46 protein-coding genes (1 of these 46 running past the window's edge) are annotated in these 57,671 nt (G+C 40.9%); 15 read left to right on the forward strand and 31 right to left on the reverse strand.

Annotation, left to right across the window (positions count from 1 at the left end):
- Nucleotides 1-38 precede the first annotated feature (38 nt).
- The 19 genes from FBQ94_RS06465 to FBQ94_RS06550 all read right to left on the reverse strand — a co-directional run bounded on the left by FBQ94_RS06465 (nucleotide 39) and on the right by FBQ94_RS06550 (nucleotide 25,331).
- Complete coding sequence (locus FBQ94_RS06465; protein WP_007220568.1) at nucleotides 39-1,232, reverse strand: phage tail protein; 1,194 nt, start codon at nucleotides 1,230-1,232, stop codon at nucleotides 39-41.
- A gap of 19 nt (nucleotides 1,233-1,251) precedes the next feature.
- Nucleotides 1,252-3,333 carry a baseplate J/gp47 family protein gene (locus tag FBQ94_RS06470; RefSeq protein ID WP_007220569.1) on the reverse strand — a complete coding sequence of 694 codons (2,082 nt, stop codon included), beginning with the start codon at nucleotides 3,331-3,333 and terminating at the stop codon, nucleotides 1,252-1,254.
- A gap of 11 nt (nucleotides 3,334-3,344) precedes the next feature.
- Nucleotides 3,345-3,734 (reverse strand): GPW/gp25 family protein, encoded by a 390-nt coding sequence (locus FBQ94_RS06475; protein ID WP_007220570.1) that lies wholly within the window; start codon nucleotides 3,732-3,734, stop codon nucleotides 3,345-3,347.
- Nucleotides 3,735-3,779: 45 nt separating this feature from the next.
- The gene (locus tag FBQ94_RS06480; RefSeq protein ID WP_007220571.1) at nucleotides 3,780-4,184 is read right to left on the reverse strand and encodes a hypothetical protein; all 405 of its coding nucleotides are present in this window, start codon (nucleotides 4,182-4,184) and stop codon (nucleotides 3,780-3,782) included.
- Nucleotides 4,185-4,208: 24 nt separating this feature from the next.
- Nucleotides 4,209-5,792: a phage baseplate assembly protein V gene (locus tag FBQ94_RS06485; RefSeq protein ID WP_007220572.1), complete on the reverse strand. Its 1,584-nt coding sequence runs from the start codon at nucleotides 5,790-5,792 to the stop codon at nucleotides 4,209-4,211.
- 482 nt (nucleotides 5,793-6,274) lie between these two features.
- Nucleotides 6,275-6,904 (reverse strand): CIS tube protein, encoded by a 630-nt coding sequence (locus tag FBQ94_RS06490; protein ID WP_007220573.1) that lies wholly within the window; start codon nucleotides 6,902-6,904, stop codon nucleotides 6,275-6,277.
- A 5-nt stretch (nucleotides 6,905-6,909) separates the two neighbouring features.
- Complete coding sequence (locus FBQ94_RS06495) at nucleotides 6,910-8,028, reverse strand: eCIS core domain-containing protein (protein WP_007220574.1); 1,119 nt, start codon at nucleotides 8,026-8,028, stop codon at nucleotides 6,910-6,912.
- Nucleotides 8,028-8,165 carry a DUF6760 family protein gene (locus FBQ94_RS17435; RefSeq protein WP_352246414.1) on the reverse strand — a complete coding sequence of 46 codons (138 nt, stop codon included), beginning with the start codon at nucleotides 8,163-8,165 and terminating at the stop codon, nucleotides 8,028-8,030. Before FBQ94_RS17435 ends, FBQ94_RS06495 begins: the two co-directional genes overlap by 1 nt.
- A gap of 14 nt (nucleotides 8,166-8,179) precedes the next feature.
- On the reverse strand, nucleotides 8,180-8,545 hold the full coding sequence (locus tag FBQ94_RS06500; RefSeq protein WP_040543258.1) for a hypothetical protein: 366 nt from the start codon (nucleotides 8,543-8,545) through the stop codon (nucleotides 8,180-8,182).
- Nucleotides 8,546-8,568: 23 nt separating this feature from the next.
- A complete protein-coding gene (locus FBQ94_RS06505; RefSeq protein WP_007220575.1) occupies nucleotides 8,569-8,994 on the reverse strand; it encodes a phage tail protein in 426 nt (141 codons plus the stop codon).
- Nucleotides 8,995-9,030: 36 nt separating this feature from the next.
- On the reverse strand, nucleotides 9,031-10,269 hold the full coding sequence (locus tag FBQ94_RS06510) for a phage tail sheath family protein (RefSeq protein WP_007220576.1): 1,239 nt from the start codon (nucleotides 10,267-10,269) through the stop codon (nucleotides 9,031-9,033).
- Between the two features lie 231 nt (nucleotides 10,270-10,500).
- On the reverse strand, nucleotides 10,501-11,418 hold the full coding sequence (locus FBQ94_RS06515) for a Pvc16 family protein (RefSeq protein ID WP_007220577.1): 918 nt from the start codon (nucleotides 11,416-11,418) through the stop codon (nucleotides 10,501-10,503).
- Nucleotides 11,419-12,032: 614 nt separating this feature from the next.
- Nucleotides 12,033-14,615, reverse strand: coding sequence for an eCIS core domain-containing protein (locus FBQ94_RS06520; RefSeq protein ID WP_007220578.1), 2,583 nt, complete (start codon nucleotides 14,613-14,615; stop codon nucleotides 12,033-12,035).
- Between the two features lie 33 nt (nucleotides 14,616-14,648).
- On the reverse strand, nucleotides 14,649-16,946 hold the full coding sequence (locus tag FBQ94_RS06525) for an AAA family ATPase (RefSeq protein WP_007220579.1): 2,298 nt from the start codon (nucleotides 16,944-16,946) through the stop codon (nucleotides 14,649-14,651).
- 29 nt (nucleotides 16,947-16,975) lie between these two features.
- Nucleotides 16,976-21,910: an ATP-binding protein gene (locus tag FBQ94_RS06530; RefSeq protein ID WP_007220580.1), complete on the reverse strand. Its 4,935-nt coding sequence runs from the start codon at nucleotides 21,908-21,910 to the stop codon at nucleotides 16,976-16,978.
- A gap of 8 nt (nucleotides 21,911-21,918) precedes the next feature.
- Nucleotides 21,919-22,803, reverse strand: a complete 885-nt coding sequence (locus tag FBQ94_RS06535) for an SIR2 family NAD-dependent protein deacylase (RefSeq protein WP_007220581.1) — start codon at nucleotides 22,801-22,803, stop codon at nucleotides 21,919-21,921.
- Nucleotides 22,804-22,923: 120 nt separating this feature from the next.
- Nucleotides 22,924-23,634 carry a hypothetical protein gene (locus FBQ94_RS06540; RefSeq protein WP_285442056.1) on the reverse strand — a complete coding sequence of 237 codons (711 nt, stop codon included), beginning with the start codon at nucleotides 23,632-23,634 and terminating at the stop codon, nucleotides 22,924-22,926.
- A gap of 386 nt (nucleotides 23,635-24,020) precedes the next feature.
- Nucleotides 24,021-24,929, reverse strand: a complete 909-nt coding sequence (locus FBQ94_RS06545) for a hypothetical protein (protein WP_007220583.1) — start codon at nucleotides 24,927-24,929, stop codon at nucleotides 24,021-24,023.
- Nucleotides 24,930-24,998: 69 nt separating this feature from the next.
- A complete protein-coding gene (locus FBQ94_RS06550) occupies nucleotides 24,999-25,331 on the reverse strand; it encodes a hypothetical protein (protein WP_007220584.1) in 333 nt (110 codons plus the stop codon).
- A 687-nt stretch (nucleotides 25,332-26,018) separates the two neighbouring features.
- Between FBQ94_RS06550 and FBQ94_RS06555 the strand changes: the two genes are divergently transcribed.
- The 3 genes from FBQ94_RS06555 to FBQ94_RS06565 all read left to right on the forward strand — a co-directional run bounded on the left by FBQ94_RS06555 (nucleotide 26,019) and on the right by FBQ94_RS06565 (nucleotide 27,216).
- Nucleotides 26,019-26,513 (forward strand): PIN domain-containing protein, encoded by a 495-nt coding sequence (locus FBQ94_RS06555; RefSeq protein ID WP_007220587.1) that lies wholly within the window; start codon nucleotides 26,019-26,021, stop codon nucleotides 26,511-26,513.
- Nucleotides 26,513-26,803, forward strand: coding sequence for a ribbon-helix-helix protein, CopG family (locus FBQ94_RS06560; protein WP_007220588.1), 291 nt, complete (start codon nucleotides 26,513-26,515; stop codon nucleotides 26,801-26,803). The genes FBQ94_RS06555 and FBQ94_RS06560 overlap by 1 nt, the downstream gene beginning before the upstream one ends.
- Before the next feature lie 275 nt (nucleotides 26,804-27,078).
- On the forward strand, nucleotides 27,079-27,216 hold the full coding sequence (locus FBQ94_RS06565) for a hypothetical protein (RefSeq protein ID WP_285442057.1): 138 nt from the start codon (nucleotides 27,079-27,081) through the stop codon (nucleotides 27,214-27,216).
- On the opposite strand, the gene FBQ94_RS06570 is transcribed toward FBQ94_RS06565, so the two are convergent.
- The 9 genes from FBQ94_RS06570 to FBQ94_RS06610 all read right to left on the reverse strand — a co-directional run bounded on the left by FBQ94_RS06570 (nucleotide 27,213) and on the right by FBQ94_RS06610 (nucleotide 36,344).
- Nucleotides 27,213-27,545 carry a protease inhibitor I42 family protein gene (locus FBQ94_RS06570; RefSeq protein WP_007220589.1) on the reverse strand — a complete coding sequence of 111 codons (333 nt, stop codon included), beginning with the start codon at nucleotides 27,543-27,545 and terminating at the stop codon, nucleotides 27,213-27,215. The genes FBQ94_RS06565 and FBQ94_RS06570 overlap by 4 nt on opposite strands.
- A gap of 11 nt (nucleotides 27,546-27,556) precedes the next feature.
- The gene (locus tag FBQ94_RS06575; protein ID WP_007220590.1) at nucleotides 27,557-29,467 is read right to left on the reverse strand and encodes a C1 family peptidase; all 1,911 of its coding nucleotides are present in this window, start codon (nucleotides 29,465-29,467) and stop codon (nucleotides 27,557-27,559) included.
- A gap of 1,227 nt (nucleotides 29,468-30,694) precedes the next feature.
- Nucleotides 30,695-31,162: a deoxycytidylate deaminase gene (locus FBQ94_RS06580; protein ID WP_040543263.1), complete on the reverse strand. Its 468-nt coding sequence runs from the start codon at nucleotides 31,160-31,162 to the stop codon at nucleotides 30,695-30,697.
- A 1-nt stretch (nucleotide 31,163) separates the two neighbouring features.
- Complete coding sequence (gene mnmE, locus FBQ94_RS06585; RefSeq protein ID WP_007220592.1) at nucleotides 31,164-32,570, reverse strand: tRNA uridine-5-carboxymethylaminomethyl(34) synthesis GTPase MnmE; 1,407 nt, start codon at nucleotides 32,568-32,570, stop codon at nucleotides 31,164-31,166.
- A gap of 142 nt (nucleotides 32,571-32,712) precedes the next feature.
- The gene (gene yidC, locus FBQ94_RS06590; protein ID WP_007220593.1) at nucleotides 32,713-34,410 is read right to left on the reverse strand and encodes a membrane protein insertase YidC; all 1,698 of its coding nucleotides are present in this window, start codon (nucleotides 34,408-34,410) and stop codon (nucleotides 32,713-32,715) included.
- The gene (locus FBQ94_RS06595; protein WP_007220594.1) at nucleotides 34,410-34,589 is read right to left on the reverse strand and encodes a Trm112 family protein; all 180 of its coding nucleotides are present in this window, start codon (nucleotides 34,587-34,589) and stop codon (nucleotides 34,410-34,412) included. Before FBQ94_RS06595 ends, yidC begins: the two co-directional genes overlap by 1 nt.
- 138 nt (nucleotides 34,590-34,727) lie before the next feature.
- Nucleotides 34,728-35,483 carry a segregation and condensation protein A gene (locus FBQ94_RS06600; RefSeq protein ID WP_007220595.1) on the reverse strand — a complete coding sequence of 252 codons (756 nt, stop codon included), beginning with the start codon at nucleotides 35,481-35,483 and terminating at the stop codon, nucleotides 34,728-34,730.
- Nucleotides 35,484-35,506: 23 nt separating this feature from the next.
- Entirely contained in the window at nucleotides 35,507-35,662 is a 156-nt protein-coding gene (locus FBQ94_RS06605) for a hypothetical protein (protein ID WP_285442058.1), read from the reverse strand.
- 52 nt (nucleotides 35,663-35,714) lie between these two features.
- Nucleotides 35,715-36,344, reverse strand: a complete 630-nt coding sequence (locus tag FBQ94_RS06610) for a site-2 protease family protein (RefSeq protein ID WP_007220596.1) — start codon at nucleotides 36,342-36,344, stop codon at nucleotides 35,715-35,717.
- A gap of 298 nt (nucleotides 36,345-36,642) precedes the next feature.
- Between FBQ94_RS06610 and FBQ94_RS06615 the strand changes: the two genes are divergently transcribed.
- From FBQ94_RS06615 to FBQ94_RS06650, 8 genes are all read left to right on the forward strand, one after another.
- Complete coding sequence (locus tag FBQ94_RS06615; RefSeq protein WP_040543472.1) at nucleotides 36,643-37,617, forward strand: KpsF/GutQ family sugar-phosphate isomerase; 975 nt, start codon at nucleotides 36,643-36,645, stop codon at nucleotides 37,615-37,617.
- Entirely contained in the window at nucleotides 37,607-38,137 is a 531-nt protein-coding gene (locus FBQ94_RS06620; protein WP_007220598.1) for a KdsC family phosphatase, read from the forward strand. The genes FBQ94_RS06615 and FBQ94_RS06620 overlap by 11 nt, the downstream gene beginning before the upstream one ends.
- 261 nt (nucleotides 38,138-38,398) lie before the next feature.
- Nucleotides 38,399-40,375 carry an LPS export ABC transporter periplasmic protein LptC gene (gene lptC / locus FBQ94_RS06625; protein ID WP_007220599.1) on the forward strand — a complete coding sequence of 659 codons (1,977 nt, stop codon included), beginning with the start codon at nucleotides 38,399-38,401 and terminating at the stop codon, nucleotides 40,373-40,375.
- A 130-nt stretch (nucleotides 40,376-40,505) separates the two neighbouring features.
- Nucleotides 40,506-42,344 carry a HEAT repeat domain-containing protein gene (locus tag FBQ94_RS06630; protein WP_051006134.1) on the forward strand — a complete coding sequence of 613 codons (1,839 nt, stop codon included), beginning with the start codon at nucleotides 40,506-40,508 and terminating at the stop codon, nucleotides 42,342-42,344.
- A 92-nt stretch (nucleotides 42,345-42,436) separates the two neighbouring features.
- Entirely contained in the window at nucleotides 42,437-43,954 is a 1,518-nt protein-coding gene (gene cobA, locus FBQ94_RS06635; RefSeq protein WP_007220601.1) for a uroporphyrinogen-III C-methyltransferase, read from the forward strand.
- Nucleotides 43,955-44,117: 163 nt separating this feature from the next.
- Entirely contained in the window at nucleotides 44,118-44,762 is a 645-nt protein-coding gene (locus tag FBQ94_RS06640; RefSeq protein ID WP_007220602.1) for a prepilin-type N-terminal cleavage/methylation domain-containing protein, read from the forward strand.
- 113 nt (nucleotides 44,763-44,875) lie between these two features.
- Nucleotides 44,876-45,313, forward strand: a complete 438-nt coding sequence (gspG, locus tag FBQ94_RS06645) for a type II secretion system major pseudopilin GspG (protein ID WP_007220603.1) — start codon at nucleotides 44,876-44,878, stop codon at nucleotides 45,311-45,313.
- Between the two features lie 96 nt (nucleotides 45,314-45,409).
- On the forward strand, nucleotides 45,410-47,041 hold the full coding sequence (locus FBQ94_RS06650; protein WP_285442059.1) for a GspE/PulE family protein: 1,632 nt from the start codon (nucleotides 45,410-45,412) through the stop codon (nucleotides 47,039-47,041).
- On the opposite strand, the gene uvrA is transcribed toward FBQ94_RS06650, so the two are convergent.
- Together uvrA and FBQ94_RS06660 are read right to left on the reverse strand one after the other, a co-directional pair.
- A complete protein-coding gene (gene uvrA / locus FBQ94_RS06655) occupies nucleotides 47,038-49,836 on the reverse strand; it encodes an excinuclease ABC subunit UvrA (RefSeq protein ID WP_007220605.1) in 2,799 nt (932 codons plus the stop codon). The genes FBQ94_RS06650 and uvrA overlap by 4 nt on opposite strands.
- 133 nt (nucleotides 49,837-49,969) lie before the next feature.
- On the reverse strand, nucleotides 49,970-51,472 hold the full coding sequence (locus tag FBQ94_RS06660) for a leucyl aminopeptidase (protein ID WP_007220606.1): 1,503 nt from the start codon (nucleotides 51,470-51,472) through the stop codon (nucleotides 49,970-49,972).
- A gap of 264 nt (nucleotides 51,473-51,736) precedes the next feature.
- Between FBQ94_RS06660 and nifU the strand changes: the two genes are divergently transcribed.
- A complete protein-coding gene (nifU, locus tag FBQ94_RS06665; RefSeq protein ID WP_007220607.1) occupies nucleotides 51,737-52,585 on the forward strand; it encodes a Fe-S cluster assembly protein NifU in 849 nt (282 codons plus the stop codon).
- Nucleotides 52,582-53,787: a cysteine desulfurase NifS gene (nifS, locus tag FBQ94_RS06670; protein WP_007220608.1), complete on the forward strand. Its 1,206-nt coding sequence runs from the start codon at nucleotides 52,582-52,584 to the stop codon at nucleotides 53,785-53,787. Before nifU ends, nifS begins: the two co-directional genes overlap by 4 nt.
- A 151-nt stretch (nucleotides 53,788-53,938) precedes the next feature.
- Here nifS and FBQ94_RS06675 read toward each other — a convergent pair whose 3' ends face one another.
- The gene (locus FBQ94_RS06675; RefSeq protein WP_007220609.1) at nucleotides 53,939-55,519 is read right to left on the reverse strand and encodes a DegQ family serine endoprotease; all 1,581 of its coding nucleotides are present in this window, start codon (nucleotides 55,517-55,519) and stop codon (nucleotides 53,939-53,941) included.
- Nucleotides 55,520-55,942: 423 nt separating this feature from the next.
- Between FBQ94_RS06675 and FBQ94_RS06680 the strand changes: the two genes are divergently transcribed.
- Together FBQ94_RS06680 and FBQ94_RS06685 are read left to right on the forward strand one after the other, a co-directional pair.
- Nucleotides 55,943-57,358 (forward strand): phospholipase D-like domain-containing protein, encoded by a 1,416-nt coding sequence (locus FBQ94_RS06680; RefSeq protein ID WP_007220610.1) that lies wholly within the window; start codon nucleotides 55,943-55,945, stop codon nucleotides 57,356-57,358.
- Nucleotides 57,359-57,417: 59 nt separating this feature from the next.
- Nucleotides 57,418-57,671, forward strand: partial view of a tetratricopeptide repeat protein gene (locus FBQ94_RS06685; protein WP_007220611.1) — the start only. 1,576 nt of this gene lie beyond the right edge of the window; 254 of the gene's 1,830 nt are visible here — the first part of the coding sequence; it begins with the start codon at nucleotides 57,418-57,420; its stop codon lies beyond the right edge, outside the window.

Consider the following 57,671-nt stretch of genomic DNA (forward strand, 5'->3'; position numbering starts at 1 on the left):
GTATGATGAAATTAGGAATGCCGGAAAGTTATGCGATCTCATAAATTGCATACTACAGGGAAAAACTGCTTTTTTATCGGATTTGTGCAACAAAGCCGATCTATCTTATAAATATTCGTAGTACGGTAATCTCCGTCAGGCCCCGGAGTTGATTGATCGCCTGCGTCGGCAACAAAAATGTAATTTCCTTTAGGATCAAGAGCAATTGCAGTTGGTTCTATAATAGAAATTTCGTGTTTTAGAACATTGCCATTAGGTTCAATAATTAGTATCTTGCAATTGTTTTCAGCAGTAGTACCATAAGTACCACGATCCAAAACAACATAATTCCTAGAATTATCTATTACCATATCTATTGCTCTGATTATATTTATATTATTAGTCTTAACCAACTCTGCAGTATGTGGACGTGCTTTATCAAATCTTACAATTTTCGATCCTGTTTCAGTCGCTGCATTACCTTCATCTGCAACTACATAGTAACCCTTGGAATCATCTCTTATAGCAATAGGACTATAAATAGGTTGTTTATTTCCTCCACCAAAATCAATTACAGAACCGTCATAAATTGGAGGGTCTCCAATTTCACCATTCCTTCTCATCCGCCATAATTTTGGTGGTATTGAATATTCAGAAGCACCGGCATCACTAACAATAATTTGACCCTTAGATTCGGAACCGGTTCTGTCAACCTCAACAGCCAAAGGATGAATAATAGGAGGACCACTAAAAACAACACGTGCACATCCAGCATTCTTACCGTCTAAAGCCACACGAAAGACTGATTCCCCAATATCAACAGCTATTCGAGGTCTCAGTTCTGAGATTACATAATTATCCAAATATTTTAATAATCCTTGTTTTAAACCGCTGAGGTTGTAGATCTCAACAGCATTACTTATAAGCCTGCGTTTTTGATACTCATTCCATTCCTGCCGTAATCTCACATTTAGCCAAGTGGACAAATAAGCTAGCCACTCTTCTCTCCACTGTTTATTGTCTGACTGAACCTTGAAAGGGTTGTATAACGTGTGTAACTCATCTACAGTCTGTTCAAGACTTACATGTTCGTGATCATTATTATGACGAATTGGAATTGTATCATCTAGCCCAGTCAGGATTTTTTCAAATACTAACAAGAAACGTTCTAAAGAAAATTTAGATAATTTTAATTCACTCTCCCAGAGAACCGAAGGGAGATATTGAAGGTAGCTATTTTTCTCGTTTAACATATCTCTAACCTATAATATATTATTGTTCTATAGTTACAGTTATATCTTCCGGTTTTCCCCCATAACAAACCATCTCGTAATCGGCTACCAATATCCAACTTCCCTTTCCATGGGCATTATATCCGGGAGGACGGTCTGTTTCGTTGTGAGGAAAATAATCTGGATCCGTTGCTTCCAACCTTATAGTATCAATAAAACCAATTTCAACAGGTGGCTGTATCGCGGCAAATACCTGATTTACGTATATGTACTCTCCAATTTCCCAACCTGATCCATCAATTTTACCTCGCGTTGGATGAAGAAAACGTATCAATTCATCTACTTTAGAATCTCTGTATATCGCAGGATTTTCAATAAGTCCATTGTCTATAGCTGATTTCCATACCTTAATAGTAACCACTACCTTGATTGGCAAATAACGAGGACCTGTTACTAAGAGGTGTGCAGATATTGGCCGCCGTTGATTTAAATAATCAGAGACTTCATTAATAAGATTCTCTTCGGGCCTAGGACGAAGATCTAATGCATCAGGCACTATAATAACATTAACCTTACCCGAAGAACGGTTTAGCCCACCGAAACCCCAGGGCTTAAAATTCGAATCGGGTTTGGGTGGTAAGGCACGAACTTTCTTTATATCCTTCGAGGATTCTCTAGCTAAGTACTCATAGTCCATAAGCGTAACAGCACGATTACGCTTCCTTAGTACCTCTGGACCGCGTCTTTTGGTCTCTTCAATTTCCTCTTCATCAAAACCACCTTTAGCAGTCCCTAGATTCTTCACAGAAGTAATATAAGTGACACTTTCGGTATCCGGTAAAACAACTTTACGAACAACATTTATTGTTTTTGCAGGGACGTTCCCCTTATTTCCTCCCGCTACATAACGATATGTAAAAGCACGTATTTCACTTCCTAAAGGCGGAGCTGTTCCATAACCGTCAGGAGACTTCTCAGCATTATAGTTGCCAAAATAAATAGTCCCAGTTACTGGATCTAAGCGAAAACAATTCCCTTCACCTTGAGGGAGATCATCAAGGTGTATCCACCGAGTCCATTGTCCAAAACCTCCACCTGTTTTTGGCTCCCGAACTTCAATGTTTAAGTGATCATAGGAATTTAATACTCCTGGTCTCTTATAAAGAGGACGATTCTTCAACTCAAAAAATTGAAATGGCTTACCATTGCTTGTACCCAGTAACTCAGGTTGAGTTATCGTTAGGGCATTGGTTGCGGATACACTGTTGAAGAGGATGTGCTCCAGACCTAATTGGACTAATTGAATTGATGGATTATTAATTTTGATGCCAATCCAGTATAGGGGTTGTTTAACTGGGTCAGAAGTATTATCTGGCCATGATGCTGGATCTTGAGATCTCCATTCATTTGGTACAGTAAAGGACACACTTCCGTTTTTAACAAATGCATCAGTCCCATCATTAACGGTCATAGCTGGCCAGCTTGTGGGTTCCGATGAATCCTTTGAATAAAGCCATGTAATCTGTATATCATCCTTTTTAACTTGTTTGGAAAAACGGAGGAGCAAGGAAATCTCTTCGCTACTCTTTGAGTCAAAACCAAGGACAAATCTGATAGATTGACTAGAAGAAATGTCAATTTTCATTCCAGTTAAGGGCGAATCGACGAGATGAGAAGTTACATCTGTGTATTCATTCGTAGCAGTGATATACCGAGCTGCTACAAGGTTAATGGGTAAAACTGTTAAGTCCTTATCCGTCTCAAAAACAATTGCCTCTTCCGTTGCGGTGTTCTGCTGGGTAGCAAACTTGCTTCCCTTATTCACAGTAGTTTTAGAAGCTCCCCCAAAGGTTAAATAGGTCGATGCAGGTACGGCGGGGTTGCGTGTGACTCCAAGAAGGTTCAAAAATTCGATAAAGTTTTTCTCCGGTACTTTATTAAGACGGTAGATCATTCCCTCAACAAGCCAGGCAAATAATTCTATTAAGGTAATTCCCAGATCACTCGGGTTATGATCGGTCCATTCGGGGGCGTATTTAGGTATAAGGGCCTTGGCTTCATTAACAATATCCTTCCATGTTCGATCATCTAAATTTGGGGGTTCCAATCTTCCTCTTGACATAATTTTCTCCCTTATTGCTGTTCCAGATAAAACGGATATACCATATTCTGCGGTTCATTGGTTGATTTTATTCGATAGCGAATATCAATCATAAGGCGTCCCGCATTGTTATCATTCTTTACCATAACCTCTTCCAGAATAATCCTGGGCTCCCATGTGGTTAGTGCTTCTTGCACATAGTGACGTGCAAGATTTGCTGTTGTGGTATTATTGGGTTCAAATACAAGGCTTTTTAAATTACAGCCGAAATTCGGTCTCATTACCCGTTCGCCATGCTGGGTGCCTAAAATGATGAGTATAGACTCTTTAATCTTCTGCTCTTGCCTTGATTCCTGAATTCCGCCTCTAGAGTTGATCTGTAATGGAAATGCAAAGCCTTTACCGATAAAATCTGTATTCACAACTTTCCCCTTTGTTTATTTATAATCTTATTCATAATCTAAGAATTAAGTTTTGCTGGTAAATATGTTTTTCTGATTGGAATCAGTTATCTTTACAGTAACAGTGGCAGTACCTTTTGCTGTAGCTCCGCTACTGTTGTCTGTAATCGTTCCTTCACAAGTTATTGTTACCTCATCTCCTTCAAGTAAAATAGATTGTCCCTCGCATTTCACGCGTTTCGAATTAGCTACAATAGCAGCTTCACCTTTTCCTGAAAACGTTGAAGTGCCTGCAACATAATCCCCTGAACAGGTACAACTTAACTTAATTTGATTTATAAGAATTTCTTTCCCATGTCCAAAAGTTCTAACAGTTTTTACGTCGGTTTCCGTAATCGTATATGCCAGATTTTGATGCGATTTCTCCGATTGCGTTAAAGTTCTACCTGATACCGCAATTAGATTTCCCATTTTATCTCTCCTAAGTATTTCTCTCTAAGGGTTGAGATCTATATTCCCATTCATTCCTGATTTAATTATTACATTTTCTTTTGCTTCTATGATGATATTGCCTGTTACAGAATCCATTTTTATCATAGAACCCTTTTTATCTTGTAAAATAAGACTCTCAGAACCCGGCGTTTCATCAAACGTGATTTGCATTCCAGTCTTGGTTTTGATCACCTTTTTTTCATTTTTGCCCTTATTTGCTTCAGGTGGTATGGCCTTTGTATTCCATAGACTACCTATAACAATAGGTTTTTTAACATCACCATGTTCAAATACCACAAGTACATCATCACCTATATCTGGCAGAAAATAAGTCCCTATCTTATCCCCGGCCATAAGTGTGGCAACCGGTACCCAATCGCTCTCGTTGTCATCAGAAAGAAAGGGGAATGACAACCGAACCATACCCAATGATTTTTTATCAACATTGTCTATAACTTTAGCAATAACAACCCCACAAATCTTTTCCTGTTGATTTGGAGGAGGGCTCTCAGAGATCTTCTCCCGCAAGCTTTGTAATAGGGTGCTTGTGTACTTTTGAGTGACTTCAAATTGTGTTTGATACCCGCTTTCATTAATCGTGTGAGTAACCTTGCTCAGTTTATATTTTCCACTAAAGCGTTTGCCTATTCCCCTGATTTCTATCATATCCCCAGCACGAATAGTAGGGATACCAATGCAAGTGCCTGAACCCTCATATAATCCTTCCAGCATCTGCCTGAGAATTGATTTAGCCAGTACTTCCGCTTCGATATAATTGCTTACTGGTTGGTTACGAATTACATTTCTTCCCAAGTTAACAAGTCGGTCAAAAAAATTATTCCCAAGACGTTCCGTAATATCATCCAAATCAGTTCCAAGTGAAATTACCGGTAGGACAGCAACTATCTTCTGGGCAAGTTCATAATCGTAACCACGAATTTCCTGTATTCCGAATTGTGCTGATGTTGACAAGCGGGGACTAAAACTGCTTAAGTTTTTTCCCCACTCTAGAGTAACCATTTCAGTTTGTGGTCGTGGAAATCTGAAATAGAGTTTATCCCAATACACATAAACTTGAAAATAATTGCGATCAGCTAATTCCTGCAAAAGTGCCCAGTCACTTCCTGTCTGTGGTACGTTCTTTTGAGGGGGCATTGGTGCAGGATCAATGATTGGTATAAGCATGTTTTCAGCAGCAATCTGGGCTGCAATTATGCTATCGTTTATATATTTGAATGGAAATCGTGCCGGACTATTGTGCCGCAGGCGATGAGATTTATCATAACCGGTAACCGTAAGTGTTGGCGCACCACTCTGGGGAAAAGAGGGGCTCACTGCGGTAATCTCTCCCAACATCATCGGGTGCATGTCTCCCACATAGCCCATATAGATCTCCACATTTTTCCCTACATCAAATAATGCAGAGTCGGTAAAACGTAAATCGGCGTTATTGAGCCGAAGGGTGAACATATCGGCGGTATCGAGGTTATTATCATAGGTTAGGTCTATGATAGCGTTGGTGACATCCGCCTCTAATGTTAAACCTTGTATCTTTACTAAAAAATCAGGTGCATAATATTGATGCATGTAGACCTCTTAAATTGATAAAATTTTTACACACCCCTTTGTCTCCTCTTTTTAGCTTATCATTACCCACATCTTTACCTATCATGAAGCATAGTTCTGACGGCTCTTAAAAAAATCATTCAAGCCGTTTAATCCACCGAAACGGCTTGATTCCGGATTGTTACAGGCTCTGTAAACATGTTTTGGGTGGCACCGACAAACTCTGTTTGTCAGTGTTTTCTCTTCCCTCTGCCGGTGCACATTCAAACAGACACGGACAAACGTAGAGACGCATTATTATGCGTCTGTACAGTCCGTGCCACCCTGTTCCCCGTGATTTTGCAATACCTCAAATTCCCTCTGCTGACTTGTGGGTAATGATAAGTCTTTTTAGAGGGGAATACTACAAGCTCCCTTCTCTTATTCGACTGAACCCTCAGCGTGAACGTTCTTCTGAGTTCCCAGTGATCTCTGTGGCTATTTTTAATTTCCTTACTATTGCATTAATCCCGCACCCTCGTTTTCCTCGGAGGTATAATTAACGGCGTTCCAGCTACAGGCTTTCGTGGGTTATCAATGTTGTTCAAATCGGCAATCTCTCTCCAGGCGCCAGGATCACCCAATACCTCACCAGCAATCTTACTGAGGGTTTCTCCCTCCATAATATTGCGTACCGTTGGCGGACCTATAAAAAGGCCTCGCTGAATTTCTATTTCTACCGGCTCATATTCTTTCAAGGTAACTGATAGTTTCGCCCGTACAGGGGTACCATTTTCTAAAAACAGAATGAAACGCTGCCCTACACTCTCTAAAACACATTGAAAGTTCAGTCCACCCCAGGAAAAAAGCAGAATCGGCGGGGCTTGTGTACGGACGTCCTTATCAAACAGGGACGTTATTTTCCGTGTCTCATTTCTCACATCGCTTTTCTTTTCATAGGTATCTAAAAAAAGTTCCATTTTCAGATTACGCACATTTCCACGAATATATTGAATGGGTGGGGTTTTTAAACCAGGGATACCAATTTCAGCAAAGGTATTCCCAATATCTAAAGAATATTCCTCAGGATTAAACATGACAGGGATACGTTCCTTTGTTTGTAAATTAGTTATAGTTGCCTTTTCGAGCGCCATGCTGTTTACCCACCTCTCTCAAAATCTATTTTGATCCTATTCATGATATCCCGATAGACCTCCTCTTTAATCATTCGGAGTTGCTTTTCTGACAATTCTGTTGGAACATTTACCCTCATATTCGTTTCAGAGGGAGAACCTAGATCCCTGGAACTTAAGGCAGTTTTTATTGAATGTGCTTGCTTAAGGGGCATTTGATTGCCTTTTGCATAGCTATCCCCGTGACTGAAACTCGACGGTTCTTTATACCCTTCAGAAGTCTCGATAGAAGAAAAATACTGTAACACCTTCTTTTCATTATTAAGCGCTTCTTGCTCTCCACGGTTAAAAATATCGGGTCTTGTATACCCCGGAGCGTTTCTCTTTTCCATACTTGATTCGGCAATATGTGTTAACTCATGACCAAGAAGGGCAATGTCTTCTTTGTCATGAGAATTATATTTACCGTTCTTAAGCAAGATTTTATCTTCATATGTTATAGCATCAGCACTGAATTTCTTCGCCAGGGCATCAGACGCCTGGTTTGCATAAATTTTCACGGAAGGGATACGAATACTTAATATGCCAGCTAAAAAATCCTTTAAAGAAGAATTCAGTACCAAATGACTGCTCCGCTCAATTTTTGTTTTAAGATTCTCTTTCTCAAAATTGGTTTCATTGGTTCCAGTTCGAGGCATATCCTTTTTTGATTTGAAAGAGGAAACAGATTCTCTATTCACAACATATTTCTGTTTTAGCCCTTCTGCTTCTTTTCTCTCCTTAGACGGACCAGGCATAGAGTAACTACTTTGCATATTCCTATTTCCAGGCCAACTTTCCCATACATTAATTTTAGGGAATAATAGATTCTCCTTAGACTCCATGGAAAATACACGGTCTCTATTAACCGAGTATTTCCTTCTCACGTCTTCGATCTTTTCTTTCGCTTTTAAAGATTTTAAATCAATAACGCCTGAATTATATTTCCCTTTTACATCTTCACTGAACCGAGACCATTTCTTCTCAAGAATTTTCTTTTTGTTTTCAATAATACCAATGCGGTTTAATCTTTGCGTTAATGGAGCAAAATCCCTTGTTATGTGCTTTACTATTTCTCTTTTTTTTACTTCATTTAAGTTGATCATTATCTCTTACATTTCTCAGATAGTACGTTAACGATTTCCCGCACCCATTCATTTCGCTCCTTATGCCCCATGTTCATAATCTGGTCATAAGACCAGTGAAAATGGAATGCAATTAAGGCTACCTCCTGACGGAGCACATCAATGGGGTAGCCTATGATCCCCCCTCGTGATTTAATTCCACTTCAAACTCGTGTGTGCACTTTGGGCAGATAGTTTGAATACTAGCCTTGCCGTTTCGATTGATACGGTTGTAAAAGTCTTGCAAGTAAGATAGATCGGCTGCAAACAGTCCCTCGATAATCTTGGGATTGATCTGGGATAGAGACCCCAGCCTGGTGATTACCCGCGAAAGCAAGATTATGACCAGATATGCCTGGTTGGCCTGCACACGGGGGTCTTTAATCGGCAGGATCTCGTCTGCCGCTGTGGCCAATCGCATTACCCCTTCACGATTCAAATTTCCATCCTGATCCACATAACCTACAGGTAAGGTAAACTCGTATTCTGTCTGAAACATAGTCATTCTCCTGATATTGTATTTTACGCCCGCTCTACCCGTTCACAGCTTACAGTCAGGCTATCAATCGCCACGTCATTTCCTTTTGCATTAAAGTCAGGTCCATCCCATTTGCTCGGCCACGCACTGAAGAAATTCCAGCGTACCTTCTCTTGACCGTTATCATCCTGCAGGATGATTGAACCATTTTTACGCTGAATTTGTCCCTTCACCGCTGTAAGATGCCAATCATAGAGTTCATGAGAATCGGTTATTCCCCACTTCAGCATAATATCGGGATAACTTACCTTTCCAGGCAATTTCCGGACTGTTGCTGCATCGCCTCCCTCACGATATTCAACAACCTCAACGTTGGAACCGAATCCACTGCATTCAGAAAATCCTGCCTGTACTATTCCATCGATCTCTACCAGGAATCTAAAATTTTTAAAAGGGTCCACTCTTGCCATTTTAAATTTCTCCTTTCTTATTCACTCGATTATGTATTACCCGCCCGTTGTCTGTTGTATACGGAATATAACAAATTCAGCGGGCTTGACAATTGCAACGCCAATCTCTGTAACCACCTGCCCCACCTCTCGTACTTCTGCAGGGTTAGTATCCTCGTCACACTTAACAAAAAATGCCCTCTCTGGTGTCTCTCCAAATAATGCCCCGTCCCGCCATTGTCTGAGCAGGAAATCACTAACTGTGCGCTTAATGCGCTGCCATAATGCAGGACTATTTGGCTCGAAAACCACCCATTGTGTTCCTTCATCAATAGACTCTCGCAAGAAATTGAAAAAGCGGCGTGTACTGATATATCTGAAATCACCGTTATCATCACCACCTAACGTTCGTCCTCCCCAGATTTTGAAATTACCGTTGAAGGCGCGGATGACATTGATTCCTTTCGGATTCAAGCCATTTTGATCTAATCTGCTTATTCCTGTATCAAGGTCTGCTGCACCTCGAACAATTTCATTAGCAGGGGCTTTATGTACGCCCCGTTCACCATCAACCCGTGCATATACGCCTGCTATATGCCCACTGGGAGGTTGTGGAATGTTCTCTTTACTAATCGGATCGAATACGTTAATCCACGGAAAGTAGAGTGCAGCATATTTGCTATCCTTCGTTGGAGCAGTTGGCGTACCACCCTTGATATCATCGACTGTCAACTTAGCTGGCTTCTGCGTGCCGTCAAGTATAGCTACGCGATCGAGCATATTCTCGCAATGATCAATGATGGCATCCTGTTGTGGTTTTGTTGTTACGCCTGGCACTGCAACAATGGCAATTTCATCAATTGGCTCAAATTTCTTCAAATCATCGGTTAAATCCGCTAAGTCCGTCGCTTGTTTAACCCGAAGAATCCAGCAACGTGTACCACCATTGTTAAAAAATCCGTAAATGGCATGTTGAATTTGTAAATAAGCAGTGTAATCAGAATTACCCCATCCTCCCGTTCCTGTTTTTTGTTTTTGAAAATCTCCAAACTTATTCTTAAACTGTTCCCAACTTGTAATTAACTGAGGTTTACCTGCATCGACTACCTTATAAAAATCGTCCGGTTCTGGTGTACCATCTGCCTTTTCTCCTGTGCGACCGGGGAGTAATGGCATTGTAACATCATCAGGAACAACTCCAATAAATCCCGCCGTACTTGTCCCAACACCTGCAATAGGCCGGGCCGATGGTTGCGCTTCTTCCACATAAACGCCCGGTGATAAATATTCTGGCATACCTACCTCCTTTACTTTTTCTAGTTTTTGGTAACGAATATTACGTTGATCACACTTGCTATAGATACCTTTATCAGAATTATGGTATATCTTGGTTTAACGTTGAGGAATTTCAATTTCGTAGGGCAACCCTTTAGGGTTGCCTGGCAAGGCTAAAGCCTCGCCCTGCATATGATCTATATAACTACAGAGTAAGAGAACAATAACCAGGAGTGCTTCTCTTTAAATTATCTATAGCTCTACGTTATAATCACTCCCTTTCTTTGCTGGAATAGTAATGCGTTTTTCTCTCACTCTGGTATCAAATTCCGCATGCAAGGTATATTGTCCTCTCCGTAACGTGCCAATACTGTATCGCCCGTCTTTATTGGTTTTTGTGGTAATGCCCAGCTCAAAAATCATAACGGAAGCTCCTTCAACTGGTACACCTGCACTCTGAGTAACTTGGCCACCGATACGGAAGAGTTCATCCAGTGTACCAGGTTTAATCTTTCTTTCATCTGGTGAAGTTCGTTCTCCTAATTTTATATCTCTCGTAATAACCATCGGCCCGGAGATCTGTTTATCAAGTATCACCGGTAAAGTTACTGTTACATAAACACCAGGCTTCCAACGGCGATTGTTCCCCATCGTACCCCAGAATTCTGCAAGTTTGGGAAAACCCTCAGCAGGGACAATAGTCATGGGCAGTTCAGCATCTGCCAGGATATCCGGAAAATTACTTGGCAGTGGATCAGGCTCAAATATTTTCCGTGGTACTATTGGCCGGTTGTTCAAAAGAACAGCCAGTACCTGGTATAATAGTTGATGCTCCTCTATCGTTTTCCCTTGCTGTTCGGAGGCAGGGCTCCATGCCGTTATCAAGTAATGGCAATCCATTTGTACCGGTGCCAGTTCTTCACTGATGACGCCGTTGTTATAACTGCGTACCTTTTCATTCGAGCGCAGATTTACATTTTCGCGTAAATCAATGAGATAAACATTCAATGCCTTTCTGGACCCCAGGCCATTTACATGAGTAATCCAGGCATCATCTGGTGGTTGAAAGTCAATTTGGCCGTCAATAACAGTTGGAGGAGATCCAGACTTTAAAAGATCTACTTTTGATCTAAACAAGTGATCCAGGACGCTATCTAGTTTATCGATCAATTATGCTTACTCCCCTAAACCGACAAATTCTTAATGTTAATATTCGCTTTAGCTAAAAAGTTAATATCATTATTACAATTACGTATCCGTTCATTTGAATACACCTTACAATTCTCACGTAGCCCAGCAAGATAGATATTAAGCGCATTGAGTATAACTTATTGACATTCTTAACCAACACTTATCACTTGCCAGCCGGAGGCCCACCTAATCTTTCATTACTAGCAAATTTGGCATGTATGGTAATAGTGCCACACGGAAACCGATCATATTGTCTATTAGTATTTTTCGTAGCATGTATTCGAATAGGTTAATCATTAATTTTCAGTTTTTTGGCAAATGATTATTGAAATTTTTTACCGTTGGGTAATTTCACTTTCTTGAATCGTAATCACGAATCGCACTTACGTTGTCCTCGTATCATCAAGATCTCCTCTCTACCCAACACGCTGTCTATATCCGCTATATGCCATAAAGACAGAGTCACCCGATTTTGAATATGCAGCTTGCATCTTTCACAGATCTAGCAGATAGATATCCAACCCATTGTTTGTGGTTTTGCCTACATTCGAATTTCTAAGCAATGTATCTTCGCTAATGGATTCGGACCAAAGTTAAAACAATGTTTTTCTTAAAATTGATTCGCTACGAGCCCCATAGTTATGATAGGAACGTATTTCATAAGATTCTTGAAGCGTATTTGGGTCAACGTATTTTATTTCACTATCGATTATTAAACCCGTAGAACGCTTGGTAAATGTGATTCTAAGTACTGAGACCCCATTACGAAAGTCAGTCTTCCATTGACTCGCATTGACTAAGTATTTCTCACCATTGCTGCTATCCCATGCTTCAATATGCATAACATTTTCTTTATCGAAGGAAATATGAAGCACTTGATTAGTATTATTGCTTCTATACTTTCCAATGATACCTGTTTTATAAAATTGTAATTGTGGATTAGGGGGAAACCATATATATTCATCTGATCCCGTAAAACCCTTACCTGGAATTACTGTTAATTTAGGTTCAGACACCCAGCGAGTTATCGCTTCTTTTTTTGTCTCTCCCCCATATTGGGGATTGTGCGTTATAAGAACACTTGGAAGAGGCCCAGGTACACCTGGATCTGTCACGATTTTAGATTTTTGTAACGTTACGACTACGAGGACGCCCTGGTCCGGGTGAGCCATTTGATATTCTTCGATTTTCGGTCGTAGCTTTTCTAGATCCGATTCTATGCGATATCGGATACCTAATTCGTTGAGACGTTCCAGAGCAGGGCCTATAAATTGAGCAACTGCTGCAGCACCAGCTTGGGCCCTCAAAACCCCCTTTGACCAAGTGAGACCTTCAACGAATAATGATGATTCCCCCCGTATGGCTACTCCTACATTCTTTGTAGCTGTCGTGGTCGGCTTGAGTGTCGAGGACTCGGTCGAGGGAGAGGGTTTGGGTGCGCTGGTCTCGTGGCTTGTATGCGGGGGAGGCTTAAGTACTTTTGGAGTTGCCTTGGAAGTCGATTTCCCGACGGAAGCTACTTTTGCCTTCGGAAAATATCCAAGCTCTAGCGAACCCTCCAACAACTCCGGACTTGTTGACGCCTTCACGGTTTTCGAACCGGGGGTAAAGACTGCCCCGCGACCACTTGGTCGCACAGTGTGAGACTTGAGTGCCGAGGACTCAGTCGGAGTAACCGATGCAGGAACCTTGTCTTTGGGAGACGCAGTCGGTGTATAGGCGGTTGTTGCAAGAGGAACCTTAGGTGCAATGGGTTTGATGGATTTCTTTGCAATAGGTTTCGAACGCACTACGCGAGCTTTTATATGGGATGCACTAGGATTGAGAGGCCTTTTTCTTGCCGATGAGGCACCGCCAACATGAGGAACTTTATCGTTTAACTCGAATGGAACTAGTAGCATCGTTTTCTCATCAATATCATGATGCCATGTTAATTTATTCTTTTTTCGATACTCTGCTACCTTTGTTTGGTTCTCAAATTTTTCCGGCTTCTGATAGGCAAGGCTTCTATCCGCTTGAGCAAAGTCTTTGTCATCATTCCCGGTCATATTAGGAATGATGGCACGCTCTACTGCCCATTGGGAAAAGTCTACTTTTCCATTTCGGAACGGTATGGGTTTATAATTTGTAATTTTGTTCACTTCTTCGATCTCCGAATACCAAAGTGCATGACCACGTTCTCCTCCCCAATAACCTCCTTTACCCTTAATTACTTTTTCAGTTCCCCGTGGTAATTTTGTCCCTTTTGGAATATCCGGGGCCGCAATCTCCTTAACAGCCTGACTCTCAGGTGATTCTGATGAAAATACACGTTTTATTGTTGTTGCCGATTGAGCTTCTGCATAAATTCCTTTAATATCAATTTCTCTTTGAAGCTTTATCTTAAGATCAGCAAGTGCATCATCAACTTTTCCATATTGTGAAAAAAACTCTATTACTGCCTTCCTATCCTTTAATCCAAGGGCAGTCCAATCGATACCAAATCGTTCCATTAAATTAACTATATCATTGAGTTTACCTTTCTGCGAATTATTAAACTTTGGAAGTTCTTGTCCCTGGTCTAATGGCTGTCGAGCCAGCCCTGGTGCACTGGCTCCCGTAACTTGAATAGACACGGAGCTCTGTGCTAAGGTCAATGCGGCCTGATCTGCGGCTTGTTCCAGCATGCTTTCTGAAAGAGGGACCGAAGCACAAATCCTTCCTCTGTCTTGTTGTATTACATGTGCCAATTCATGTGCCAGGAGTTGTTTTCCTGCTGCCGTCTCCGGTTGATAGTAGCCTGATCCAAACACCACATCTTTGCCTACTGTATAGGCTTTAGCGTTTAGTACATCCGCCGATTTTGCGCTCGGTATATCATTATGCATACGTACCAAGCTAAAATCATATCCAAATCGCGATTCCATAAAATCACGAGTTATTTGGCCGAGAGGCTGACTGCCACTGTTTAATACAGCTCTTACAATTGGTGGTACACTTTTATCAAATTTCGCAAATGCATAAGCGTTTGGTTGCAATAAATGGCTGACTGCCTGATTCCCAACAGCATGTTGTAAGGCCAAGATACTTGCCTGAGGATCAGCCATATTTGATAGGGGAGTCTGTTCATATGAATGCCCCTTGTTCTGCGTGCTATGTTTGTCCTTCGCTGATTTTGTTAAAGTAAGTTTACCCATAAGTTAATTTTTCTATATTCAATTGTTTATTATTCACTCTTTAGTAACAATTGCCCGACTATAGGAACCATAAAGTTCTGTTTCAGATAAGGTTTTGCCGAGTTTCTGATACTCCCTTTGTGTAGCATGGAAAAGGTGTTCCATCTTCACAACCTTACCATCGGCTGCTGCCAGAAATGATGCTGCCAATGCAATATTTTTTATATTTCCTCCACTTAGTTTGAATCGATGAGCTAAAAGATTCAAGTCTACACTCTCTGCTAGAGGAACCTCCGATGGCCAAATCTTGGTCCATATGCGTTTGCGATTTGCCTCATCGGGAAACGGAAAATGGACGACGAAGGCCAGACGGCGTACAAACGCTTCATCAAGGTTCTGACACAGGTTTGTTGCAAGAATAGCAATACCCTCGTACTGCTCCATCTTCTGAAGGAGATAAGAAATCTCAATATTAGCATAGCGATCGTGGGAGTCATGTACCTCAGAACGTCTACCAAAGAGCGCGTCTGCCTCATCAAAGAAAAGAACAGCGTTGGCATTCTCGGCCGTAGCAAAGATACTATTCAAATTCTTCTCGGTTTCGCCAATATATTTGCTAACAACCTGCGAAAGGTCGATCTTGTAAAGATCAAGCCCCAATTCATGAGCAATGATTTCAGCGGCCATGGTTTTACCGGTACCTGACGAGCCGGCAAATAATGCACTGATTCCCTTACCAAGAGAAAGTTTTTGGCCAAATCCCCATTCACCCATTACGTGGTGGCGATAAGAGACCCTCTGACAAATCTCCCATAATTGGGTAAGGGCATCATCGGGTAGCACGATATCATCCCAGGTATATTTTGGCTCTATCTTACTCGCAAGGGTATTTAACTTTGAATCCGATTGGGCACGACATGCGGCATAAAGGTCTGCCATCGTAATCTGCTCATTTCCGTGCAAGCGCCAGTGTGTATGATTCTCCAAAGCAGTGAGGGCATCCCGAATCTGGCCCGGAGTAAATCGGAACTTGCTGGCTAATGCCCCCAAATCCACGTCGCTTGCAAGTTGATAACGCCTACTGAGATGGCTCTCCCAAATGTATTTCCTTGCTTTATCACCAGGAATTGGAAGTTCTATGTCAATGAACAGAGGTTCGACAGGCTCGCACCAGGTATGAGCGTTCAACAACCCTTGCAACTTCCAGGGTCTGTTGCCTAGAAGAAATAAGGTCAATCCAGAAAATTTTTGAATCATTTCAAGGAAGGATCTCAAGTGGAAATGATGTTTCTCATCATCGGCAAGCAGGCAATCAAAATTCTGCAGGCAAAGGGCCGTTGATTGCAGCACGGCCTCTCGATACAATACCCCTACTATCTCTTCAAAAGGCAGTTGTCCATGCAGCATTTTTCTCATATCGCTCATAATCAAAGAGATTCCAAAGTCATGGCAAACTGCCTCGGTCAGAGATCGTTTCCCTGATCCATAAGGTCCATAAAAATAGAATATCACATTTTGCTGGGCAGGCTTTTTCTTACTGAAATATGAACTGATAAACCTTTGCATCCGGCTCTTAATTTCCTCAGCTACCATTACCTGGTCCCACTCCAACTGAGGGGTAACTATTTCAACAGCAGACCCAAGACAGGCATCTATCTGTCCGAACCCTAAAAGGAAGTTTACGATTCGGTCATTCAGTTTGGGAAAACGCGATAGCAGAGGTGTTTGACCATCTGATGAGTTATCGATAATTTGTAAGAGTTGATATTTTCGTAAAGTTGCCTGTGGATCAAACACCAATCGTGCTCTTAGTTTCTCTTCTGTTGTATTACAGAGCAAGCTGAGCACGAGGTCAACGCCCGGTTTTTTACGTGCTATATCATCTTGCAGGTAGGCATAGAGTTTCTCGTATTTACGATCAAGTTCTGTCGCCAGGCAGATGATTAAACATTGCTCTTCAAAAGGGGTAAGATGGAAAAGTTGTGAGAGATGTGGTAATGATAAATACACACCTTCCCAGAGGCTGGCGGTTCGTCGTGCTTGAATTTGGGATTCCAATTGATTTAAGCTATTAACTACTGGATGATTCTCAGAATCATTGTGATTCGTTAGGTTTTCATCGGTTAACTGACCGATATCCGTTCTTAGCAGGCAGTTAATCTCTTCTTCTGTAATAACCAATCCCTTGAAATGTTCCAATGGATTTACTGGAGACTTGCTTCGCTGTCTGATCATTTGCAAATAGATGAGTAAATCTAATCGCTTAAGCTCATCAGAAAGATATTCCCAGCTATTTGCATAAGCCACTTTGTTATTTACGATTTTTTGTATATTTTCGGTAACCTCAGGCATGACTATTTCCAACTTTTAACAAAGTAATATCAATTTGTCTGTTCTTTCATCAACTGCCCTTTGAGATATCGGGCCATATGGTATTCATAATAGATAGGAATTCGAGTTTCTTGAACTTTTTCTAATCGGTCCAACATTCGTTCTTTACGGGTGGTAGGATTACCACTGATTCCTTGAAGTAACGCATCATAAAAATAAGCTTCACAGCGAAGTCCTTCAAGCGATTGTCCTAAGCAACTTAGCGTTGAGTGTTCAAATATCTCTCGATCCTCGAGTGGACCGAAAATCATGTTGGATTGGATATTACCCAAATAATATCCAATAAGCATCTCTTTCCATACTTTGGCATCACCCTGTCCCATGCGCTCAGACCATGTATTAGGATCAATAGTCTTCCACCGTTCAAATAAGATATCTTGACCCTCTTCGGTTTTCCCTTTTGTACTCAAAGACCAAGAAAGCATCATCCGGATATAGTCAGTATATTCATGGGAAGTGTCAATGAAGTACCTCCCTACGTACTCATATTCACCCTCGCGGGTTAGAATCTGTGCTAATGCTGCAAGATAAAGTATATCAGGATTATCACGCTGAGGGCCGTTCATAACCTCTTTTGCCAGTTTAACTGCTAAATCGATTTGCAATCTTGCTAAATGAACGAAGAACTTCTCATATAGCAAATTCTGATGTTCACCCGAGTTATGTAAACCTTCTTCCACTATATTGGCTGCCTGTTCATAGTCATTCATTAAAATAAATACATCCGCAAGGGATTTATAAATATCATCCAATACAGGCCACCCAGTTTTATCTATATTTGACAGAACGGAAGATTTCAATTCATTAAGTAAATCTTTTGCTTGTTTGCAAAACTGCTCACGGTTTTTTTGTTCATAGATAGCCATATTGATACATGCTTGTGCATCGAAATAATTGTGCCATGAGAGCATTCGTTCACGGTCATCTATCATATTCAGTAATGAAATATTGTTCTTAGCCTTGATGAGCCAATTGTGTGCATTCATTATGTCTGCTCCACTTATACTCTGACCCATCAACAGTTGTCCCAATAGAGAAGGAATCCAGTAACTTTTTGGGCGCTGCTTTGCCAATGTTTCAAGCATTGATAAAAACCAGCGTGGATAGTTCCCGGTATAAACATTATTTATCAGTTCTTCAAACGCAATAGATGCCTTATCCTCCTTCCATTTCTGGAAGGCGCTTACCAGCAATTCATCGATTTGATTAAATTGTTCATGTGGAGAAAAACTTTGGGCGTTGTCAGCAAGTATCCAAAAAGCCAAGAGATATTCATCATCAGGGGACCATATTTCCTCACGATCATGATGTTGTTTTATGAGAAGTTCTTGAATTTCACCTTTTTTACTGGTAAGTCCTTCTGCTTTATACCTTGATAATAAACATAATTGGATTTTGCGCCTTAGGTCAGAATTTATACTTTGTTCAAAATGTTCTCGAAATTCTTCAAGTTCACAACGGACAATTACATCTGCATAACTGTTCCATGTGGAAACGTTACCAGCAGAAGGCAAAGACTTGCTTTCATTAAGCGGCATCCGTACCTGTTCTTTCAGTGATAATTGGGGAGCTTTTGCATATAAATGCAAAAAGGTATAAAGCGCAGCAACACTGTTGTCTTTCACAGCTTTTTGAAATAAATGTTCTGCCTCATCAATATTTTCACTATGAAGTTTCTGAATACCATCTTTTATTAGTTTGTAAACTTTTTTTTCTTGTATTCCTTTGTAGGGTGGATAAAGGCGCGCATTTTGAGTTTGGCGCAAATAATTGGAAATCTCCTCACCATCCAACCGATTTTTTACTACATTTACCCAGAATACTAGCGACCCAAGCAACCATGATGGATAGCGTATGGTTTGTCCTGATAGGTTATCCTGTATATTCGTGGTTACACTTTCAATTTCATGGATACCCCTTTTATCTGATGCTATCACAGCTCGTAAAATTTGCTTGAGATCAGTGAGTGTGTATTGTGCCTCAACCCAATTGCAAAGAGCTTTGGGAAGGCCTTCTAATATTTCTTGTACATTTTCGGCTGACAGCCATTTTGCACGCCATTCAATAAGCTGTTCAAGTAGTTCTTTTGAGAAATACTCTACAACACCAACATCTGGCTGTATCGGTTTAGTCGATACATCCTTACCCGACTGATTCAATATTTCTATCATAAATTCATTTTCTTTCAAATCGATACCTTCACGAAACCTAACACCGGGTGGCGTTACTCCAAATTTCTTGTAAATATCTCCACGAACTTCTGCTATAGATTCTAATACCTCCGTAGTCAGTGAGTTATCATCGGGTCGTCTAAAATAATTAAGCAATCCCTTACCAAGATACACACGAATGGGAAGTTGAAAAGTAGGAAGGGAATAACCATCTGTTTTGTCATAATCTTTTTTATCATAATATGTATCTTTAACACCTGCTTGTATGACCTCTCTTTTACGCTTCGATCCTGTTAGCTTGTTACAAGGTTCCGTCTTTTTAAACAGATCTTCCATTATTTTCTCTGCCGCCTCTTGTGCATTAAAATCAGAGGATGGATATTTTGCCAATGCATCTAGCAGTTGTGCGATTTGCGTTATTGGGAACTCTGTCAGTGGATATTTTTTTTCAGAATTCTTTTTTATCACTTCAATAAGTACTTTTTGTACATCATCAAGGCTATCACGAGCGAAAAGCATTTCTTCTATGGTTTGTGGAATATAAGCTCGCAAAGATTCAATAGCTCCAGTAGTAAGTATGGCGATATATTGAGAGTTTTCGCTCAGCTCTTTGTTCAATTCTTTACATAATGAGTACATAACCGTCTTTTCTGGTGGATACACTTGCCATGGAATTGCCTTCCATAAAGGCAAAGTCCAACGTGGTACAGATAACACAGTTTCCTTGTCAGCCGCTATCCACTCCCATTCATGGTTTCCATTGTCATAAAAATTCATAATGGATTCAGGTAAGTTTTGGGTAGGTATCCAGATTTGATCCCAAGATATAGATACTTCCAAAGGTTTTTTTCCGGATCTTTGTTTTCCAGTTTTCTGTTCTATGAGTTTTTGTTCTCTGAGAGATTGTGGTTCTTTTTTTTCACTTTTCTCATAAGAACCTTCAGGAGGATTGGGTAATCTGATGCAGATTTTATCTGAGGATAAATTTTCATCTTCCTCAAATTTCAGGCGTAAAGGTACTGGTATTCCAAATGATGAGAAAAAATTACCGGCAATGTTTTTCCAGTAATATTGTAATTGTGACTTATCAAGAAATTTAGAGTTAAATTTTAGAATAAATAAATATTTGTCACTTGATGTTTTTATTGAAGAATTATCACTCTCATAATATTCTGTCTCACTTTGCTCTTTTTCAGTATCGAATGATGATTCTAATGAAGATTTGTTAACTCCATAAAATTTTATAATAATATCTTTTACCTCTCTAAGGTAGTTCAAGAGGCTCTCTAGCCTTTGGCAATCCTGTTTCCTCCAAAGATATGATACGTATGAGAAGATACTTGTAGGTGGAGGATTCCAAAGATATGATGCTACTTTATAAAGATCACCATCAACACATTTATTGAGGTAATCGTAATTCTTTCCATCATACTTTTTTTTAAGAACTTCAATTATTTTATCCGTGTTCTGATGATACTCATATTTGTGCAAAAGAAATTGTATACCCAATATTGAAGGACATGAAATTACGAGCAGTACAATGATTAATTTCACATAGGTCCGTTTTAGGGCACTCTTATTCCAGCTTCTGTTGGAGTTCTGAATTGGGGTAATGAATCGATCATGAGCCAGTTCATACCATTGGGCACCTGCACGGGTCTCAGAACGAATGATGTGTTCTTGTTGCAAAACTTCTACTGCCTTATTTGGAACTCCACCGGTGCATTTACTTTTCTCGTCACAAAAAACGGTACCACGGGTTCCTGCAGGAGTGATAAGTTTTTCATCAAACCACCTACGTAATCTTCTTTCCTTGACGTGTTTCTTGGTTTTTTTGATCGCATTTTCGTAATATCTTTTGAGTACCTCATCTACATCTATGTACTTTATGAGAAGATCAGATGTGATCTTAGTAACTCCTGGTGGCAAATTGTTAAAGAGATCATAGCAGAGAACCTGAAGCTGCACAGGTTCAACAAATTGTCCAATGGTATCTTTTGAACCTTTTACCCTGATCTTAAGCAATTCTTCCACAAGATGTTCAGCTACCCCTTCTGCAAATGTGTAGCCAGTGCCATCTAATGGCTTGCTGACCGCTTCGCATGCCGCTTTTTCTCTTAAACGCTCTAACGGATAACGGATACGTAGCCTTTTGGGCAGGAAATCGACATAAGGGTCTAAATTTGCAAGAAAATCTTCTCTGATGATAAATAGAACTCGTAATAGATGATCAGCCTCAAGGGCGGAGTTTACTTGACGAAAAAAATCTTCTCGTTCCTTCCAATGTTCTGGATATGAAGTAAATATTTCCTCGAATTGATCGAAAATGGCTACTCTCAAAACTGGACGATCTTTTTTATCCTTTCCACGTTTGAATTTTTCCAAAAAGGTTATAAGAGAGAAGGAGAGAAGCGATCTGGGATTTTCAATCTCTCCTACCCAGCTCGACAAAGTGTTAAAGACGTAGATGTTAAATTTTTCTTTGGGATCCAGATCTTCTGGCTCAAAGCCATGCACCCTAGCAACAGGGAGCACTTGACACTTATCAGCCTTGAGTAGAGGAATGACTCCAGCATTCATGAGTGATGTCTTGCCAGCTCCTGACTGGGCATAAAGTAGAACTGTACGATGGGCAATAATGAGAGACGCAAGTTCTTCTATTTCACGATCACGCCCAAAAAACGGGCATGGATCTTCCTCTTTAAAAGGACGTGGTCCCGGGTAAGGATTAATATTCGTTGTTTTACCAAACATAGGAAAATTTACCTCCAGTGTTTTCGGAATTCAATTGCAAACTCTTTGGCATTTCCCCAGTAAACTCGAATTTTCATATTGCCAAAATACTTCTCAAGATACTCTTTTTGTTTTTTCCAACCCTTAGTCGAACTGTTAGGAGGTATCTGAACGGATAGGGTAAAGCTACGCACGCTTGATTCTATAGATTCGACTAAGCCTTTGAAAATTACACGGAAATTCATGTCAGCCATCCGATACCCAATAAAGAGAAGAGATCCCCGTGAGAGAGCACACTGGATAATCGGAGGAATAAGCTGCTGCAGATTGTTTCTGGAGATATTTACTAGAAAGTCGAGATAATCATCTTCGCTAATAACTATAGATTCCGGTACCTTATCGTGACCATGCAAATGAAATACAACAGGGTTTTTCTCTGTAGGTTTAAACCCTTCATCAAAAATGGAGGGTAAATCTTTGACATGCTTATTCCAACGACACAATTCTCGTTCCGGACTCTTATTATAAACGTTTAGAGCCCTGATAATTAGATCATCATAATTGGTAGTCATATAAATGCGGAAAGGCATTTCTGCAAGGAGACTGAGAATTTCATCAGGAGCTCTAAAAAAATTAGATAACTCAGCTTCTTTTTGCTGAAGTCGTTCCTTAAGTACCCTCAGAATTTCTTTCTTAGGAAACATAGGACTGCTTTTTGTCGCTAAAAATTGAGCAACTCGAATAAGATCTTCTTTAGAAGAATCTTTGAATGGATATTCATGCTTATTCGCAAGTTCTGTAGCAACCTCGCGGCCAAGAGGGAGAATATCTCCATTGGCTCCAGCCCCCAGAAATGGGATGCATTTACCATCCTTTATATCAGTAATAAGATCTTGCCATTCCATTTCTTCCATTATTGTGCTCCTCAAAATATTTTTTGTTATGATCTTTTTCTAATGTGTTTGACATTTAAAACCACTAATTAGCTATAACTAGGCATAAGCCCAACAGCAACACTGTTTTTATGAAAAATGTTATTGTTGCTTTTCCTTTGTATCTTCTTGTTTTTCCTTAGAAGTACCTTCCATTTGTTTTTCAGTAATGCGATCTTTTCCTTTTTCCGGCTTGGTAAGCAAGGTCTCTGATACTTCTTTCAGTTTCAGTATGGCCTGTTCTGAAAACAATCCTGCCAAAGCAGCCATTGCCATAAAACCAAAGGGGCTGGTTTCTCCCGTTTCCGCATGAGGGAAAAAACCTCCACGAATAATGAGATAAAAGAGGAGTCCAAGGGTTGCTCCAATGAAGGGTAGCATAATATACATAGCAAGCCAACTCCACACGAGTTCCCGATTGCCTACATACTTATAAAATGATCTGAGGGCATGAACCAGACTGCCAAGCGCACCTGAAAGGGTTACAATAAGGATAGCACATAGCTCATTCGGAATTTTGATTGAAAATACCGAGAAAAGAAAGGTTACTGTTCGATCAGGATTTAGTTCATTTGACCTGGATGGCCAGAGTGTTATAATGCCATACAGAAGGAGACCAGAGAAAATGATAAGGTATGCCATAGTTGAAGCAATACCTATTATACCAACCGGCTTATCACCTATTTTCTTAAGTTCCTGATCTTCAGTAGTTTTATCAGATATGCCTGCCATTTTTATCCTCAATTTTGTAAAAGAAGAAAGAGATTGCTTAGGAAAAAGCCATCGCAACGACAGGTTGTGGATTCGCTTCATTCACTCCCCGCCCTTACGGGTCCAATTTTGCAAATTGAACCCGTATATTTTGCATGGTCGCTAGTTCATAGCGTTTTCATAGTTAAACATAGGGGAATATTCCAAATTGAGGATTCAGGTTAGAAACCTGAATCCGTCCAGAGAATTATAGTATATCCTACTTTTGCACAAGCTCTTTAGGGTTACCTAGCAAGACTAAAGCCTTGCCCTACATCGATTCCGTTTTTTCATCAGGAGAGACTATAAGATTTTACGTCTCTACTGCCCAAGGTAGTCATGTATAACTCATGTAAATACCGAGTGAAAGAATAATGACCAGGAATATTTCTTGGTAAGTTGTCTATAGTAGTCATTCCTATCTCCGCCCAGGGCCTTGTTGATATCCTTTATTTATCCACATCTTTGACCTTCTGCCTTATTTCTCGCTTATTTGCTGGTTCTATTGATTTGGGTGTAGTACCTTCAGAATTTCCTGCAAGTGTAGTATTTCCAAGTATTTTTTGTAAAAGTATATCCTTCTTACTTGAATCGGCAACTTCTACACGAGTAAGACGCTGGCCTGCAATAGATTCTAATTCGGAGAGGAGATAATCTACCTGTTCACTAGATAACAACGGCGCTGTTGCTACATCGTTATTTATCATTTCTCTCAATTCCCCCTGTCCATTGAGCGATTTTTGCAGCATTTGAAGCAATTTTTCTGCATGAGATTGCGACGTAATTGATGTTTTATTTTTCTTTATGTCGTAGAGCAACTCTTTACCGGTATTGAAATTAATTGTTTGCGCACGTGGTATAATAACTTCACCAACTGCTTTTGACATCGAGGTGAGATTTGCTGCCTTTTCTTTATCCTTAGATTTTAATGCTGTAAGCAATGTATCGTAGCTAGTCTGACTTAGGTCAATATGTACAGAACTAACATTCTTGTTAATCTCTACAATAAGATAGGTGTTATCGATATAAGGCCTATTTTTCTTTTCCTTTTTAATATTTCCCTCCTCATCTATTACTTTAATATCATCAAATTTAGTCTTCCAACAAACTATCCCTTCGTTCTCATCGAGAGCTAGTTCGTCCCATGGAATATTACTCTCCTGATTTTCCTTTCGGTCACATCGTATGATGACGTAGTTTCCGGCTTCAAGGTTAAAATGGCTTAAATTATCTAACCCACCTTTTGGATCCAGCACCATGGAGTATCTGAATTCAATATCATTCAGATCAGTGTTTACTAAAGCCTGACCAAATCCATTTAACAATTTTAATATTGGAGAAGCAGGAGGGTAAGCCATCGAGCCTACATCAGCTAAGCCCTGCAACAAGGCCTTAATTTGGTCTGAGTTTGTGTCGAGCAAAGATTGCTATACGAAAAGCGAAAGATGCACCGTCATATTCGATAGGGCCATAGATAGGCATGTTGTTGAAATTGAGAAACTGACCTTTAATTGGCCTTCAGTCACTCCATAATATTTCTGGGAAGAACCGGTTTCCCACCCGGTTATAAATCCTTTCTCAGCAAGCATTTCAAGGGCTTCCTGAACCTTTGATTTTTCTTGTTCTATAACAACCACCTTTGGAATCCACCATTTGAGAATACCGTCTATCGTATCCTTTGCATCCGGGTTTCTCATGAGATAATGAAGGATATCCCAGATTACTATTTGATTGCTATCAGGTAAGTGATTTTCACCCAAAGGATACTGCCTTTCCCTTGTAGTTGAATTGTTTCTGTCTAAAGCTGATAATTTTAATCGCAAGGGAAATGCCAGGAAATTCCGTGACGGTTGAGTTTGCTGTAGAAAGAATTCACCGGAGAGGACGCAGAGGGCACGGAGTTTTTTATAAAGAGAGAAACAGATAAAAAGGAAGTTTTTGTATGATAATGGGTTAGATTACATGCAACGATTTTCTCGGTACTGAATATTTAAAAAAATTTTTTCCCGTAATAAAAACCAAATAATTATTTTTTCCCTTTTCAAGACCTTACAACTATTGAGTAAGTGCGGTTTTTTTGCCGCAGGGGTTTTTAGGCAAATTCCAGGAAATTGCTGAAAATACAAGGGAAAGAGGGGTGAGGAGAATTTACCTCAGGGGGTGGTATTGTTTGCCGCAGTTGTGCTCAGGAATATTATTGGGACACAGATTTGCGCAGATGAATAAGATAAAAGTAACATTTTAGTTTTGAAAAAACCCGGTTAAATTTGATGCGATTGCCCTGCCAGCATAGCTGATGGTCTTGATTCTTCAATAGGCATGAGGGAAAGAAAAAGAACTTAATCTCACTCATCTCTCCGGTGCTCAGCAACATCCTTCTGCAGGAAATTAAATTTGGATTCTTTGTTGTACTTGATAAGCGATTACGAATGTAGTATATTGTAAACATGGGAATCGTCTTTGATGCCTCAACGCTCATTCTGCTTGCAAAAATAGAACTGTTACGGGAAATAACAGAAGAGGTAGAAGTTATTATTCCAGAGAAGGTGAAGTCTGAGTGCCTTTTAAAAGAAAGTATAGATGGTACACTGATTTCAACCCTTATCAACGAAAAAAAGATTCGTGTGAAAAAGGCAGGAAATGGAGAGGCAATGAAAAAGATTCGGCATGATTTCAGGATAGAAGCTGGGGAAGCTGAAGTCCTTTGGTTGGCTAGAAGGCTTGATTGTGTGATAGCAGTAGATGATGGACCGACATTAAAGGCATGTAAAATTATCGGTCAGCAATTCACAACCGCAATTCATCTTCTTTTAAATCTTGCAGTACGGAATAGATTGGAAAAATCCATGGCTTTGGCGAAGCTTGAGAAACTATCTGTCTATGGTAGATACAGTAAAAAAATAATTGAGGATGCTACTCAACGTCTGAAAGGAGGAAACTGATGGGGGTTATAAGCCTGAGATTAAAAGATAAAGATTTGGAGAGGATTGAAGAACTTTCCAAACTTGAACACAAGGATAAGTCAACGATAGCCAGAGAGCTTCTTGAATACGGCTGGGAGTTTTTGATGATCAGATATTATAAGGAAAGAAAATTATCCTTAGAGGGATTCGCCAGAAAGCTTGATGTTTCAATAAGCGAAGCAATAGACTTATTGGCCAAACTTGGAATAGAAGCACCGATAGAATTCGATGAGTATCTGAAAGGTTTTGAGGTTTTTAGAGGTAAATAAGATGATATAAGAATTCAAATCAGGAGACAGCAGTTACTGCCTCATCCAGTGCTGTAGCAATAGCACTGGCATTGCTTATAGCAACTGCAGCAGCAAGTCTAACACAGAAGCTGCAACTCCTATAATCTTGTTGACCTGCTTAAGCCTGTAAACAACTTGATCCATGCCGCTTGTTGTTCGACGGATGCTGCCTGTCGTACTATGTGAAATCCAGCCTTTTTAAGAAGCGTAATGAGTTTGTCTCCTGATAATACCTGAGATTAAAAGATAAAGATTTGGAGAGGATTGAAGAACTTTCCAAACTTGAACATAAGGATAAGTCAACGATAGCCAGAGAGCTTCTTGAATACGGCTGGGAGTTTTTGATGATCAGATATTACAAGGAGAGGAAACTATTTCATTGGAAAACTTAAGGCAATACGATCACATCTATGTCATGTTGGGCCATTGGTATTTCAGGTGTCCATGGCCTGACCAATCGGAGATGACAACGAGCGGTGCCTGGCCGTCTACCAGTAACAGTAAGTGTAACAGGCGCCGGCTCGTTGGTTGGCGGTTCTTTCCGTTGAGGCGCAGGGCCGATTTTTATCTGAACAGTAGCTGCATCGCGGTTACCACCTATTACTGCAACCTGCCAGACATAACCGGCACTGGCAACCGATTGAAGAGGCACCCGGACTTCTGTACCGACCCGCACCTCTAGGCGATGCGGAAGTTTTTCAACGTATGATGTTCCGTTCATATCTAGTCAACTCATGCCTGGCCTATAATTGGTCCCTCATACCATCCACTACGGTCACGCCAGTAGTGTTGTAGTTGATTATCAGTGCGAAGGACGATGACTTCGAGGTTCATACCCCACTGACTCTCACACAGGCCGGCGACGGCCAGCACGTCATGACCAAATGTCGCGCTATGCCGCCACTGTTTATCACCGGAGTTCCAGCGCCACCAGTGCTGAACCCGCTCACCGGCAGCCACACACAACTCAAAGTTCCCGTGCGGACCAGTTTCATCGTATATCCCGTATTGTCCTTGAATTATCACTGGCGGGCTTGTTATGCCTGAACCAAATATAGCTCCTGCATTCCAGATCATATTCATCTCATTACGCCAAAAATGCTGCATTGTTCTATTATTGGAAACGGCGACTAATTCAAGGCTACCATGGGGAGAGCCAAATGTACTTTGAACCAGTGTCGCACCGGAGTATGCCAGGTTGTTCCCAAACCGGGGACCAAGATGCCAACCTGCCCCATCCCGCCAGAGGTGCTGGAGCTGTCCGCCGCTGACCAGTACCACAATCTCAAAATTACCGGGTGCATTGTAATCACCCTGGATAAAGCCTGGTACTCCCAGACAATCATTCGGACCAAACACACCACCATCGTTCCATGGCCCGGTTCCGCCACCAGGCCCCCACCAGTGGTGAAGACGTTTCGATGTAGTTAGATAAATAACCTCCATGTTGCGGTTAAAAGTTGTTCCGGTTAGCGTAGGACAAATAGCCGCATCGGTCGCAAAACTCCCGGCAGTACCCCATGTCCAGGGAGGGCCTCCTTCTCTCCATCGGTGAAGTATCCGGCTACCATTTGCCCCCATCACCTCAAGGTTACGGTTCAATGAGCCATTTCCACTTTCGTACAGATTACCGTTGTGAAGGCGACGCTTACTCCAGGGATCCGAATTAACATTTCTAACTCCCGCCTTAGCATAAGAGTCTATTCCGGAATCTCCATAGGCAATCCAACAATAACCGTTCATCCCCCATCCCTGGCCCCATGAATTTTTGCATAGCCATGCCTGGAGAGCATCACTGTAACCAATAACGAGCATAAAGTGCGAACCAGCTTGGGTATTCGATGGATCCGTACTGCGGCGATAAACGCCGGTGGAATATCCAAAGAAATCGTTCCACACCTCAAGCCAGGTTATCAACGGTCCAACCGTATCGATCCAATCTTTCGCCTGCTGGACAGTGCCGGTCCACTGAAATGCCGGGCCTCGCACAGTCCTGCCATTGCGGTCCTGAGTCGGTGTATACGGAGGGTTATTCGTAGTCCACGGGAAGCAACCCGGATCGGCAAATCCGTTATTTACAAAAAAATTTGAAACGTTTCCTATATTACCGTAGTCAGCACACTGAGCACCAATACCCCGGTGAACATCACCTTCAGAAAGCCGTGTCCATATGGCATCTTCAATTCGGACCATTGCTTCGACCAATGCCACACCAGCAAATGCCCAACATGCGTTACAACCATTCTGATCACGAATACTTGTAATCCAGTTTGCACCCCAACGGTTGCGCCAGTCAACAGAAGTTGCGGCTCCGGCTCCAGGGGGTATTGCCCTATCGGTTGGTTCGAGGATTTCTCCAAATCCAAGTCGGAATAATTCCTGCTTTCGGAACTGTTTTTCAATTGCCTCACGAGATATGAATCCACGCTCAAGACGGCGAAGTGCCAGAAGCGGATTCGTACCGACATCCAAAACTTTGTGAAAATTAATTGGACTAACAGCCTCAGGTTTCGATAACCCCTTTGGGTCACCGCCTAAACCACGGAACTGGATTACTTCATCATCCCTACGATCAATACCAGTCTGCCATGTTAATCCTTGCCGAGTAATAACTTCACGTAATTTACCAAATGTTAAAGCCATACCTTTTTCCTTTCTTCACGTATATATCACGGAAAAGATTTTACCTATCAAAGTATTTCTTATTTTTGCAGTTGGATTTCATATATTCAAAGATGATCATTTTAATTGCAAGGGAAATGCCGGGGGATTTTATGATAATTGAGTTTGTTATGAAAATGGGTTCACCGCAGAGGACACAAAGGGCGCAGAGATTTTTGTAAGGAAAGAAACAGATAAAGAGGAAGTATTTGTATGGTAAGGCCTTAAGTTAAGTACAACAATTCTCTCGATAATGGGCATTGAAAAAGGGTTTTTATGATTTAGTGAGGTATGGATAATTATTTTTTTCTTTTTTAATACCTTACCATTCCTGAATAAGTGCGGCTTTTTTGCCGCAGGATTTTTGAGTCAATTTCCTGGAATTCCTTGAAATATAGGGAAAAAGGGGTGAGGAGAATTTGCCGCAGGGGAGGGATTTATTTGCCGCAGTTGTGCTCAGGAATATTATTGGGACGCGGATGCACGCAGATAAACAGGATAAAATCTTAGGCCTAGTTCCGATAGTAAAGGTGAAAAGGAAGAGGGGGAAGGTAAAGGGGGGAAAATATTTTTAGTCTACACTTTCGTTGTTTATGCGTGCTTATGTGTGGTTAAATTAATCAGCCGATAAAAATTTTCCCACATTTTTCTCTTTTCGTTTAGACTGAGATTGTCTCTTTGATAGCATCAGGTGGAGCAGTCTTTATAGAGGTCATCCCAAAACCTTAATTTAGGTCTAGAATCATAAGGAGAGAGATTTCATACTCTGTAAGCCGGTTCCTGGGTGGCACTGACAAACTCTGTTTGTCAGTGCCACCCAGTCTGGAATCCCAAAACCTCAATTTCTTATCTGGGATCATTTGAAGATAGAGAGAGGTCCCGTACAGAATAGGTTTTGAGATAGCTTCTAGCATCCTCAAAGGAAAGACTACCTCGCCGGTCATTGCGAGGGTATTGTCCGAAGCAATCCTAAAGGCAGAGATTGTGGAGCCTGTTCCGATCGTATCAGCAAGGAATCTCCGGGTTTGCTTCAGCTTTCGCCACGCAACCCCGCCTCATTCCTCGCAATGACAGTGTTAATTATTCCGTATGTTCCCTATATCAGCATACACCCAAAGACTCAACTTGCACCATATTCTGTTCGGCTTTATCTAAATGATTGAAAAAGAGATGCAGGAGAAAAGAATAGCTCCTTTTTCCCTTCAAAACCTATTCCTTAGGAGGGTTGTCTAATGTTACAATCTCTACTTTAATATTTGCCATTGAAAGTATCTCTTTGGCAAGGGCATCAGGATAATCGGTAAGGGTAACAATACGTTTGATTCCTACATTAACGAGCATTTTTGCACAGAGAGAGCATGGATGGGTTGTGCTGTAGAGAGTCGCTCCGGAAATCTTTATACCATAATTTGCCGCCTGAAGCAGGGCATTCATCTCGGCATGAAGACCACGGCACAGCTCATGTCTTTCCCCTGGCGGCACCTTGAGTTGTTCCCGTAAACAGCCAATGTCCAGACAATGCTGGATTCCGCTTGGCGCGCCGTTATAGCCTGTCGTCAGGATATGTTTATCGATAACCAGAAGGGCGCCTACCTGTCTCCGCAAACAGGTAGACCTCTGTGCTACTTCCCTGGTGATTCGTAGAAAATATTCATCCCATGATGGTCTTTTGTTCATGTTATTTACCAATACAGAATTCAGAGAACACCTTATCCAAAATATCTTCTGTTGTAACCTCCCCGGCGATCTCGCCAAGGGTATCTATTGCCTCGTGCAAGCTTAATGCTATAAACTCATGGCTTTCATTATTTTCTGCTGATTCCATAGCCCGATGTATTGATTGAAGGGAGCGCTGTATCGCTTCTCTTTGACGCACGGTAAAGCATGCGGAGTCGCCAGACAGATTGATTCTTCCCCCCAAAACACTTTCTGTTAATAGTTCCTTAAGCCTTTCCAGGCCTTCCCCGGTTAAAGCAGAAGTATGTACCAGGGGGTACTTTTTTAACATACCCGGTATCTCGGTAATCTGTTTATTTTTTTGCAGATCGCATTTATTTATAATCACAATTACATTGCCGGTCAGGTCTTCTAATTCCATTTCCTTTACCTGTTTGCTTATATCAATACTGCCATCGAAGACTAAAACGACAATCTGTGCCCTTTTCAGACTGGCCTGTGCCATTTCCATTGCTCCGGACATAATAACGTCTTCCGTATTATCTATTCCCGCCGTATCTATTAATTTGAAACAAATACCCTCAATTTCTAAAGTACTGGTAATAACGTCCCGTGTTGTTCCGGGTATTTCACAAACTATAGACCTTTTTCTGCCTAGTAAAGCGTTGATCAGGCTCGATTTACCAACATTAGGATTACCATATAAGACGGTATCAATTCCTTCTGATGTAACTTTCATAGTTTCCGGTTGAGTCAGAAACTGTAACATGTTTTTTTCAAGTATTTCTATCCTGTTCCGTATTTCTGCCGTAGATATTAATTCGATATCCTGATCAGAAAAGTCAATTGCAGCTTCTATATAGGAACAGAGGGAAACTATATCATTTTGAATGTGTTTAATCTTCTTCGATACGTCTCCTCCCAGTTGTGCAACCGCCCGGTTTAGTTCACGGTCCGTTTGTGCACGGATTATGTGAAGCACACCTTCTGCCTGGGCAAGATCTATCCTTCCGTGCAAGAAAGCGCGTTTGGTAAATTCGCCAGGCTGCGAAAGACGAATACTTTTTTTTGTATGAATCCCGTTTGATAAGATGAAACACAAGAGCATTTCGACGATTACCGGAGAACCGGGGGTATGAATTTCCACGACATCCTCTTTTGTATAAGAATAGGGTTGTTTCATGATATATAAAACTACAGGAATAGTAACATGTTCAGCCGGAAAACGAATATGCCCGCATAGTGAGGTGTAGGTGGGGATATGTTCAAAATTAATCTGAGGGGTAGGTATAAAAATATCTTTAATACACTGAATGGCTTCAGGACCGCTGATCTTTATGATTGCGCAAAGAGACCTCCCCGATGGTGTGGAAGCTGCCACGATGGTATCTTGAGTTTCGGGGAACATAGAACAGTTATTTTCATGTATAGGAACTTCAATTCTGTAGGGCAACCCTTTAGGGTGCTATCCCGGCGCATATATTCTGGCGGGGAGGCGAGGCTGAAACTTTGCCCTACATCCGGACGAAGAGATAAAAGTCGCCGAAGGCCTATTTTATTTTTATCTTTTTAATAGATTTCCTGATTATTATACCTTCAATGATACTAAATACCGTGCTTACTGTCCAGTAAAGAGTAAGGCCTGATGGCATGTTATACAAAATGAAAGCAAACATAATAGGCATAAACGACATCATCTTTTGTTGGGCCTGTGCCTGAGGGTCTGCCGCAGGAGCTTTCGGCGTCGTCTTCATTTGAACAAATGAAGCGCCTGTCATAACTAATGGTAAAATATTGAGGGCATTCCCTATAAAGGGGATAGTAAACGGAAGGGTCATTAAGGTGTCAGGTCTTGAGAGATCGTTGATCCACAGGACAAATGGGGCTTGTCTCATTTCAAAAGAAAGTTGTAAGGTACGGAAGAGTGCGAAAAATACCGGAAGTTGTAACACCATCGGTAAGCAGCCGCTCATTGGGTTAGCGCCATACTTTTTAAATAACAACATCTGTTCCTTGCCCATCCGTTGCTTATCATGCTTATACTTTTCCTTTAGCTGATTAATCATAGGCTGCAGCTGCTGCATTCTAAACATGGAAACCTGACTTTTTTTTGTGAGCGGAAAAAGAATCATTTTAATAAGGATAGTCAATACAATAATGGAGAGGCCATAATTAGGAAGCACACGGTGAACAGCATTTAAAAAAGCTAAAAGCGCCTTGCTGATTGCGTTTAACCAGCCATACGTGAGAAGTGCATCCAAAGTCTCATAGTGTTTAAGAATCTCCTCTTTTTTGGGGCCTACAAAATATAAATAGCTGTGTTTAACCATATCATGGGGAAGGATACGAAGTTTATTGGTTTGTATACTAACCATGAAATCCCCATGTTCTGCCTTTTCATTTATAGGAATACCCTGAGCATCAAATGCCTGTGCATTTACTGCCCCAACCCAATCACTGGATGCAGGTTTTAGGATCGTAGCAAAATACTTATTCATCGATCCAGCCCAGGAAATACCTACAGATTCATTTTTGAGAGGCAAGTTCTTTGGCGATGTGCTGACTAATTTAATCCGTTTATTTCCCATATCCACACCAGCGACTGCGGCCATATCAGTCGAAGGTTCTCCCTCGTGCATGATCATGGAGGATGCAATAACGCTGTATGCGAGCGAAACTTCATCATCGGTCTTATTCTCTAAGACAACGTCCATATTTACATGGTATTTTTCCGGGGGCAGACTAATGGTTTTCATAATATTGATTCCCTCTTCCAGGCTGCACGTAAATACGATTTTATCCTTACTATGCTCAGCAATGGTATATCGCCATTCCCGAAAGTCGGATTTTCCAAGGATAGTATCAATAGCGAGTGGACGGTATTCCGTAGTATCTTCTTTTAGCAACTCAAGGGTTTCTTTTGCCTCCGGATCCTTAAAACGCTTGAGTTTTACAGACTTCAGCGCCGCCCCTTCATTTGTCCATACCATCTTTACCAGTTCATTTTCTATAATAATTTCTTTTCGGGGAATTTCCGTCTGAGGTTTAATCGATTCCCCAGGCATTATTGCTGACTGTCCAAGTTTGCCAATAACCTTTTTCTCTTGTTCCTGGGTCTTTTCTGAAATAGGTTCTACCGCTCCCTGGGGTGATTCCGGCTTTTTAGAAAGGAGGGGTAATATAAAAGGGTAATACAACAACATAATTACCCCACAAATAATCATTGCAATAAGCGCCTTTTTATCCATTACCTTTCCTTTTTCGGTTTTTCCGGTAGCTCAGCCTCATCGATAAGCATTACAGGAATATCATCTCTTACAGGATATCGTCTTCCACAATTGGTACAAACAATCCTGTCCCCTTCCAGTCTGACATCAGTTTTGCAGAGCGGACAGGCGAGAATATTCAGTAGTTCCCTGGTAATCATAACAAGTGAAGATTAAGTGATAAGGCAATAAAAAATTTCATTTTAACCTAAAGATGATTACTTTATAGCTAAAATTATTGATAAAGTTAAGATGTTAACAAACTACCTTCACAATTTCAAATTAAAATTGTAATGGTTTTAATAATGTAAGCCTTCGTCTAAAGGAGAACTATGGAGAGATATCTGAATATCCGCATAGTTTTCTGGTTGTTCAATCCTTATTTTATGTAAACGGACTAATTCCAATAAGGCTAAAAAGAATCCAATAATCCGGATCCTTTCATGTATTCCGGTAAAAAGGTCTGCAAAGGCTATTGAGGTGTGAGTATGAACCTTTTTCACAACCATATCCATATATTCCTGTATTGGCGTGTCATCATAGGTGACTTTCGCAGACACATCAGATAATGTTTGCTTCATCAGTTGAGAAAACCTTTGCAAAAGGTCCCATATGCCTATCCCTTCCAGGGCTATCTCTTCTTCTTTATCGGATGTCCCGGCAGGGAGTTCTTTGTACGGCCGTGCTAATCTCTTTTCCCATTCGGCAGCCCTTCGTTCCAGGATAAAAGTGCTTTCTTTATACCGTTTATATTCCAGTAATTGCTTTACAAGGGATAAGCGCGGGTCTATATTTTCTTCTTCATCTCCTTGTGCTTCTGTGCGCGGAAGAAGCATATAGGATTTGATATACATGAGCGTTGCCGCCATTACCAAAAAATCTCCTGCAATATTCATATCCAGGGTTTGCAGCGCTTCCACATGGTGTAAATATTGATCTGTAATCCGCGCAATGGGAATATCATAAATATTTACTTCCTCTCTTTGGATTAAATAAAGGAGTAAATCGACCGGTCCATTATATATATCTAGCTCTATTTTATATCCGTCCGTCATGTTCTTATTTGCTTTTAACTTATTCAACCATCATAAGCGTTATTCCCGGAAGCGATATCAACGGTACCGGTGTGTTTGGCCGGAATTATGCGATGAGCAGCGTATACAAGTATACGGGAGAGTACTCCTTTAACTCTTCGGTATGCCACAAGGCGTGTAATAGTGTAATATCCCTTCATCTTTTACTTTACAGGAGATAAACAAGGGGACAAAAAACTATTTTATATTCAATTATAAACCCGTAAATAATCTTAAAAAATACTGGATAGGCGGTCCAATTATCATGCCTAAAATCGAGATACCCCCGTAGTTTCCCAGGATGATTAGTCCCAACAGGATAAACGGACTGTAGCGTTCGATTTGTTTGTATTTTTGAGACATTTCATAAGGCAATAGACTTTCCATAATATGGGAACCATCTAAAGGGAATAAAGGAATCATATTAAAAAATGCCAGCGATAAGTTCATAATAATTCCTGATATGAGTAAATTATAAAAAAGGGCGGACATATTCGCCGGTATAAATGGCATTTTCCTTAAAAGTTGAAAAATTACGCCAAATAAAAATGCAGAAACAAAATTAGAGGCAGGTCCTGCAAAGGATACGATCATATTATCCCGGCGGGGATTTTTAAAATTGTAGGGGTTAATAGGGACAGGCTTGCCCCATCCAAAATGGGCGAAGACAAAGCATAACGCACCGAGAATATCGATATGCGCTAATGGATTTAGTGTTAACCTCCCTTGTAGCCTTGCTGTGGGGTCGCCAAGTCTGTTAGCTGCCCAACCATGAAAGTACTCATGAATCGTTAGTGCATAGAGTATCGCGGGAATTGATATAATTAAGTTATTAAGATCCACAAATAGATAAATCCTCCTCTCTTTCTGTATTTGAGCATGGTAACACATGAGAAATAAGTTGTCAAGCAAAGAACACTTAATCAACCTTTTCCTACACTCTTTTCTCTTGAATATTGAAGAAATGAACACTATAATGATTCTCAAAATTTATCTTATTTTCTCATGAGACCACACAACGCTGTCAGAATCTTTTACTCTTGTAGCCCGGACTTGGACAGACAAAAACCTCTCACTACGGTTGTTTTAAAAACAAATCTCCATGAGTCTTTATCCCCGCAAACCAGATGAAAAAAATTTTATGAAAGAAAAATCTCTGTCCGACACTGCATATGCAAAAGAAATATTATTCATGGAATCGGAGGCAATAAGGAATTTGATCGGCCGGCTGGATCATAGTTTTCAAAAGGCCATCGATCTAATCTTTACCTGTAAAGGAAGGGTGATAGTTACTGGTATTGGAAAGGCGGGGATTATTGGTCAGAAAATTTCTGCAACATTGGCCAGTACGGGTACTCCATCATATTGGATTCATTCATCTGAAGCAAGACACGGCGACCTTGGGCGCATCGTTGCCAACGATATTATCCTTGCACTCTCTAACAGCGGTGAAACAGAAGTTGTTACCCTCTTGCCTTTTGTTAAACAAATCGGGGCAAAGGTGATAGCCATTACCGGAAATAATAAATCTTCCCTGGCTTCTCACAGTGATGTTGTGCTTGATATCGGGAAGATTAAGGAGCCATGTCCTTTGGGACTTGCCCCGTCAGCAAGCTCAACTGCTATGCTTGCTCTGGGCGATGCTTTAGCCCTTACCATATTTAAAAAGCGAAATCTCAGCAAAGAGGACTATGCCTTCTACCACCCTGGTGGAGACTTGGGAAGGAAATTACTTACGGTAGAAATGGTTATGCGCAAGAACGAAGGAAATCCTGTAGCAGATGAGGATATGATCTTATTGGATGTTCTTACTATTATGACAGAAACAGCAGGCAAGCCCGGAGCCGTAAGTATTGTAGATAAACAGAATAAGCTGGTAGGGTTTTTTACTGATGGTGATTTGAGAAGACATCTGAAAAATGGCGTATCATTTTTACAATACAGGGTGAAAGAGGTTATGACCCGGTCTCCCAAGGTTATAAATGCCCGTTGCCTGGCCGCTGAGGCATACAAGATATTGAAGGATTATAAGATCGATCAGCTCCCCGTGGTTGATGGTTCCAATACGCCCATAGGTATTATAGATGTACAGGATTTATTAGAGGTTGGATTTTAAATCTGCAGTGAAGAATATAAAACTTGTCATTATTGACGTTGATGGTGTTTTAACGGACGGCAGTATTTACATCGATGTTAATGGATATGAGACCAAAGCATTCCATGTCCTTGATGGCACAGGTATCTCATACCTTCATCGCGTTGGCATTAAAACTGCCATTATTAGCGGAAGGACCAGTAAGGCTGTTATTCACAGGGCAAAAGAGTTAAGTATTGAAGATGTATATCAAGGTTTTAAAAACAAATTAGAAGCTTATAAGGCGATACAAGAGAAATATGCTTTCCGGGATGAGGAAATATGTTATATCGGTGATGACCTTATAGATCTCCCCATATTCTATCGTGTCGGACTTCCTGTTGCTGTTGCCAATGCTTCACCAATCGTTAAGCAGCAATCGCTTTATGTTACAAAGGCGAAAGGCGGTACCGGAGCGGTAAGAGAAGTGGCAGAGAAGATAATCAAATTCCAGGATAAATGGCATATAATCATGGAACGGTATCAGAATCCTCCTGGATAATCCAGCGTAGTGAGACCATAACCTAAAATTGCTCTCTTCTTTTTATATAAAGCATACGCTTCGTAGCTTATACCCAGCAAAAGCATACATGATCATCTTTTGAGAACAAGCTTCGTATTTTTTCTGAAGAAGAGTATTCGTAAAGCTCTATCGTTTTTAAATTTTTTTTTACGCTCAAATTCAGTATACTTACGGAAGACCAGAAAACATCCATAACGCATAAATTGAAAAAACAGGAATTTTTCTTATGTTTACATCATTATGACCAAACGAAGATACATACTCCTTAGCATTCCTTTAGCTTGCATAGCCTGCATTATCGTATCGCTTGTTATATCCCAGCCGAGAAAGGAGAAGAAGGATCAAAGGGCAGATCCCGCTTCAAAGGAAGATTTCTCTGCGCGTAAAGAGGCGCAGAATATAAACAGCAACGATAAGTTAATCCAAACGGTGGAAGGCTTGTCCATCCCAAAGTATGACGAGCAGGGAAATGAGACTTTAATAATGCGCGGCAAAAACACCTTCCTGCTCAACAATAATGTTTACAAAATCGTCGAGCCGGAGATCGAATTCCTTGATTCTGCAGATCCCGAACAGGGAACCCAATCTGTTTTTATCACATCCGATAATGGAGAAATGAATAACATTTCGAACGAAGGATATCTTTCCGACAATGTTATTGTCAATCTGGATCAGGAAACCAAACTCAATACGAATTATTTAAGATATTCACCGGAAAAGAAATCGGTATATACAGACGATTTTGTTACCATCACGGGAAAAGGTATAATGATTAAAGGACAAGGCTGCGAGATAGACCTGATTAACAAGAAGATGTGGATCAAAAAGGATGCGGAGATGGAAATGGATGGCGCTAATAATGACCTCTTCTTTCTATCGGAAGAGGATACCTCTCACGCCGCACAAACTCTTCCGGAAGATACACCATCGGTAAATGAAACAAGTAAAGAAAAAATTTCACACGAAAAAACCTTTATCCGGTCCAGCGGCCAGCTTGTCTTTAACAGGCATTCGGATACACACGTTATGGTTTTCCATAACAGTGTTGAAGTTAAGAAAGGCAGCTCGACTGTTTTTTCAGATGAATTAGTTATATTCGTCGATTCGGAAACAAAAAAAACAAAGCAAGCCATAGCAAGCGGTAACGTGCTTGCATCACAGGAAACAACAATCGCCAAAGGAAGTTCCCTGACCTGGGATGTTAGTACCCAGACTGCCACCCTGGAAGATGCATATAAGGCAGAATTCATTAAAGATGACCTTCATATAGATGCGCAGAAAATAATCTTTTATAAAGATGCCGGTAAAATAGATATACCGGGTTCTGGCAACTTAAAAGCAAACACAAAGAGAAAATCTGATAAAAACAATATGCCAGGTCACGCAGATAAAACTGATGATACTATTACCGTAAAATGGGAAGGCAAAATGAACTTTCTGGAAGAAACGCGGGAGGCTAATTTTGAAAAGAATATTGAGGTCAGAAAGGAAAATTCTATCTTGTTTTGCAACAATCTTAACGTGACATTCAGCGATCGGGATTTTCATCTGAATACCTTGAAGGCCACAGAAAATATCCATATTATAGATAAAAAGAGTAACTTGTATAGCGAAGCCATAGGAGATGTGGTTACCTGGAATGTAAAGAGTAAAATTACCGTCTTAAAAGGGCGTCCCTTTGCACTATTAAGAGAGGGAGATAAGAGGCAGATTCACTCTCCCAAAGTTTTGTTTTATGGGAATGAGAATAATATCCTCTGCGAGGGGAAAGGAACATTCTATGAGAAAGGAGACGAGGCGCCTCCTCATAAAGGCACAGAGGATGCTGATATAAAGGTCAATTGGGTTAAAAAAATGGTGTATAATAGTAAGTTGAAAAAAGCAAGTTTTTTTGAACAGGTGCAAGCTACGAGAGGCGAACAAAAGTTGAACGGCGACCAAATTGATGCGTATATGAACGACAAGAAGAGTGTATCGAAAATCGTTGCCACAGATAACGTCTATTTTTTCAGTAAGAATTTGAATAATAGTGAGGGATTAGGAACACTTCTTATTTGGGACTTAATCCAGAATGTAGCCTTGTTGACAGGGAATCCCAAAGCAGAATTACGAAGGGAAGGAGCAAGGACATTCTCGGAAAAGATCTATTTTGATATAGACGGAAACCATATAACATGGGAAGGCAGACCTCACTGGCAGCTCATTACCAATAAATAAAACCAACACCGCCATGTATCCTACTATATGAATTTTCTTTATCCTTAGGGCCAATTTGATTATGTATTTTTTTACCTGTGTAATAAAAAAGAAGAGATCAAGGGGTTTTCTCTATGAACTTTGCGTTTGCATGCCTGTATTGCTGGAATATCTTAAAAAATATGGGCAAAAGCTATTCTCTATTCAATTCTTTGCATTACTTTTGATACCTGCCTCATCATTGCTTGCTTTTGCAGAAAACGTTCATAAGACAGAGATTATAGCACATCACGGTGTATTGGAAGACGTTCCGGAGAATACATTTGCCGCATTAAGAAGAGTCGTTGAATTGGGTATAGATGGGATCGAAATTGATATTCGGCAAACAAAGGATCATCAGCTTATCTTGATGTGCGACGAAACGATCGATAGAACAACTAATGGGAAGGGACGCGTTGATCAGTTATTGTATGCTGAAATCCAGCAGTACGATGCCGGTTCGTGGCGTGGCCCTGAGTTTAAGAACGAACCAATACCCCTGCTTTCTGATGTGCTGGAATTTTGTAAAATTAACAACCTCAAGCTCATTCTGAACGCCAGACAGGTTTGTATAGAAAAACAGGTATTGGATCTCGTTCAGTCGTACGATATGTATTCTCAGGTATACTTATGGGGAACGTTAAGAAATCTCAATACGGAGGAAGCAGAACAATTTGTAAAGGAACTCGTACTCATATCCCCTGAAGAAATAACAGAGGAGAAAATTGCTCGCATACACGAGGAAAAAAAATATGCATTCTCAATTATACTCAATAGTGATGATAGAAAAACGATAAAAGATCAGATTAACATGGGAGTGGATGTCATCCTGATGGATTATCCCTGTGTTGCCCAGGACATCCTGGGTATTCAAGATCAAATACCTGCAAGGCAAAGACCGTTTAAAAGCAGAAAAACGAATCATCCTCAACAGGAAGAAATTGATAACAAAATGTACGTCCGGGAAAAAGTAAAAGCACTTGTGAAAGCAATAAAAGGCACAGATCCGGATAAGACAAGAACTGCCGCTATGGCATTGATGGTGTTACCACAAAGACATACCATACCACCTCTCGTAAAACTCCTCAAAAACAAACATCCCCGGATAAAACAGGATGCCGCCTGGGCGCTTGGATTCTGCGGCAACGAGGATATAGCCGTATATATTCAGTCCCTCCTCAGCGATAAAAATCCAGAGGTGCGCAGGGAGGCTGTGCTTGTGTTGGGGAGATTGGGCAGTACACAATCAGTTCCTGTGCTTATTGAAACATTAAAGACGGAAACCAACCGTGGGGTTAAATATGATATAGCAAGAACATTGGGGATATTGAAAGACCCCGGCTCAGCTTTTCCATTGCTTACGATTCTCACGAATGAAAAAGACTGGTATGTCAAAAGCGCCGCAGTTGAGGCGTTAAGCCATATTTATACCGATAAAGCTGTACACGTCCTTGCCGATATCCTTGTCACCGATGCGGGGGAAGATGCTGCATGGACACGCACAAAGGCTGCATGGGCGCTAGCCGCCATGGGCAAGGAATCTATCCCTCAATTAATTCGAGCCCTGAGTGATAACGAAGAGGTAACAAGGCGCAGGGCAGAATGGGCGCTGGTAAAGATCGGCCAGCCAGCAGTAAGGTCTTTGGTTCATGCCTTGCATGAACCTAATAAATTTGCAAGAGAGCGTGGAGCACAAGCCTTGGGTTGGATTAAGGACAAAAGCACTGTTACTGCACTCATATGGGCATTGAAGGATACAGAACCATCTGTTGTATGCTCTGCTGTATGGGCACTGGGCAAGATTGGCGACCCCAAAGCGCTTTCAGCCTTACAATCCCTTATGAATCATAAAAATAGTGCTATACGGGAAAATGCGAATGAGTCTGTTGAAAGAATACTGGCAAAGAAAGAAAATATGGTTTATTACAAAAAGTCTCTGCAAAAACCGTAAAACATAGTTGATTAATACATAAATTTTCAATATCATACATATTTAAATTTTCAATTCCATTCATGAAAGGTACGATTTTGATGAAGCGCAGTATGGTATATCTTGTAGGCGCAGGTCCCGGTGATCCACGTTTGATCACCGTAAAAGGTCTGGAATGTATTAAAAAAGCCGATGTACTTATTTACGATTACCTGGTAAATGTCGATCTCCTCAAGGTTGCTAAGCCGAATGCAGAATTTATCTACGTGGGTAAGCAGGGAGGAGCGCATACCCTTGAGCAGGATGAGATTAATAACCTTCTCGTAAAAAAGGCGCAAGAGGATAAAATAGTAACCCGGTTAAAGGGTGGTGATCCATATGTATTTGGGCGAGGCGGGGAAGAAGCGATAGTACTCTATGAGAACCATATACCATTTGAAGTAGTTCCTGGGATTACTGCCGCCATTGCTACTCCTAATTATGCAGGAATACCAGTTACCCATCGCGATTTTACTTCCACCTTTGGACTTATTACCGGACATGAAGATCCCACGAAAGATGAAAGCTCCATCGATTGGAGCAAAATCAGCACGGGAATTGGTACATTGGCCTTTTACATGGGAATTAAGAATCTCCCTTATATCACGGAACAACTCATAAAACATGGCCGTTCGAAAGATACCCCGGTTGCTGTAATTCGATGGGGAACGACCGCCCAGCAAAAAACAGTTGTGGGAACACTGGAGACAATTGTACAAAAAGCCAGAGACATCCGTCCGCCGGCAATTACCATCGTTGGCGAAGTCGTAAAACTCCGCAATCAACTCAACTGGTTTGAGACGAAACCGTTGTTTGGGAAAACCGTTGTCGTAACACGCTCAAGGGAACAGGCAAGTGAATTTGCTGATCAATTATACGAATACGGCGCCCGTGTCATTGAATTCCCAACCATTGAGATTGCAAAACCTGATACCATTCAACCACTGGATGACGCTATCACCAATATTCATGCTTACGATTGGCTTGTGTTTACGAGTATCAATGGCGTTGATAGCTTTTTTCAGCGTCTGCTTGAACTGGGGAAAGATATTCGTGACCTTAAAGGCATTAAGTTTTGTGCTATCGGTCCTGCAACAGAGGAAGGAATCAGAAGATATCATATAAAGGTAGATTGCAGACCGCCTAAATTCGTTGCAGAATCTGTTGTAGAGGAACTAAAGAAGGTAACGGTTATAAAAGGTAAGAAATTCCTGCTGCCAAGGGCAGATATTGCCAGAAGCTTTCTACCCGAAGAACTTGAGAAATTAGGGGGAAAGGTTGCCGATGTGGTGGCTTATAAAACCGTTATGGCACAACCTAAGGACATAAATCTTGTTGACAAAATCAAACATGGTGAAATCAACTTCATTACCTTCACAAGCTCTTCTACGGTAAGGAACTTTGTTCAAATCATTGGTGAGAAAAACATCGCTTCGTTGAATGGAAAAGTTCAGTATGCCAGCATCGGCCCTATTACTACCCAAACCGCAGAAGAATTGGGATTCCGTATTACTATCAAAGCCAAGGAATACACCATCCCCGGGTTAGTAAACGCCATTCTGGAAAGCAGTATTCCACATAGTGACAGTTAAGCCACGAGAATTTACACGAATAAGCACGTATAACTTATAATTTCTGTCCTGTAACATTTCATATACATACGGCAATCTACCGGATATTTTATTGGAGATAGCCACATGAGATTTATCCATAAATATACTTAAAATACATGGTTGGTAAAGAGAGATAGATGCCGTGAAAAATAACCGGGGCTTTACGATAATTGAATTAATCGTTGTTTTAGTTGTTATAGGAATCGTTGCCGGTGTAGCCTTGCCCAGATATGCGGGATCTCTCGAATCCCTTAATTTTAAGAAAAAAATGTCGGATATCGTATTCTTTTTTAGAGAAGCGCGTATTAAGGCGATATCAACTGCCGGAACAACCTATGTTGCCCTTGACCTCCATAATGGATACTTTTGGAACGAGGATAAAAAGGTGCTTCAGTTACCTCCCGAGATACAGATTTTTACTAACAAAATTGAGGCCCGGAATGAAAAAACAAAGACATTCGAATTTTATCCGAATGGGACTGCGCAAGAGGAAATAGTAGGTTTTGTTTGTGACAAAACAACAGCCATATTACACGTAGAACCATTAGGCGGGTTGGTCTATTTCAGAATGAATGAAGAAATGGATCAGACTGTGCGCTATGCAAGAAACAGCGATGTATTGAGCGAAAAGGAAATACTACAACGTATACCTGTTGATAAAAAAGAGGATTTTGATACGTTCGTAGAAATTGTATCTGATGAAGAAACCTTAGATGACGATTTTTATGAGGATGACACGTTATATGAAGAAAAAGAATTTTCTTATGAGGAGAGAAGAAATGAATAAATATGAACATATTCGATTTGTCTAGGTATGAGATCTTATGTGTTTCATTGTTTCTCCTATCAGAGAAACAACAAAATTTCTAGATTCTTCAAATTATATGGAGTGATGTAAAAATGGGAAAGAAACTTGTACTGCGGGTATTAAAAAAAGACGGTTTTACTTTGCTTGAGTTATTGATTGTAATGATTATTATTGGGCTGCTTGCCGCATTGATTGGGCCTAAAATGATCGGTCGTGTTGGTGAATCACGCCAAACGGTTGCTAAACAGCAGATCGAGGGTTTTTCAAGTGCTTTAGAGATGTATAAACTTGATACCACAAAATACCCGACGCAGGAACAGGGTTTAGATGCCCTGGTTACACAACCACAGGGTGTCGTTAATTGGAAAGGTCCGTATTTAAAAAAGAAATTTGTCCCGAAAGACCCCTGGGGAAACAATTATGCCTATCTCTATCCAGGTGAGCATGGAGATTACGATATCGTTTCGCATGGTGCAGATGGTAACCCCGGAGGAGAAGGTGAAGATAAGGACGTAGCAAGCTGGGAATAAGCAGGTATTCTTCAGATAGATTAATGGCGATTTTGGTAAGCGTCTTTGTACATACTATACATTTTTTATCTTTATAAAGCATGTGTTATGTAACCTATGGATCTAACAGCAACGTATACTATTGGTGATGTGTTACTTGAAATTGGCAAGGTAACAAGAGCTGATCTGGACCGTGCCATTGAAGTCCAAAAACAGACAGGACAGAAGTTGGGGCGTATCCTAATCGATTTAGGGACTATTTCAGAAGAAGATCTTCGGCTTGCCCACAGTAAATTGCTCCTGTTGCCAATTTGGGAAAAGAAAAAAGAGGATCGTTATCCATTGGTGGAAAATGTGCCAAAGGTATTTTTGGTATCAAACCGTGTGCTTCCGCTCAATCTGCACAATGGAATACTGGATGTTGCTCTTGCAGATCCGCAGGATTCACTCCTCATAGAGACAATTGCATTGTCTACTAACAAGCAGGTTAACGTGTTTGTTGGTTGTGAGAAGGATATCCTGGCTTCTCTTGAGACCCTTTATGAGGGTGAGATTAAAGAAGAGGATACAGTCACCTCCAGTATTGAGGTGATGGAAGATGTAGAACAATTGAGGGATATGGCATCTGAGGCGCCGGTTATACGCCTGGTGAATAATACCTTAACAAAAGCTATCGAGATAGGGGCAAGTGATGTCCATTTAGAAGTTTTTGAGAAGAATGCGCGACTGCGGTATCGTGTAGATGGTGTCTTACGAGAGCTTACGCCGCCTCCCCGGGAAATTTATAACGCTATAATTTCGCGTATTAAGATTATGGCTAAGTTAAATATTGCCGAGAAGCGGCTCCCGCAAGATGGCCGAATCAAGATGAAGGTAGCCGGGAAGGAGATAGATTTGAGGGTCTCTATTATCCCGATGAGTCATGGCGAGGGGGTTGTCATGAGAATTCTGGACAGAACAGCAGTAACACTTGATCTGGAAGCCCTGGGGTTTAGTCAGGAATTTTTGGGTAAGTTTCGGCGTATGGTGAATAAACCTGAGGGTATGTTGCTGGTAACCGGACCCACAGGAAGCGGAAAGACAACGACTTTATATGCGGTTCTTAAAGAACTAGTTTCTCCCGAGATAAAGATTGTAACGGTAGAAGACCCCGTCGAATACAGTATGGAAGATGTAAATCAGATACAGGTAAACCCACAGATTGATCTGACTTTTGCTTCCGGACTGCGATCTATTTTGAGGCACGATCCTGATATTATTCTCATTGGTGAAATCCGGGACCGGGAGACGGCTTCTATTGCCATTCAGGCTGCCTTAACCGGGCATCTTGTTTTCTCGACATTGCATACAAACGATTCAGCTTCAGCCTTTACTCGCTTAATTGATATGGGAATGGAAGACTATTTGATCTCTTCGTGTATTATTGGTATCCTTGCGCAGCGATTAGTGCGGAAGATATGCACGCAATGCCGTGAGTCCTATATACCAGGAGAAGATTTACGTAAAACAGCGGGATTGAAAGAGGGAGAGCCTTTATACAAATCCAGAGGTTGCGATGCATGTAACAATTTGGGGTTTAAGGGAAGAAAGTGTATTGCCGAATTTTTATATGTTGATGATGCCATCCGGCGGCTTATCATATCCCATAAAGATTCTAATGAGATCATGAAGGAAGCGGTAAAAAGAGGAACAAAGACATTATGGGAGGATGGTCTTGACGGGTATCTTCCGATACATAAAAAGGGTTAGGAAAGGGCTTTTTTTAAAAATCTTCCTGTATAGGATCTTTCAATCTTTGCAATCTGTTCCGGTGTGCCTGCTGCAACTATCTCACCTCCGTTTGCGCCACCTTCTGGACCTAAATCAATAAGGTAATCTGCTGTTTTAATAACGTCCAAATTATGTTCTATCACGAGAACCGTATTGCCCAAATCGACAAGCTGATGTAATATCTTAAGAAGCTGTTGTATGTCAGCAAAGTGTAGTCCTGTTGTCGGCTCATCGAGAATATAGAGTGTTTTTCCCGTCGCTTGTTTAGAGAGTTCAGTGGCAAGTTTGATTCTCTGCGACTCTCCTCCAGAGAGAGATGTGCTGGACTGCCCCAGTTTAATATATCCCAGCCCAACGTTTTTAAGTGTTCTTACAATGCGTTCAATCTTGGGAATATTTTTGAAAAAAAGATAGGCGTCTTCAATACGCATATCGAGAACATCTGAAATGCTTTTATCTTTGTAAGTAACCTCCAGTGTCGCTTTGTTGTATCTTTTTCCCCCACACTCTTCGCACGTAACGTACATATCAGGAAGAAAATGCATCTCTACTTTTTTAATTCCCTGTCCTTTGCAGACTTCACATCGTCCGCCACTGATATTAAAGCTATACCTTCCTGCTGTGTAACCACGGATCTTCGCTTCCGGAATTTGCGCAAAGAGGGAACGAATCAAATCAAATGCCCTTGTATAGGTTGCGGGATTCGAGCGCGGAGTATGTCCTATTGGAGATTGATCAATTTCTATAACTTTGTCAATGTGCTCAATACCAAGAATCTCGTCATGTTCTCCTGGCAGATCATGACTGTTGTATAACAGTTTCTTAAGGGAACGAAGGAGAATATCGTTAACGAGTGTACTTTTCCCGGAGCCGGATACACCCGTGACACAGCAAAAGGTTTTTAAGGGAATTTTTACATGGATGGATTTTAGATTATGAGCGCGGGCTCCTTTTATTTCGATAGAGTTTTCTAACTGGACGCTTCTTCTTTTGTCGGGAAGTTCAATTTTAAATGTTTGGTTGAGATATTGCCCGGTTAATGATGTATGATTGTGAGTGATTTCTTTCAGGGTACCCTGGGCAACAATACTGCCGCCTTTTTCCCCTGCGCCAGGACCGAGGTCGATAATATAATCTGAGTGGCGAATGGTATCTTCGTCATGTTCCACAAGGATAACGGTATTTCCCTTATCTCGTAATGTATATAAGGTTTGCAGAAGGTGTTCATTATCTCTCGGATGAAGTCCTATTGTTGGCTCATCGAGTACATAACAAATTCCGACAAGACCTGATCCTATCTGTTTGGCAAGCTGTGTTCTTTGTGCCTCACCCCCGGAAAGAGTATCACTGCTGCGCCCCAGAGTTAAATAATGTAGTCCTACATCTATCATAAAGGAAAGCCTGTTTTGAATTTCTTTGAGAATTTGCTGAGAAATAATTATTTGTTGGTTATGTAACTTCAAAGCATTAAAGAAATGAAAGGCTTCTTCTGTGGTTAGATCCATAATTTCATGAATCGATTTCTCATGAATTTTCACTGAGAGGGACTCAGGACGCAACCTGGCTCCATTGCAAGATGCGCAGATTCTATAACCCCTATAGCTGGAAAGACGCTTGATAATGCGCTCGCTGGTTGTTTTTTCATAGATGCGCCTGAGGTTAGGAATTACTCCTTCAAAATCTTGTATACCAAAGAACAAGGCGTCTGTAACTTCTTTGCTTAATTTTTCAAAGGGTACGTTCAGAGAATTTGGGAAAATTTTTGAGAATGCCGTAATTTGGTTATCGTAATGAGTTTGAGTTAGCGATCCCCAGTTTTGCCAGGCATCAATAGCCCCTTCTTTGATGTTAAGTTGTTTATTAGGGACGACTAGTTCCGGGTCAAAATCAAGGGTATTCCCAAGTCCATCACAACTAGGGCATGTACCATAAGGACTATTAAATGAAAACATGCGTGGCGTTAATTCCTCGTAACCCCTTCCACACTCAGGACAGGCATAACGTTCACTCAGGATAGAATCTATCCAGGTTTTCTCATGCTCCTGGCTTACCAACATAACTCCTTCGCCTAATTGGAGGCACGTTTCTATTGAATCATACAGACGTGCCTGTATATCGTCTTTTATGATCAACCGGTCCACAATTACATCAATCTCGTGGGATTTATACCTTGCTAATTTTGGGATGGCCTTAAGATCCATAATGGCATTATTAACACGGGCACGTACATAACCCTTTTGCATTATTGACTGAAATACCTCCCGGTGTTCGCCCTTTTTACCTTTGATAAGTGGTGCAAGAAGCATAACCTTGGTTCCTTGAGGAATTTCCATTATCCTTTGGACCATCTGATCAATACTTTGGCGGGAAATAATACATTTACAATGATAACAATAAGGAGTGCCAATTTTTGCATACAGTAAACGCAAATAATCATAAATTTCAGTAACAGTTGCCACCGTTGAGCGCGGACTCGGTGGGCAGGTACGTTGCTCAATGGCAATGGTGGGCGGAAGACCCTCAATAAGTTCTACGTCAGGTTTTTGTATTTGATCTAAAAATTGCCGTGCGTAAGAGGAAAGGCTCTCAATATACCGGCGTTGACCTTCTGCGTAAATTGTGTCAAAAGCGAGGGATGATTTTCCAGAACCACTGATACCGGTAATAACAACGAGCCGGTCCCGTGGGATATCGATATTAATTCCTTTGAGATTGTGTTCTCTGGCGCCACGGATAGCGATGATATTATTTGAATTATTATTTTCTTTCGTCATTATGATCTATACAGGATGGATAAACCAGGCCTGTTTTATGAAATAAAATTTTCAGAAATTTATACCGATGGGTATCAACACAAAAGACATCTGCAAAAGTAAACGGAGGTAGATGCAACGAGGGGTTTTTTCCCTATGAGAATCGGGTCCAGTCCTGGATGAGTTGAATGAGCAGCCTGACGCCAACACCTGAAGCCCCTTTCCGGGTGTAGGCAGTATTTTTATCGCACCAGGAGGTGCCGGCAATATCAAGATGCACCCAAGGGTATTTTTCGGTAAATTTGCTTAAAAAGCACGCTGCTGTAATTGCCCCTGCATGAGGGCCTCCTGTATTTTTAATATCTGCAATATCACTCTTGATGTACTCTTGATATTCATCCCAGAGAGGCAGTTCCCAAACCCTTTCCCAGGATTTTTCTCCGGCAATCCTAATCCTTTTTTTCAGCTCTTCATTGTTTCCTGCCATACCTGTGGCAATTGTGCCCAGGGCAACTACGCAAGATCCGGTAAGGGTGGCTAAATCAATAACAGCATCAGGTTTATAGTCTTCCGCATATCCCAATGCATCAGCGAGGATAAGGCGCCCCTCTGCGTCAGTATTTACAACTTCTGCAGTCTTGCCAGAATAAAATTTTACAATATCACCGGGTTTTATTGCTGAACTGCCAGGCATATTCTCTGTGCAGGGAATAAGGCCAATGATACGCTGAGGTAGTCTCATTTTGGATATAGCTTTCATAGCGCCCATAACTGCAGCAGCGCCGGACATATCACTTTTCATTTGATCCATATCTTTTGCTGGTTTTATACAAATTCCACCCGAGTCGAAAGTAATTCCTTTTCCAACGAATATAATCGTATCTTGATTTTTAGCGTGTATATTATATTCAAGGATAATAAGTTTTGGTGGTTGATTACTACCTTGTGAAACACCCAATATACCACCCATGCCTAATTTTTTTAATTCCGGCGTTGATACTATTTTACAATGAACGCCTGTCTCTCCGGCCAATTTTTTTGCAGTATTGGCTAAAATGGTTGGGGTTTTATCCTGCGCTGGTGTATTGATCAAATCACGGGTAAAACAGACAGCATCTGCAATAATTTGTCCATGTTTGACACCTTCCTGGGCAGGTTTTGATGTTTCTTTATGAGATAAAAGGAGGGTAATTGTTTTGAGCTCTTTTTTCTCTTCTGGTAGTACATATTTATATTTTTGAAATGTATAGAGAGCAAGTAGACATCCTTCCGTGTAAGCCTGATACCACTCAGGAGAAGCAGGCATATCGATTGAATCGATTACGCTGGTAACTTCCCCAATTCCTATATCGTATACTATACTGGCTGTAGTACCTGCAGCTTGCCTTACTTTATCTAAAGTTACCTCTTTTTTCTTGCCAAGGCCTACCAGCATGATACGCTTAGCAGGTATTTTCCCATACGTTGGGAGAATAAGTGTCTTATTAAGTTTAGCAACAAATTCCTTTTTCTTTATTAACTCGGATACAATGTTATGTAAGGCATTATCACAATACGTGAGCATATCATCCGCTATCGGTAGGTCTTCATATAGGTAAAAAGCGAGTATTTCTGCAGATTCTTTTTCAACCGTGCCAACTTTTATACGAATGTTCATAAGTTTACCCCAAATCATGCTATACTATGTTCTAATTATAAAATTCCAGGCATCTTACGATTATAAAGCCCCTGTTTATGAATGTCAAGCTATCTTTGTATCAAGGAGTCTTGATACCTTTACTTTCGGTGTATATGTTAGCGAATAAGAGAGAGATGTATGAGTTTGAATTAGACGAGGCAGGGTAAACTTGACATTATTGGTATAAAAGAATATAGTTATACTATAGTTTACTAAAATAATTTAATGGGAAAGGAATAAGAGGTGTGGGATTATTCTGAAAAGGTTAAAGACCATTTTTTCCATCCAAGAAATGTGGGCGATATTGAAGACCCAGATGCTGTTGGTGAAGTTGGAAGTCTTGCCTGCGGGGATGCATTAAAGTTGATGTTAAAACTGGACGGATCTGGTCGTATTACCGATGCAAAGTTTAAAACATTTGGGTGTGGAAGCGCCATAGCCTCTGCCAGCGCCTTGACAGAGATGGTCAAGGGAAAGACGTTAAGCGAGGCTGCAAAAATTACCGATAATGATATTGCTGAGTATTTGGACGGGCTTCCTGAGCAAAAGATGCATTGTTCTGTAATGGGACGCGAAGCTCTGGAAGCGGCTATTGCCAATTATCGGGGACAAAAAATAGAGAAACCCGTTGATGAAGGGACTATTGTTTGTAAATGTTTTGGTGTGACAGATAATAAAATTGCCCATGAGGTTAGAGAACATAAATTAACCACCATTGAGCAGGTTACTAATTTCTGCAAGGCGGGAGGTGGGTGCCGCTCATGCCATCCCCAAATTCAGGCCATTATAGATGAAGTTTGGCAAAAAGAAAAGGAGAAGGTAATGATTGCGAAGAGTCCTGCTAAAAGATTGACAAATATTCAAAAAATGAAGATGGTACAAGAAGTTATTGAAAGGGATATTCGTCCTACTCTTCAGGCTGATGGAGGCGATATTGAACTGATCGATATAGATGGTGACCGTGTTACGGTCTCTTTTCGGAAAAGCTGCGTAGAGTGCCCCAGCTCAAAGGTTACGTTGAAATCAACCGTAGAGGCAAAATTAAGGGAATTTGTAACAGATTCGCTTATCGTCGAGGAGGTGTCCTCATGAAATTTGTATATGCGGACAATAATGCTACGACAATGGTTGCTCCTGAGGTTGTAGAAACCATGCTGCCTTATTTTACAGAATATTATGGGAATCCTTCAAGTATGCATACCTTTGGTGGCCAGGTAGCAAAAAAGATTGATAGTGCAAGACAACAAGTGGCAGAGCTTATTGGCGCCGATCCTGGAGAAGTTATATTTACAAGCTGTGGCACAGAAAGCGATAATGCAGCCATTTTAGGGATACTTAAGGCAAACCCGCACAAGAGACATATCGTAACTTCAAGAGTAGAGCATTCCGCTGTCTACAACTTATGCAAGTATCTGGCTCAGAATGGTTATCATGTAACAGAGTTAGGTGTAGATACGCATGGGATGCTTAACCTCAATGAATTAGCGGATGCAATAAAAGAAGATACGGCAGTTGTATCGATTATGTATGCAAACAATGAGACAGGAGTGATTTTCCCTATAGAGGAAATCGGCAATATTGTGAAGCAGAAAGGCTCTTTATTGCATACAGATGCCGTGCAGGCCGTGGGCAAGATACCGATAAACCTTTCAAAGAGTACGATAGATCTCTTAACACTCTCCGGGCACAAATTGCATGCTCCAAAGGGAGTAGGTGCGCTTTTTATTAGAAAGGGAATTACCTTTGCTCCTTTTATCATTGGTGGACATCAGGAAAAAAATCGCCGTGGTGGCACGGAGAATGTTCCGTCAATCATAGGGCTTGGCAAGGCATGTGAATTGGCAAAAAAGCACCTGGTGGAGGAACAGAATGGTGTAAAATTATTAAGGGATAAGCTGGAGAACGAAATACTCGAAAAGGCGCCAGATGCCAGATTAAACGGGCATAAAATACACCGTCTTCCCAATACTACAAATTTGAGTTTTGAGTTTGTAGAAGGTGAAGCGATTTTGCTATTGCTCAATGAAAAAGGCATTTGCGCTTCATCCGGGTCTGCTTGTACTTCCGGCTCTCTGGAACCTTCCCATGTACTAAGGGCTATGGGTGTTCCTTTTACTGCGGTACATGGCTCGGTACGGTTAAGCTTAAGCCGATATAGCACGATGGAAGACGTTGATTTCATTATCGAACATCTTCCGCCCATTATTAGAAGATTAAGAGAAATATCACCTTATGGCAGGGATACAAAAGTAAAAGGACAAGTTGTTACTACTCAAGTATCAGCAAGGCCATAGGAGGGATAAAGCCCGGTTTAGTCTGTTTTCTTGCTTGATATGATAATGGGGTCAGTCTGAGAAATAATAAAACCCCCTTAACTTTCCTTTTTCATAAAAGGAGGTTCAGGGGGTTTTGGTTTTTATAACGGTGAATTTCCAGAGCAGGAACTTATTTTCCCTTTATTTTAATAATAACATACCGGGAAAATTCTCCTCGTTTTACCAGCATAAGGATACCTTTTTCCTTATCTGCCTCATTTAATGCCTTTTTAAATTCTGTGACATTGCTAATCTTCTTTCTGTTTACTTCCTTAATAATATCGCCTTCTCTTATATCTGACATGCCGGCAGGGCTTCCTGGCTGGATATTTGAGACTATTACACCACTCTCATCTTCAATACCCAGATTTTTGGCAATCTCTTTTGTAAGATTTTGCACCGTCATTCCAAGTTCTTTCTGTTCCTTTTCAAGAGGAGGTGTACCGCCTGGTCCAATGGCAAATAATTCTGCTGGTTGTTCGCCAATCTTGATGGATAATTCTTTTTCTTTGCCGTCCCTCAGGACTTTCATTTTTACTTTTTTTCCGACTTCTGTTTGAGCAACGGTATTACGGAGATGATTTACATCCCGAATAGGCTTTCCTTCGTATTCTGTGATAATATCTCCACGCTCAAGTCCGGCTTCCTGTGCAGGGGAATTTTCCTGAACATCACTTACCAGAACACCTTCTGTAACGGTAACATTAAACGACTTTGCCAGAGCGGGGTCGATATCCTGGATAACAACGCCCAGCCATCCCCGGGTAACTTTCCCTTTTTCTATAAGATCCTTCATAACAATTTTTACCATGTTCACGGGTATGGCGAACCCGATACCCTGATAACCACCACTTCTGGTAAATATGGCGGTATTGATACCCATTACCTCGCCTCGTATGCTGACAAGAGGACCACCGCTATTACCAGGGTTGATAGCTGCGTCCGTTTGAATCATATCTTCATATTGTGCGACACCGACGTTGGCTCTTCCCGTAGCGCTAATGACACCGATAGAAACTGTTTGTGATAAACCGAAAGGATTTCCAATAGCGATAGCCCATTGTCCAACCTGAATGGTATCAGAATCACCGAGCTTCGCTAAAGGCAAATTATCTCCTTCTATTTTTACTACAGCAATATCTGTTTGAGGATCGGTACCGATAACCTTCCCATCAAATTCCCTTTTGTCTCCCAAGGTAACCTTGAGTTCATCGGCATCTTCTACTACATGGTTATTCGTTATAATGTATCCTTTTTCACTGTCTATAATTACCCCTGAACCAAGGCCTTGTATTTTAAAGTCGCCTTCAGGAAATCGTGGTTTAAAGAACCTGTCAAAAAAATCATCGCCAAAAAAATCTCTGAACTGACGGAATGGATCGCCTTCATCTTCCTGGTCAGGCTCTGATCTGGGTGAAGGTGAATGAAACCGATCATTTGGCATTTGCCGCTGTCTTTGCTGCTGACTATGTTTAAAGGTTTTTACAGAAGTGATTGAGACTACTGCGGGTTTAACCTGATTAACCACATTTTGGAATACATGTTCAAGATGCACGGCTGTGGCAAGCGCATCTGCGTCAGCTTCATGTGTCTGTTTATTTGCAGCGCATACTACGGCTCCATAAGACAGATACATACCGATTCCGAAGCAAAGACTAAAAGCTACTACGAAAAGAGGACGAAGATAAAATTTTCCTAATTTGTTGCCCATGAAGACCTCCTTCAAAATAAAAGTTTAAATCCTAAACGGCCTTTCTTTAAATGAATTCTATGCAAGATATATTTTTTTGTCAAATCAAAACTCAGGGATACTTCTATAGTGCTTGCAATCTCTATTCCGCATTGATAGAATATATCTTCACTGTTGAATCTCATGAAAAATACTGGGGTAACCCTTGATTTTATAGGAGCAAGCTTCGTTTCCCGAAATTCATAAGGGCTACCTTAATCTTAATACATATGTCGAAGCATGAGATCTATCCGCATGTTTGAATCAATATTGACAGATAATTCTCATTATTAACCTCATCGCAAATATCCTGAAGCTAAAAATACAGGGTTTATATAAGTACCCTTATGAAACAGGAATTAATACCTATTTTGTTCCAATGAAATAACAAGAGAAGGGGAATTTATGGATTGGAAGAAGGCCTCTATACTATTCGTTGTTGTATCAGTTGTCCTCTATGCACAACATAACGCATTTTCGTCGGATGCATATTTTACGCATCAGGATATCAAGAAGAGAATGTTACGTGCAGTTGAAGAATCGAAGGAATCTATCGACATTGCAGTATCTGACATAACCTCAAAAGATATTTTAAATACCCTTAGGAAGGCGCAACAGCGGGGGGTGCAGGTTAGAATTGTAGCAGGCAGGAGGCGTACTTTAACAAGCGGGCTGATGTTGAATCTTTACAAGGAAAAGCAACTTGCAACGAAGATAGTAGTTCAAGAGGGAATTATGCATAATAATTTTGCCATTTTCGATTGTAAATTGCTAATGATTGGATCGTATAATTGGAAAGAAAAGGTGGGTAAGTTTAATCATGGCAACGCATTTTTTACCGAAGAAGCGAAGATAGTAATAAAATATCAAAAAGAATTTGATCGCCTATTTCATGAAGGAACAGCGCCAAAGGTTGAAAATATTGCTGCTGAAGGAGAAGAAGGGTTTAAAAAGACAGAAGGTACGTCACCGGGAGCTGTTCCGCATACCTTTGCCATGAGCGGGAAACGGGTTATCGTATCGAAATATGGTGTTGTTATCGTGGAAACTAACGACGGTTATATTGATATGGGTTTTGAAGAATTTAATAATATCTTTGGAATGGTGAGTGATTTGTCAGATGAGCAAAAGGAGAATTTGTGGAGTCGATGTATAGGTAAAAAAGTTCGGTGGAATGGGGTGGTGAATTACATTGGATGGGGTTTGGTAACGGGGTGGATGATGGGAGTAACCCATGGCGACACCAGCGTTGAGGTAAAGCTAAACCCTGCCAATAAAGGGCATTTTTCTCCGGTAAAATACGGAAATACCGTGACATATACGGGAAAACTCGATTCACGGGTGACAAGGATATTCCCCTATAAGCTCGAAGATGGAGATGTGCTTGGAATTGAGAATACAGAGCCAAAACCTTTAAGCAGGCAGGAATTAATTGAAAATCCTGATGTAATACCTATTTCCCAAGGACCCAAAAGGATATTTCTTGTAGAGTCTTTTGAAGATTTAAACGCTCTGTTTGGCAGTGAAAGTAGTTTATCGGAGATACAAAAGGATGAAGCATGGGGAAAATATCAGGGTAAATATGTCAGTTGGACAGGTCAGATTGTTTATAAAAATTTAAATGTTGCATCTGGTTTACGAATAGGAATGATGCAAAAAGAAAACGAATCTGTAGAATTAAAAATCAGTTTATCAAAAAAGGATAAGATATTAAAATTTCAGGATGGTGAGACTGTGGTCTATACGGGAAGATTAACAACACGATGCGGAAATAATTTTCCCTATATCCTGGAAGATGGTGATATCACGACTATTAAATAGCCACCCACAGCTCATGTGTGGGTTAATGCCATTTTCACTTAAAGGCGAGGGAGGTCATCATGGCAAGAAGAATGATAGGTATACAGGTTTTTATTATTATACTCTTCTGGTCAGAGGGTATATTGCTTGCTGCGGAAAATTACGAGGCATTTATTCATAAAGGGAATGATTTCGTTCGTAATCAGATGTATCAAGAAGCATTTGATGCTTATGAAAATGCCCTTCAGATAAAACCTGACGCCTTTGAGGCCTGGTACAATAAAGCAATTATCCTTGATTACTTTGGTAAGTATGCAGATGCCATAGAATCATT

It is taken from the genome of Candidatus Jettenia sp. AMX1, assembly GCF_030263775.1.
In the GTDB taxonomy this organism is placed as follows: domain Bacteria; phylum Planctomycetota; class Brocadiia; order Brocadiales; family Brocadiaceae; genus Jettenia; species Jettenia caeni.

Coding starts and splice junctions, on each gene's coding strand:
- FBQ94_RS06580 (WP_040543263.1), bottom strand. CDS start 31,162: ATGAACAAAAGACCATCATGGGATGAATATTTTCTACGAATCACCAGG.
- FBQ94_RS06465 (WP_007220568.1), bottom strand. CDS start 1,232: ATGTTAAACGAGAAAAATAGCTACCTTCAATATCTCCCTTCGGTTCTC.
- FBQ94_RS06660 (WP_007220606.1), bottom strand. CDS start 51,472: ATGAACATTCGTATAAAAGTTGGCACGGTTGAAAAAGAATCTGCAGAA.
- FBQ94_RS06630 (WP_051006134.1), top strand. CDS start 40,506: ATGCCTGTATTGCTGGAATATCTTAAAAAATATGGGCAAAAGCTATTC.
- FBQ94_RS06595 (WP_007220594.1), bottom strand. CDS start 34,589: ATGATTACCAGGGAACTACTGAATATTCTCGCCTGTCCGCTCTGCAAA.
- FBQ94_RS06525 (WP_007220579.1), bottom strand. CDS start 16,946: ATGCCTGAGGTTACCGAAAATATACAAAAAATCGTAAATAACAAAGTG.
- cobA (WP_007220601.1), top strand. CDS start 42,437: ATGGTATATCTTGTAGGCGCAGGTCCCGGTGATCCACGTTTGATCACC.
- FBQ94_RS06470 (WP_007220569.1), bottom strand. CDS start 3,333: ATGTCAAGAGGAAGATTGGAACCCCCAAATTTAGATGATCGAACATGG.
- uvrA (WP_007220605.1), bottom strand. CDS start 49,836: ATGACGAAAGAAAATAATAATTCAAATAATATCATCGCTATCCGTGGC.
- FBQ94_RS06520 (WP_007220578.1), bottom strand. CDS start 14,615: ATGGGTAAACTTACTTTAACAAAATCAGCGAAGGACAAACATAGCACG.
- nifS (WP_007220608.1), top strand. CDS start 52,582: ATGAAATTTGTATATGCGGACAATAATGCTACGACAATGGTTGCTCCT.
- FBQ94_RS06535 (WP_007220581.1), bottom strand. CDS start 22,803: ATGGAAGAAATGGAATGGCAAGATCTTATTACTGATATAAAGGATGGT.
- FBQ94_RS06650 (WP_285442059.1), top strand. CDS start 45,410: ATGGATCTAACAGCAACGTATACTATTGGTGATGTGTTACTTGAAATT.
- gspG (WP_007220603.1), top strand. CDS start 44,876: ATGGGAAAGAAACTTGTACTGCGGGTATTAAAAAAAGACGGTTTTACT.
- FBQ94_RS06545 (WP_007220583.1), bottom strand. CDS start 24,929: ATGGCTTACCCTCCTGCTTCTCCAATATTAAAATTGTTAAATGGATTT.
- FBQ94_RS06570 (WP_007220589.1), bottom strand. CDS start 27,545: ATGAACGGAACATCATACGTTGAAAAACTTCCGCATCGCCTAGAGGTG.
- FBQ94_RS06675 (WP_007220609.1), bottom strand. CDS start 55,519: ATGGGCAACAAATTAGGAAAATTTTATCTTCGTCCTCTTTTCGTAGTA.
- FBQ94_RS06615 (WP_040543472.1), top strand. CDS start 36,643: ATGAAAGAAAAATCTCTGTCCGACACTGCATATGCAAAAGAAATATTA.
- FBQ94_RS06555 (WP_007220587.1), top strand. CDS start 26,019: ATGGGAATCGTCTTTGATGCCTCAACGCTCATTCTGCTTGCAAAAATA.
- FBQ94_RS06495 (WP_007220574.1), bottom strand. CDS start 8,028: ATGATCAACTTAAATGAAGTAAAAAAAAGAGAAATAGTAAAGCACATA.
- FBQ94_RS06540 (WP_285442056.1), bottom strand. CDS start 23,634: ATGAAGCGAATCCACAACCTGTCGTTGCGATGGCTTTTTCCTAAGCAA.
- FBQ94_RS06605 (WP_285442058.1), bottom strand. CDS start 35,662: ATGAAGGGATATTACACTATTACACGCCTTGTGGCATACCGAAGAGTT.
- FBQ94_RS06680 (WP_007220610.1), top strand. CDS start 55,943: ATGGATTGGAAGAAGGCCTCTATACTATTCGTTGTTGTATCAGTTGTC.
- FBQ94_RS06510 (WP_007220576.1), bottom strand. CDS start 10,269: ATGCCAGAATATTTATCACCGGGCGTTTATGTGGAAGAAGCGCAACCA.
- lptC (WP_007220599.1), top strand. CDS start 38,399: ATGACCAAACGAAGATACATACTCCTTAGCATTCCTTTAGCTTGCATA.
- FBQ94_RS06485 (WP_007220572.1), bottom strand. CDS start 5,792: ATGCATCAATATTATGCACCTGATTTTTTAGTAAAGATACAAGGTTTA.
- FBQ94_RS06575 (WP_007220590.1), bottom strand. CDS start 29,467: ATGGCTTTAACATTTGGTAAATTACGTGAAGTTATTACTCGGCAAGGA.
- mnmE (WP_007220592.1), bottom strand. CDS start 32,570: ATGTTCCCCGAAACTCAAGATACCATCGTGGCAGCTTCCACACCATCG.
- yidC (WP_007220593.1), bottom strand. CDS start 34,410: ATGGATAAAAAGGCGCTTATTGCAATGATTATTTGTGGGGTAATTATG.
- FBQ94_RS06500 (WP_040543258.1), bottom strand. CDS start 8,545: ATGTTTCAGACAGAATACGAGTTTACCTTACCTGTAGGTTATGTGGAT.
- FBQ94_RS06490 (WP_007220573.1), bottom strand. CDS start 6,904: ATGGCGCTCGAAAAGGCAACTATAACTAATTTACAAACAAAGGAACGT.
- FBQ94_RS06480 (WP_007220571.1), bottom strand. CDS start 4,184: ATGGGAAATCTAATTGCGGTATCAGGTAGAACTTTAACGCAATCGGAG.
- FBQ94_RS06505 (WP_007220575.1), bottom strand. CDS start 8,994: ATGGCAAGAGTGGACCCTTTTAAAAATTTTAGATTCCTGGTAGAGATC.
- FBQ94_RS06600 (WP_007220595.1), bottom strand. CDS start 35,483: ATGACGGACGGATATAAAATAGAGCTAGATATATATAATGGACCGGTC.
- FBQ94_RS06530 (WP_007220580.1), bottom strand. CDS start 21,910: ATGTTTGGTAAAACAACGAATATTAATCCTTACCCGGGACCACGTCCT.
- FBQ94_RS06560 (WP_007220588.1), top strand. CDS start 26,513: ATGGGGGTTATAAGCCTGAGATTAAAAGATAAAGATTTGGAGAGGATT.